Source organism: Candidatus Pelagibacter sp. (genome assembly GCF_052049835.1).
GTDB lineage: Bacteria > Pseudomonadota > Alphaproteobacteria > Pelagibacterales > Pelagibacteraceae > Pelagibacter.
This window is the reverse complement of record NZ_JBNGZF010000006.1, coordinates 7,501-64,361: the sequence shown is the minus strand read 5'-3', so window position 1 is coordinate 64,361 and position 56,861 is coordinate 7,501. Positions and strand designations below refer to the sequence as shown.

Genomic DNA, 56,861 nt, shown 5'->3' with positions numbered 1-56,861 from the left:
AAACAACTTTTCCATTACAAAATTTTTTAGAAGCCTCTAATATTCTTTTGGTAATAGTAAAATAGTCCTCTGTTTTTAAATTAAATTGAGCAAGAGGATCATCCTCATGGGCATCAAAACCAGCGCTAATCAATATAAACTCTGGTTTAAACTCTTCTAATTTTTTCAATACATGATCAAATACGTTTAAATATTCTTCTGAACTTATCCCAGCTGGCAAAGGTATATTAAAGATATTTTTAAATTTACCTCTTTCTTGTTCTGAGCCAGTTCCAGGGTAGTAGGGATATTGGTGAGTTGATATAAAAAGAACATTTTCATTTTCATAAAAAATATCCTGTGTTCCATTACCATGATGTACATCAAAATCTATTATTGCAACTTTCTTATATTTATATTTTTTCAACAAATAATTTGCACCAATACTCACTGAATTTAAAATACAAAAACCAGCTGCTTTATTTTGTGAACTATGATGTCCAGGAGGTCGAACACCACAAAATGCATTTCTAAATTCTTTTTTTTCTACTCCATCAATTGCAGCAATTATTGATCCAACTGCATCGAAAGTTGCATCTTTGCTTCCAGGTGAAATGATTGTATCTCCATCAAGTGAAGAAAAACCTTTTTTTGGAAAAGAACTTTTTACTAAATTTAAATAATTCTTTTCATGTGTAGTTAAGAGAATATCATCTGAAACTTTAGATGGTTTCTTCCATATAAGATTTTTATAATTAAATTTTTTAAAATTTTCTACTATTACTGATACTCTTGCTATTTGTTCTGGATGCCCAGGACCTGTATCATGATTTTGAGATGTGTCTGATGTAATTAAACCAGTTTTCACTTAAAATAGTTATCTAAGATTTTGCTATAAATTAAAGTTAATCTTTTTAAATCAGATAGAGACACACATTCCCCTATCTTATGCATAGTTTTTCCCACTAATCCAAATTCTAAACATGGAGCTATTTTTTTTATAAATCTTGCATCCGATGTACCACCAGTTGTAGATAATTTAGGTTTAATTTTAGTAATCTTTTTAATTGTATTTCGTATCATAAATGTAGTTTTGTTTGGCTTAGTTAAAAAAGCCTCACCAGAAACACTATATTCGATTTTATATTTTGATTTATTTTTTTTACAAATTTTTTTAATTATTTTATTTATTTTATTCTTTAATTTGTAAGATGTGTGTTTGTTATTAAATCTAATATTAAAGGATGCGCTAGCTAATCCTGGAATTACATTATCAGCTGAATTATCGATGTTAATTTTTGTTATTTCTAAATTTGTAGGTTGAAAATCTTTTGTTCCTTTATCAAATTTAATTTCTTTTAACTCTTTTAGTATTTGGACCAAAGCTGTTGATGGATTGTTTGCTCTGTTAGGGTAAGCCACATGACCTTGAATACCAATGACAGTCAATTTTCCAGTCATACTACCTCTACGACCAATTTTAATCATTTCTCCTAATTTATTTGGATTCGTAGGTTCTCCTACTAAGCAAAAATCTATTTTTTCTTTTCTTTTTCTCAAATACTCAACAACTTTTTTTGTTCCATTAATTGCAATTCCTTCTTCGTCCCCAGTAATTAAAAGGCTAATAGACCCATCGAATTTTTTATTTATTTTAGCAAAATTACTTACCGCAGTAACAAATGCAGCTATTGAGCTTTTCATATCATTTGCGCCTCTGCCAATTAAGTATCCTTTCTTAACAGCAGGTTTGAATGGATTAACAGTCCAATCATTTAAATTACCAGGTGGTACAACATCCAAATGACCTGCATAACAAAAATTTGGACTTGTGTTACCAAGTCTTGCGTAAAGGTTTTTTACAGGATAACTATTTTTATCTTTAAACTCGAGAATTTTAGTTTTAAAGCCAATTTTTTTTAATTTTTTTTCTAAAAATTTAATAACACCGGCATCAGTTTTTGTAACAGATGGAAACCTAATTAGCTCTTTAGCTAACTGTAATTCATTTATTGTTGGCATTTTAATCTCTTAAAAGATCGTTAACTGATGTTTTAGATCTCGTTTTTTCATCAACTTGTTTAATAATCACTGCACAGCTTAAAGATGGTGCAGATGGATTGTTTTTATCTGGTAAAGAACCTGGTACAACAACTGAGTATGGAGGAATTTTCCCATAAGTAATCTCTCCTGTTGAACGCGTTATTATTTTAGTACTTTGAGTAATTAGCATACCCATACTTAATACAGAGCCTTCTCCAACTATCACACCTTCAACAACCTCAGACATCGCCCCAACAAAAACATTATCCTCAATAATTGTTGGTAATGCTTGAGCGGGCTCCAAGACGCCCCCAATTCCAGAACCTGCAGAGATATGACAATTTTTTCCAATCTGACAACAACTTCCAGCACGACTAAATGTATCCATCATTGTTCCTTCATCAATATACGCTCCAATATTTACATAACAAGGCATCAAAACCGCATTCTTTCCTACAAATGATCCTTTTCTTACTGGCGAATTAGGCACCATTCTAAAACCAGCTTTTTCATGATCTTCTTTTGTCCATCCAGCTGTTTTTCCTTTAAGTAAATGAGCTTTGTCATACCAGCTACTGTATGGACCATTTAAATTTTCCATTGGATACATTCTAAAGCTCAACATTATAGCTTTTTTTAGATGTTGATGTGTTACCCATTCACCATTTATCTTTTCAGCTACTCTTACTTTTCCACTGTCTAATTCATCAATAATTTGATTCACAGCATCCTTTAAAGATTTATCTGGATTTTGACTTACTTGGTCTTTATTTTCCCAAGCTTCATTTATAATTTTCTCAATACTCATAGTTTTATGGGTTTTTTAATAACCTTATTTCTTTTAAAAATAAAGAAAGATTTTCAATTTTGTAATCAATATACTCTTCATCAGACTCCTTTTTCCCCCAGTATTCATCATTGATTAACCAAACTGTTTTTGCTCCTCTTTCTTTTCCAATAGATAAGTTTTTTGCGATATCTTCAATATAAAGTGTCTCAGTTGGATCAATTTGAAATTTTTTGACCATCAGATCAAATGCTTTTGCCTCAGGTTTTGGACTGTACTCAGCATCAACAATGTCAAATACACCGTCAAATTGATCATCAATTCCTAAGTGAGTAGTAATATTTTTAACATGTTCTTTACTACCATTTGTAAACACAAATTTGTTTAGATTAATATTTTCCAGTTCATTCCTTAAAGCAGTATCTTTTTCTAAAAAATCTAAATTAATATCATGCACGTAGTCTAAAAATTCTCTTGGAGGTATATCGTGATGTATCATTAAACCATTAAGACTAGTATTATATTTATGAAAATAATTTGTTTGTAATTCTTTTGCCTCTTTTAAATCTATATTTAATTTATTCGAAATATATTGAGTCATCTTTTTACTTACTTGACCAAATACTCCTTCAAGATCACTATATAGCACCCCATCACAATCAAATAATATGTTTTTGATATTCTTTAATTCTTTCATTGTCTTATTAGGGTCCCAGAGCCCTTGTCAGAGAATATTTCCCATAAACACGAATGTGGCTTTGTGCCATTGATTATACCAACTGCTGTTACACCATTATTTACAGCGTCTAAACATGCGTTTATTTTAGGTATCATACCTTCTCTAATAGTTTCATCTTTAATCATTTCAAGAACTTCAGATGAAGAAATTTCCTCTATTAACTTCTTATTTTTATCCAAAACACCGTCAACATTAGTCATTAACAATAGTCTTCTAGATTTTAAAGATTTTGCTATAGCCATCGCAGCTGTATCTCCATTAATATTATATGTTTTGTTTTCTTTACCTAATCCTAATGGAGAGATTATAGGAATTTTATTTTGATTAATTATATTTAATATTTGTTCATTATTAATCTCATTTGGTATTCCTACAAATCCTAGCTCTTCTGCTTCTGGTATAGTTTTTATAACATTATTATTTTTTGTGTGAATAGAGATTGCTTCTGTGTTTTTGTCTTTCAAAGAATTAACAATGTCATTATTAAAATCAATTAAAACAGATTCAACAATATCAATTATATTTTTGTCAGTTACTCTTAGTCCTCTTATAAATTTTGATTGAATATTTGATTTTTCTAGCTCTCTTTTAATTCTAGGTCCACCACCATGAATTACCACAGTTGTAAGGCCTAATTTATTTAAAACACTAAGATCAGTTATAAAATTATTAAATACGTTTCTATCAATTAAAACATTTCCACCGTATTTAATTACTATTAAATCATTTTTATATTTTTCAATATATTTAGTTACTTCATTAATTGGTGGCCCATCTTTAGGTAATATCTTTTCAAGGTCCATTTATTATTTTTTAATTAGGTTGCAGTTTTAACTGTTGTACGTTTCATTATTACAACCTGCTGAGCCATTGTTAAAATGTTATTAACTGTCCAATAAATTACTAGCCCACTTGGGAATGGTGCAAGAATTACTGTTAAAAATAAAGGGAAGAACATAAATATTTTTGCTTGCATTGGATCTGTTGGAGCAGGATTCAACTTTTGTTGCACCCACATTGATACCCCCATAGCAACTGGCCATGCTCCAATTACAAGGAAAGAAGGTACATTATAAGGAAACAATCCAAATAAATTAAATATTGAAGTAGGATCCTTAGCACTTAAATCTTGGATCCAACCATAAAAAGGCATATGACGCATTTCTATCGTAACAAATAAAACCTTATAAAGAGCAAAGAATACCGGAATTTGAATCAAAATGGGAAGACACCCACTCATAGGATTTACCTTCTCTTTTTTATAAAGAGCCATCATTGCTTGTTGCAATTTCATTTTGTCATCTTTGTGTACTTCTTTAAGTCTTGCCATCTCAGGCTGAAGAGCTTTCATTTTAGCCATGCTTCTGAATGAAAAATTAGCAAGTGGAAAAAATGCTACACGAATACAAACAGTAACAGCAATAATTGCTAATCCATAATTACCAAATATTTTAAAGAAATATTCTAAAGCAGTGAACAAAGGACGTGTTAAAAAGTATAAGAATCCCCAATCAATCGTAAGATCAAATTTATCAATTTTTAATGATTCTGCGTACCCATCAATTACGTCAACTCTTTTTGCAGCTACTATTACTTGTAAGTTTTCTTCTATAGAGGAGTTTCCAGTTAACTCTAATGGTTCTGTTGTAACAAAGTTTATTCTGTACTTGTTTTTGTAATCCATCGTAGTTTTAAATTCTTTTTCTCTTGGTGGAATTAGAGTTGATATGTAATATTTATCTCCTATACCTAACCATCCTTTTTGAGCAGTTCTTGAAAATTTTTTCTCTTCAATATCGTCATAATCTTCCTCAATTAATTCTTCATCTAATGTAGCGATAGGGCCTTCATGAAGAATGTAAAAATCGGTCAAACCTTCTGGGATTTGATTTCTTATAATTTGTCCATAAGAATAAAAGTCATAGTTTTTATCAGTAGAATTTATTATCCTTTGTTTTATTGTGAATAAAAACTTATCATCTAATGCAATTTCTTTTTCAAAAGTGATGCCTTGATCATTAGTCCAACTTAGTTTTATAGGAGATTGATCAGTTAATTTATTATTTCCATAAACTGACCAAATTGAATCTGCATTCGGAATATCGATATTTTTATCGGTAGTTATAAAACCACTTTCTATTATATAGCCTTCTGTAGAACCTCGTGGTGCGAGAAATTTTACTTTTTCATCGCTTTCTAAACTTATATTATATTCTTTGAAAGTTAGATCATCTATTGCAGCACCTTTTAATGAAATAGATCCAACAATACTTTCGTTCTCAAACTGAATTCTTTCACTTTGTTGTAACGCTTCTTCTCGTGAAATTTCAGATACGTTTTCTTTTTGATCAAGACTAGGTGCATCTGAATTCTGCTCAGTATTAGTTTTTTCAATTAAATTTTCTTTCGTTACAGGAGGTGGCGCGAAAAATAGCGAGTATAATATAATTACAGCAGCTGATAAACTTATGGCAGCAATTATGTTTCTAGTTTCCATTATTTATTATCCTTCATTTCTTTTTTAACTGGATCAAACCCTTCGCCACCCCCTAAAAATTTTATTGGATGGCAGGATAAAATTCTTTTTATACTAATTAATAAACCTTTAAAAAAACCGTATTCTTTTAAAGCATCTATGCTGTATTCAGAACATGTTGGTAAATATCTACAAGAGTGACCCAATAATGGACTAATCAAATATTTATAAGCTTTGATAAATTTAATTAAAATTAATGTAAATATATTCATTATTTTATTTTTGCAAAATCCTGAAAAAGAGTTTCTTTTATAATTTTGTATTCATTATTTAGCATAGAAGACTTGGCTATAACAAGAAATGAATAATCAAAGTTTATCTCTACTTTTTTAACAGCTTCATTCATAATGTTTCTTAATCTTCTTTTAATTTTATTTCTCTTTACTGCATTACCAATTTTTTTCTTAGTCACAAAACTGATATTTAGTCTTTTTTTATCTTTATTAAATAATCTTCCAAAAAAAATACTTACGTATTTATTGGTAATCTTTTTTTGTTTAAGTAAATTTTTAAATTCTTCGTTTTTTGAAAGAGCAAGTATTTTGCTTTTCATTATTCTATAAGGAAACAGTTAGTGTTTTTCTTCCTCTTGCTCTTCTTCTAGCCAAAAGCTTTTTACCACCTTTAGTTTTCATTTTTGAACGAAAGCCGTGTTTTCGAGCTCTTTTTTTATTTGAGGGTTGATAAGTTCTTTTCATAATTAGATTTGATATAGTTTTTTATAATTTTTGCCCCTTTATATTAGTAATAATTAAAATAGCAAATAGAAGATTAAGCACTAAAATAAGAAGAATCATGGAAAATACAAAAAAAATTAAATTATTTATTGGATTGTCTTATTTATTAATTGTTGGCTTATTTTTGTATTTCTTTTTCTCAAAATTTAGTCTCTCGGAAATTACATCCTATGACTTTCTAAGAGATAACCAATCTTATTTTTTTGAACTTAAAAAATCTAACTTATTTTTAATTTCTATTATTTATTTAGCATTAACTATTCTTTGGGTTTTCCCTTTTTTAGGATTTGGATCTCCAGTTGCTTTAATGGGTGGATTTATTTTTGGAAAATGGATAGGGACACTTGTTGTTGTTTTGGGCTTGAGTATTGGTGCTACCTTTTTGTATATTTTTGGAAATTATTTTTTAAAACAGCTCATTAGAGAAAAATTTTTAAATAAATTTCAAAACTTAGAAATAAAATTTAAACAATCTGAATTTATTTACTTATTAATTTACCGTTTTATAGGTGGTATACCTTGGCAGCTGAGCTGTCTCTTACCAACCTTATTTAATGTTAAGGTTATAAATTTTTTCTTTGCTACATTGATTGGAATAATTCCTCAAATTTTTTTAGCAGTTTCTATTGGGAGTGGATTAGAAAAAATTATAGACCAAAATGCCGAGTTACCTGGAATAACTGATATAATATTTTCACCTGATATATATGTTCCTATTACAGCTTTCTTTATTTTAATTCTGATTACGATATTTTTGAGAAAATTTTTTTATAGAAATTAGTGGTGCTCCCACCCTGTACTGACCAGGGAACTAGTCATTACCAATGACTTGTTATACCATTTAACTACAGGAGCTTAGAGACAAATTGTATTTTATTGATAATAAAGCATTTTTTTCAAATTATTGCCTTAATTTTTTGATGAATATGATTTATATCTATTTTAGGAAAATGTTATGGGAATTCATTACGACTATAAATCAACTAAAGGTAATAAGCTTATGGAAAAGCAAGCTAAAAGAGAGAGAAAGCTTGCTGAAAAAAAAGCTAAACGCTTAGCTAAAGAAGGCCCAAAAAAAGAAGAGGAAAAAGCAACTACACTAGATCCCAATAAACCAATTTCTTTAGATTTCCTGACTAACCCAAACAAAGAATGATTTCAAAAGAAAAAAATGAGCGTTTAAGCTTGGCGCTTAGAAAAAATTTGAAGAAAAGAAAAATTTTCCAAAAAAAAAATAAAAAGAAAAATAAATAATGTCAATTCAACCTGATTCTTGGATTAAAAAAATGTGTAAAGAGCATAATATGATAGAGCCATTTTTGGATCATCAAGTATCTGAGGGAAAAATTTCGTATGGATTAAGTAGTATGGGATATGATGTGAGAATCTCAGATGAATATAGAATTTTTACCAATGTTAATAGTTCTTTAGTTGATCCAAAGAATTTTTCTGATGATAACTTTATAGAACGAAAAGGACCACACTGTATTATACCACCAAATTCATTTGTATTAGCTAAAACAGTAGAATATTTTAGAATACCAAAAGACGTTTTATGTATTTGTGTTGGAAAAAGCACTTATGCGAGGACAGGAATTATTTGTAATGTTACTCCAATTGAAAATGAATTTGAGGGCAACATTGTAATTGAGCTAAGTAATACAACACCTAACCCTGCAAAAATTTACTCAAACGAGGGAATAGCACAATTTTTATTTTTCAAATCAGATACTCAGCCAGAAACAACTTATAAATCAAAGAACGGTAAATATCAGGGTCAAACCACAATTCAAGTTGCTAAGATTAAAAAGTAATTTATGGATAAATTTCTGATTAATGGCCCTTGTAAAATGAAGGGTAATGTTTCAATTTCAGGTTCGAAGAATGCATCCCTACCGATATTAGCTGCAACATTATTATTTGATAAACCTGTTATTATCAAAAATTTACCAAGAGTTAGGGACATTAATACAATGTTAAATTTATTAAAGTCTCTTGGTTCTAAAATAATTTTATCAAGAGATAAAAAAACAGCAAAAATTATAAATAAAAAAAATATGAAAACTTTTGCTAGTTATTCTTTAGTCAAAACAATGCGTGGCTCTATTTTAGTTTTAGGTCCACTTATTTCAAAATACAATAAATCTAAAATCTCTTTACCTGGCGGATGTTTAATTGGTGCAAGACCAGTTAATTATCATCTAGCTGCATTAAAAAAACTTGGTATGAAATATGAATTAAAAGATGGATATATTCTTGCAAAATCAAAAGGAAAACTTAGTGGAACAATTATAAATTTTCCAAAGATAAGTGTTGGGGCAACTGAAAATTCTATAATAGCAGCATGTTTAGCAAAAGGAAAAACAGTTTTAAAAAATTGTGCAATAGAACCTGAGATTAAAGATCTTACAAATTTTTTAAATAAAGCTGGAGCGAAAATAAAATGGAAAGGAAGAGTTTGTAAAATCATAGGTGTAAATTCTTTACATGAAACTGAATATTCTGTAATGGCTGATAGAATAGAAGCAGGCACATTTTGTGTAGCCGCAACACTTGCAAAAGGTAATTTAAATATAAATAATTTAAATCCTAAAATTATTAATACAGAAATAAAATTACTAAAAAAAGTTGGTGCTAAAATTAAAACTAGTGAAAATACAATCTTAATTAAGGGACCTGAAAAAATAAAATCTATAAAAAGTATTAAAACTAAAGAGTTTCCTGGCATTCCTACAGACCTTCAAGCACAATTAATGGTTTTAATGTGCAAAGCAGTTGGCAAAAGTTCAATAACTGAAAGTATTTTTGAAAATAGATTTATGCATGTTGCAGAATTGCAAAGATTAGGAGCAAAAATAAATATTAAAAATAATACTGCGACAATAGAAGGAAATACTAAATTCATTGGTGCCGAATTAATGTCTAGTGATTTAAGAGCTTCTGTTGCTTTGGTTCTAGCAGCTGTAGTTTCTACTGGTAAATCATATATTAACAGAATTTATCACTTAGATAGAGGTTATGAAAAAATAGAAAATAAATTAAAAAAAATAGGTGTTAAAATTAAAAGATTAAAATAGTGAATAAATATTTAGCAAAAATAATAGCAAGCGACCAAGAAGGCTTACAAATGATTTCAGCTTGTAGTTCAGGGGCTAAGGTTAAAATTACAGATATAAAATATCTTGCATCCAATAAGGTTTTTTTATTATCAATTGAAAGAACCAAGGTTGAAAGTGATCAGGAAGATAAAAAAATCAATAGCATTTGTAGGTTTGATTTTGTTGATAAAGTAAGATCAAAGAACATTGATCAATCAAATCAAGAAACAGTTTTAGAACTAATAGGTATAGATTATTTGAAAAATCATGATGTTTATGAAATAAATCTTATTTTTAATAATAATGCTCATATTGCTTTAACTACAGAAACTATTGAAGCAAGATTAGAGGATCAAAGTGAAACTAAATAGTTATGAAGATACTAAATAGTAAAAGCAAAAATTTTGATAAATTATTAGAGAATTTGCTTTTACAGAGAAAAAAAAAAATTCAATCAGACTCTGTTTCTGTAACAAATATAATTAAAGATGTTAAAAAAAATGGAGATAAAGCATTATTAAAATATGAGAAAAGATTTAATCAAAACAACATAATTATCCCAAGCACAAAACAAATAAAAAAATCTATAAATTCACTTGATAAAAAAGTAAAGAAAGCAATCGATACGGCTTATAATAGAATTTATAAATTTCATTCACTTCAAAAATTTAAAAATATTTCTTATACAGATAAATTAAAAAACAAACTTGAATATAAATATGTGCCTTTAGAGTCTGTTGCAATTTATGTTCCTGGTTCTACTGCTTCATACCCATCAAGTGTATTGATGAATGCTATTCCAGCAATTGTTGCAGGCGTTAAGAGAATAGTTATGATTAATCCAGGCTATAAAGGAAAACAAAATCCAGCCGTATTATACGCTGCAAAAAAATGCAAAATAAAAGAAATTTATTCTATCGGAGGCCCTTCTGCTATTGCAGCAGTATCCTATGGGACTAAAAAAATTAAAAAAGTACATAAAATAGTTGGTCCAGGAAACGCCTATGTTGCGGCTGCAAAAAAAGAAGTTTTTGGTGTTGTTGGAATTGAAGGTATGACTGCAGGTCCTTCAGAAGTGACTGTCGTTTGTGACAAATTCTCAAATCCTGAGTGGGTTGCAAGTGATTTAATTGGACAAGCTGAACATGATATTCTTGCACAATGTATTTTGATTTCAAAAGATAAAGATTTGCTAGATAAAGTAAAAATTGAAATTACTAAACAATTAAAAGAAATTCCAAGAGCTTCTGTTGCAAGAAAAAGTTTAATTAATAATGGAATTCTTTTGTATATTTCTTCAGACGCTAAAGTAATAAGTGTTGTAAATAAAATTGCACCAGAACATTTAGAATTAAATATTAAAAATTTTAAACAGTTAGTTCCAAAAATAAAAAATTCAGGGTCAATATGTTTAGGAAAATATGCAGTGATGGCAATGACCGATTATAATGTTGGATCAAACCATGTGTTGCCAACTAATGGTTCTGCAAAATACTCAAGCGGTATTAGTGTAAATGAATTTTATAAAAGGATTTCATACGTAAACTTATCAAAAAAGGGTATTGAAAGTCTTGGACCATCAGTTATAACACTTGCAAATTACGAAGGGTTGGTTGGACACGCTCAATCTGTAGTAAAACGAATAAGGAGAAAATAAATTTGTCAAAACAAGACTTACTGGAATTTAAAGGTACAGTGATAGACCTACTTCCTAATGCAATGTTCAGAGTAAAGCTCGAGAACGGGCACACAGTGACTGCTCATACTGCAGGTAAGTTAAGAAAAAACAGAATTAGAGTTCTCCAAGGTGATAATGTGACAGTTGAAATGACACCTTACGATCTTACTAAAGGCAGAATTATCTTTAGGGGATAAATAAGGCTGAGTAGCTCAGGAGTAGAGCAGAGCCCTGAAAAGGCTTGTGTCGGAGGTGCGAATCCTTCCTCAGCCACCACCACAAAGTTTCATCTTGAAATAATCTTAAAAGAAATTACCTTTAAGAGATAATAAATAACAAAAGGACTAAGAAATAAGATGAGTACACTACAAGGAAAAATTAAATGGTATAATGGTAAAAAGGGATATGGCTTCATTGAAAGAGATGATAAAGAAAAAGATGCCTTTGTTCATGCTTCAGCGGTAAAAGCTGCTGGTATGAGATATCTCAATGAAGGTGATAAACTTGAATTCACATTAGAAGATGGTCCCAAAGGTCCTTCTGCAGTTAATTTAAAAAAAATAGACTAATTTAGAAATTATTTAAAAGGGCGTTTTATCTATCAAATAGATAAACGTCCTTTTTCTATTTAGACCTTGAATATTAATTTTTTTTGTCTAAAAGACTGACCATGAATATAAATATTACATACAGAAAGACTTTTAGAAGTACTCACAGAAACTGTTTCCATAGCCAGTAGGCTATTTATTTATATTATAATTTTAAATCCACATAAAATAAGATAAAAACAAAGAGGATAAGCCCGGGTGGTGTAATGGTTAGCACGGAAGTTTGTGGAACTTTAAGTTTGAGTTCGACTCTCAGCCCGGGTACCAAAAAATGAATAAAGAAAAAAAATTAATTCCTGGATTACCTTCAGGATTTGAAGATCGTTGGGATAAAAAACTTCTTCTCAAAAAAAAGCTTTTAAAAGCTATTGAGAATAATTTTATTAAATTTGGAGCAGAGGCTCTGGAAACCCCTTCGTTTGAGATAAGTGAAAATATAGGATCTTTTTTGGCAGAAGATGAAGCTAATCCTATGTCTGATGTATTCTCATTTGAGGATGGAGAAAAGAGCATTACTCTTAGGTATGATCTTTCAAGCCCACTAGCTAGATTTGTTGCTCAAAATAATCAAGAGCTTCCATCAATTTTTAAAAGGTATGCTATTCAAAATGTCTTTAGAAATGAAAAGGCTGGTAACGGAAGATACAGAGAATTTATGCAAGCAGATTTTGATATCGTTGGAAATGTTAATCCTGCGCAAGCAAATGCAGAGCTTTGCAATTTAATATCAAGTACCTTGTTAGATTGTGGTTTAAAAAAAAATCAATTTACAATCAACGTTAGTAACAGAAAAATAGTTCAAGGATTAATTGATGATTTAAAAATATCAGAAGAAAAGCAAATTAAAGTAATTAGAGCAATTGATAAATTAGACAAGCCAGGTTTTGGTTTAAAAGGTGTTGAAGATCTGCTCAAAAAAGAGAGAAAAGATATAAGTGGTGCAATCACTAAGGGTGCAGATTTAAACGATGAACAAGCATCTGAAATACTAAATTTTTTAAAAATTAAAGATTTAAAAGAATTAAAAGAAACATTAAAAAATCCATTGTCTCAAGAAGGTATAAAGGAATTAGAACAAGTATTTGAAGTATTGGGTTACAGTTCAAATTTAAATCAGGTCAAAACAAATTTTACAATTGTTAGGGGATTGGCTTATTATTCAGATTTCATTGTTGAAACAAATCTAAATTTTAAAGTTACAAACAACAAAGGCAAAGAAGTCGATATAGGCAGTATTTGTTCTGGAGGAGCCTATGCAAAATTAATCTCGAGATTTAAAGGTGTGGATATTCCAGGCACTGGAATTAGTTTTGGAGTTGATCGGTTGTTATTTGCTTTGATGCAATTAGATCAAATAAAAGTAGATAGTCAAAAACCAGTTTTAGTTTGTGTAATGGATGAAAAATATCTTAAAAATTACTATGAAATTTTAGATCTATTAAGAAATAATAATATCAATGCTGAAATTTTTTTAGATACAAAGAAAAATTTAGGCAAGCAACTAACCTTAGCAAATAAACGTGAGTTAGATGTTGCAATAATATGCGGTGAAAATGAATTTAATGAAAATACAGTCACTATAAAAAGCCTTAAAGGTGTTAAGGGTGAAAACAATAAAACATTTCCAAAAGAAAATTTAATCGATGAAGTCAAAAAACTTATCTGAAAATATCCTTAGATCAGTGAAAGCTAAGGGTTTTAAATATATTGATTTACCTTCAGTAATTGAGGCTAATCACATTGTTCAAAGATCAGGAGAAAACTTTAGAAAATTTATCTTTTCTTTTACGGATCAGAATGGAAGCGAGTTATGCTTAAGACCAGATTTAACGATTGCATCTTGTTTAAGATATTTAGAAAATAATTTACAGGGGAAGGAAAAAATTTTTTATAGTGGTCAAGCTTATCGAAAATCACAAAATAAAAAAGACTCGATAATCAGAAATCAAATTGGATTTGAAATTTTGGGATCTAAGGATGAGAAAAATGATGATAAAGAAATTATAAATACATCTCTTAAATCTCTTCAAAATATTAAATATTCTTCAGGAACGCTAACCATTGGAAATGTTGAAATATTTAATTTGTTAATTTCAAAATTAGATATTCCAAAGAGATGGAAACTAAGATTAGCTAGACACTTCTGGAGAGAGGAATATTTTAATGATTTATTAAAAAGATTAGAAACTAATTCAGATGTTGATCCGACAATTGTAGAAATAGATAAAAAGCGTTACGTGAAAATGCTTAAAGAAGATTTATCGAACATTGTGGCAGGCAGAACAATTAACGAAATATTAAAAAGATTTGACCAGAAAATAAAAGATCCTAGAAGAGCCAGCAAAGGAAAAAATGTTTCAAAAATAATTAAAGATTTCTTAAAAATTAGATGTCCCATAAATAAAGCAGCAATGGAGTTAAATAAATTTTTTAAAAAATACAAAATAAATCTAGCTGTAGATCAAAAATATTTTCCAATCTCTAATAATAAGGTTTCAAAAATAAATGTAGTATTTTCAGCATCCTTTGGAAGACAATTAGAATATTACACTGGGATGGTTTTTAAAATTGATATTAAATCTAAAAACTCATTAAAAAATATTATTAATGGTGGTCGTTATGATGGTCTAATTTCAGATTTAGGATCAAAAATACAAACTCCAGCAGTAGGCGCTGCTTTAAATTTAAATTACTAATGACAAAAAATATTTTAAATATTGGAGTTCCAAGCAAAGGTAGACTTAGAAAAGATGTTTTAAATATTTTTAAAAAAAATAAATTAAATCTCATTTCTGAAAGAGGAGAAAGAGATCTTTTAGGATCTATAAAACAATTTAAAAATATTAAGATTTTATATCTTCATGCAAGAGAGATCATCGAAAGACTTGGAGACGGATCTTTGGACATAGGTTTTTCTGGCTTTGATTTATTAAAGGAAAGTGAAATTAACACTCAAAAGAAAATTAATGTTTTAAAAAGATATGATTTTGGTAAGGCTACATTAGTAGTCGCAATTCCTGATCCATGGATAGATGTACAAACAGTTGCAGATTTAGAAGAAATTGCATTTGAATTTAAAGATAAGAAAAAGAAAAGATTAAGAGTAGCAACAAAATATCCAAACTTAACAAGGGAATTTTTGTTTTCAAAAGGTGTTACCCAATTCAAATTAATTGACAGTTTGGGTGCAACTGAAGCTTATCCTTTTACAGGCTCATCGGAAATAATTACAGATATCACTTCTACCGGAGAAACGTTAAAAGCAAACAATCTACGTATTTTAAAGGATGGAGAAATATTAAGATCAGAGGCCTGCATGATGATTTCTAAGTCATCCAATAATAAAATCGGTCTTAAAAAAATAGTAAAATTACTTTCTAAAAATTAAGTCTTTCCAATAAATTAGTATAATTTTGATAATATCTAGATTTCTAATAATTGCATAAAGTGCAACAATAACACAAATAATAAAGAATGTTTTTAATACTAAAATTAGTTCCATAAAGTATTTTTAAATATTTACATACATTAATCAAATATTTACGATAAAATAAAAAATTAGAATCATGGATAATATATTGTTAATTTTACTAGTTTTGTTATTAGGCGGCGTTTTAGCTATTCTTTATCTAAATTTAAAAACTAAGCCAAAAGATGAGAATGAAAACAAAGAAGCTGAGGAAATAGCTAATTTAAAATCAGAAATATCAAGTTTAAAAGATACCTTAAACACTACAATCAATAGCTCACTTGGTGCAATGTCGACTTCATTTAATAATCTATCAACTGGGGTTACTAAAGATATGACTGAAACTTTAACTAAGGTAGAGGAAAAGGTTGGTAATTTTAATCAACAAGTTCAACTATTAAATCAAAGCCAAGAGGGGATAACTAAAATTTTAGCTGGAGTTAAGAAATATGGAACTCTTGCAGAATTTAGCTTAGATGCTCTAATTAAAGATTTGCTACCAGCCTCTCAATTCATGACGAATGTTAAAATGAAAGAGGACACCAGTGAAAATGTTGAATTTGCAATAAAGCTTCAAGGAGATGTTTTAGTTCCTGTTGATAGTCATTTTCCAGTAGAAAAATTCAAAGCAATTACCGATGGTCATGACGCGGAAGACAAAAGGGCTGTAGCAGATGCTAGAGCAAAATTAGCCTCAGCGTTTAAAGCAAAAGCTAAAAGTGTTAATGAAAAATATATTGTTCCACCAAAAACTACTGATTTTGCAATCGTATATGCTCCTACAGAAAGTTTATACAAAGAGTTAACTGAATACCAAGATCCAAGTACAAAAGAATTATTAACTCAAGAGTTAATGAAAAAATATAAAGTTGTAATATGTGGACCTAATACTCTTTCTGCTTACTTACAGTCTTTACATATGGGATTTCAATCATTGAAGGTACAAAAAGGTGCAACGGAAATTTATAATCATTTAAAAACAATCAGTACAAGATTTTCTAAACATTTTGACAACATTATAGTTCTTAGAAAAAAATTAGAAGATGCTATGGGAGTTGTTGATAAATTTGGAACGGATGCAAGATCAATTTCAAGAACCTTAGAAAATATTAAAGATCCCGAGCAGGTTGAGAAAGCTGTACAAACTGAAAACGTGGAAAAATTTGTTGAACGAAATAGGCAGCTTAAAAATTAATTTCTTTTTTTCCTTAATAACGTCTATAAGAAATCTCATGCAGTGGAATCAAAAATATGATTATCCAAAATCATCAAGAGCAACAGTTGATGGCATTAGAAGATACTTATTAGGGGAAACAAAATTACCAAGTGTCACTTCAATTTTAGATGCAACTCGATCTGAAGAAGATAAAGCAGCATTAGCAAATTGGAGAGAAAGAACTGGGCAAAAAGAGGCTGAGGCAATTACGAAAGCAGCAAGTAGTAGAGGTTCTCAAATGCACAACTATTTAGAGTCCTATTTACTTGGAAGAGAAAATTTAAGTTTTTTTCAAGATAACGAACAATATAAATTAATGGCTAAAGAAATTATAGAAAAAGGTTTAAAAAATAGATTGGATGAAATTTGGGGTGTTGAATGCACTCTTTATTACCCTGAGAAGTATGCAGGTACTGCTGATTGTGTTGGAGTTTATGAAGGAAAAGAAACAATAATAGATTTTAAACAAAGTAATAAACCTAAAAAGGCTGAATACATAGACTCATGGCTTCTTCAAACAAGTGCATATTCTTTAGCACATAACATTGTGTATAACTCCAATATCACTTCTTGTGTAATTTTGGTTTGCACAGTAGATAAATTATTCCAAGAGTTTAAAATCCAAGGGCATGATTTAATTGTTTATCAAAATTTGTTTTTGGGAAGATTAAAAAAATTTAATGAGCTATCGGATTTAACTTAGGATTTTATGGATAAAATAGTAATTTACGATACAGAAACAACAAATAGTACAATTTGGGGCTCAATAATTGAAGTAGGTGCTGTGGTTGTTGATAAAAACTTAAAAGAAATTGGTAAGCTAAATATTCGTGGCAGAATGCCCGAGGGTGAGGTTCCAAGTGCAAAGGCCTTATTAGTTAATTCAACAAGTATTGATTTACTTACTAAAGGCAATTACTCGCATTACGATTTTTTAGGCGCAGTAGAAAATTTTTTCTCTAAAGCTGGTCCAGCATTGTTTATGGGTTGGAGTAACTTAAATTTTGATAGACGAATGTTTCATTTTAATTTTTTTAAAGGGAATAGATATCCTTACATTACACATTCATCACCCAATAAAGAACATGACGGGTTACATGTTGCAAGAGTAGCACAAACCTTGAATCCTGAAACATTAAAGACTGAATTAACAGAAGCTGGAAATGAAAGTCTAGCTTTAGAAGGTTTAGCTAGACAACAAGGATTTGATACATCTCAACAACACACTGCTTATCATGATGCATTCACAAGCTTAAAAATTCTAAGAATTATAAAAGACAAACATAAAGACAATTGGGAAAATTTTTTAAGTACATCTACAAAAAATAGCGTTGAAACTATCTTAAAAAGTGAGGGGATTTATTCAATTTTCGAAAATGTTAAGGGAAAAAATATGATGTATCTTGTCTCTACATTACATCCAGATCATTGTTTTCATCCATCATATGCATCTTGGGGATATCTATTTGATTTAAGAAGAGATCCTGAACCTTTGTTAAATTTATCAATAAATGATCTTAAAGTTTATTTAAAAAAGTTTAGTCCAAAAGCACTTAGAGTAATCAAAACCAACAAAGCTCCTGTAGTTTTAGATAAAAAATTTGCATTAAAAGAGAAGGCATACGCTGACTTAGATTTAGAAACAATCCAGAAAAGAGCGAAAATGGTTAGAAATAGTGAAAATTTTTGTAAAAATATTCAAATCATTAATAGAGAGGCCGCTGAAGAAAAAGCTCAAACTCAAACCCAGGAAGATCTGTTACCTGAAGAAACTTTATATGAAAAATTCATTCCCAATAAAGACACCCAATTATTTAAAACTTGGCATAGTTCTTCTTGGGAAGATAAATTAAGAATGTTGGATAAGTTTCAAGATAAAAGATGTAGTTGGTTTGGGCAAAAAATTATTTATCAAGAAGCACCGCATATTTTGCCACCAGATTTATATAAAAATATAAAAAGTGAAATTGCTAGACGAATTTTAAGCAAAAATAGAGAAAAGTGGCAAACTATAGGAATGGCTTATCAAGAAATTGATACCTTAAGAGATCAAGCATCAAATCGAGATGATGAAGAAGAACTAAAAAAATTAGATGAAATAAATGAATTTATTATGTCTATAGAAAAAAAATATGAAATTGCCTAGTTGACTTTAAGGCTCTAATTAATAGAAAGGAATTATGCTTACAAATTTTAAAGACGAAGATTTTGATACTAAAATTAAAAATGAAGATGTTTCAGTCATCCAGTTTTCAGCTGAGTGGTGTGGTCCATGTAAGGCACTAAAACCAGTAATGGATAAGCTATCTGATGAATATAAAGATAAGGCTGGTTTCTATTATGCTGATGTTGAAGATGGTGGAATAAATACTGGAAGCGCAGCAGGTATCAGAGGTGTCCCAACAGTTATTATCTATAAAAAAGGCGTTGAAGTAGATAGAAAAGTTGGTGGAGTTCCCGAAAGTCATATGAAGGAATTTTTAGATAAAAATATCTAATTTAAATTTAAAACTTCACCGGCAAGATATAACGATCCAGTAATTAATATTATATCGTTTTCCTTGACTGGAATTGACTTGATAGCTTCCACAATACTTTTTTTATAATTAACATTTGCGAAGTCATTAAGCTTATCTTTTAATTCTTTCCCTTTAATTGAATTAGGTTGATTAGGTATATCTATTGTAGTCAATGTAGAGATATCCTTAAAGAAACTCATATATTCATTATGATCTTTATTAGCCATCATTCCAAGAATGATGTGTTTATTGCAATCTAAACTTTCCAAGTATTCATTCAAAACTTTTGCTCCCAATGGGTTATGAGATCCATCAACATAAAGTTTGTGATCTTTTACAAGCTCTTTAAGTTTTCCAGATTTAATTTCTTGTAATCTTGCGATACTACTTATTTTTAAAATACCTTTTTTAATGTGGTCATCTTTAATTTTTAAGTCTTTCAAAATTCTTAGGGTCGCAATTGCTGTTGAGACATTTTCTAATTGAAATTGACCTTTAACATTTGGCATAGGTAATTTTATTCCGCCAAATTGATCTTCATAATAAAAGAAGTCATTTTCTTGCATTGTAAAACTATAATTTTCATTATGGAAAAACTTATTTGATCTATTATTTGAAATTGTTTTTTTAATATTATCCGCAATTTCTTTATTGCTTTGTTTTGCAACTATAATATTTGAGTTTAATAAGCTTGATGTTTTCTCAAAAATAATTTTTTCAACAGTTTGTTCATTTTCAGGAAGCCAATCTAAATGATCAAGGCCAATAGATGTTACAACGCTAGCAAGGTTATTTTTTAAGGTATTAGTAGCGTCAAATCTAAAGAATAATCCACTTTCAATTAAATTGATATTATCTGGGTATTGAGATGCTTTTAAAAAATAGGCTGCAGTCAATATTTCAAAAAAAGTAATTGGTTCACCATTGTTAGCTTCCTTAACTTCTTCAAGTAAATTTGCCAAATCTTCATCATTCAATTCTTTATTATTAAAAACATACCTTTCATTGATACTTTTTATATGTGGACTTGTATAGACATTACATTTGAAATTTGCTTCCTTTAAAATAGAAAACATTGCTTGGATAGTTGAATATTTTCCATTAGTACCAACAATTGAAATTGCTTTGATTTTATCTTGAGGATTCCCTAATTTTTTGCAGAGACTTTGAATACGATCTAGACTTAAATCTATTTCTTTAGGATGCAACTTTTGTAAGCGACTGACTATCTTCTGAAGTTTCATTTTGTTCAGCACTTATATCAGAGTTTTTCTTTAACAATATTGATAATAAAGTTCCAATTTTTGATGCAAGCTCTTTACGCTCAACAATTAAATCAACAAAACCAGTTTTTTCAACATATTCACTTTTTTGGAAACCTTCAGGTAGCTCTTCTTTAACAGTTCCTTGAATTACTCTTGCACCCGCAAATGCAATTAAAGCTCCTGGTTCTGCAATGTGAATATCACCTAACATAGCGTATGATGCGGTAATACCTCCAGCTGTTGGATCAGTTATGCAAACTAAATAAGGAAGACCGTTTTTCTTTAATTCATTAATTGCAAGTGTTGTTCTTGTCATTTGAGATAAAGAAATTAAACTTTCCATCATTCTCATTCCTCCACCAGCACTAATACATAAAAAAGGTGTTTGATTTTCTATCGCATGCTGTACTCCATATAAAAAAGCTTCACCTTCTGCTGCTGCCATTGAAGCTCCTAAGAAATCAAAATCAGAAGCTACAGCGGTAATTTTAATATTATTTATAGTTCCAGAAGCAACCATCATTCCACATTCTAATCCTGTTTTTTTTCGAGCAGTTTTTAATCTTTCTTTGTAAGGTTTAGAGTCTGTCCAATTTAGTGGATCATCTTTTGGTATTGGGGTTTTAAAAATCTCGTAATTGTCTTTTCCAAACAATATATCAAATCTTTGATGAGGGTTTATTCTATGATGACGTTTACAATCAGGACATACCCATAAGTTTTCCTCTAAATCCTTTTTTAAAATTGGACCCTTACAACATGATGTCCAATCACTTTTTGCAATATCTTCTTTCGTAGCTCTTTCACGTATAGCAGTTTTAATTTTTTCACCTGCTTTAATAATTTTAGTTATCCAGTTCATTGAATTTTATTTTTTAATCTTCTAACGATATTAGTAACATTTGTGACAGCATTTTGTCTCTTTTCAATTGATTTAGAGATTTCCTTGCAAATTGCACTACCAACTACCAAACCATCAGCTTTTTTTAGAGATTTGATTGTTTTTTCTGTAATACCAAAGCCAATAACAACATTTTTTGATTTATTTTGTTTTTTTATTTTATTGTATTTTTTTAATATTATCCTTGGGGACACTTTAAGTTTTCCACCTGTGGTGGATAACATGCTTATATAATAAATCATGTCGTGTGAATCTTTTATTATTTTTTTTAGTCTTATCTGAGAAGTAGTTGGTGAAACCAATTGAATAAAATTAATTCCTTTTTTTTTGCATTTTGATGCAAAATTTTTATTTTCAGGATAAGGTAAATCAACAACAATTAAACCATCAACTTTTGATTTTTTGCATTTTTCTAAAAATTTATTTTCATTATATTGATAGATCATATTGTAGTAACCCATCAATATAATTGGTTTATTTTTTTTTATCTTTTTAAAATTTTTTGCAATTGAAAATACATCATTAATTTTAATACCATTTTTAATCGCCCTATAAGCACTTGTTTGTATTTGCCCTCCATCAGCTATTGGTGTGTTGTGTGGAAAACCTAATTCACAAATATCTGCGTAATTTGAAATTGATTTTAATATTTCTAAAGATTTTTTTTTAGTATTGTCTCCAGCTACCGTATATGTCAGTAAAGCTGGTCTATTCTCTTTTTTCACAGCTGAGAAAGTTTTACTGATTAATGAATTCATTAATTTTTACCCAGTCTTTCTCTTAAGATATCTCTATCTTTTTTAGCATCACCACAAGAGTTAACTATTATTATGGTATCTTTACTTAATTTTGGAGCAATTTTTATTGCTTCTGCAAATGCATGACTGGGCTCTAAACTTGGATTAAGTTTTTCAAATTTAGTTACCATTACGTGTGCTTTTAGTGCATCTTCATCAGTTGCATAAGTGTATCTTGCTCGTTTTGTATCTTTTAAAAAACAATGTATTGGACTTACCCCTGGGTAATCTAATCCAGCACTTATCGACTCAGTGTCATTTATTTGACCTTCATTGTTTTGACAAACATATGAGGCTGCGCCATGTAAAATTCCAATTTTAGCATTTCTACTTAAAGGCGCAGCATGAAGTTTAGATTTTTTTGGACCTCCAGCCTCTACACCAACTAACTCTATTTGCGATTTATTAAAATCTATAAATTCACTCCAAAAACCATATGCTGAACTCCCACCACCCACACAGTTGATTAATTTAATTTTTTTTGGAATTTTTTTAAATTCTTGTTTAATTTGTATTTTTAATTCTCTTGAAATTTGTGCTGTACTCCATCCACAAATTTTTACAAATATATTTGGACCAACTGTACTTCCAACACACATGTGAGTAGTATCACAATTTGATACCCAATATCTCATGCATTCACTTACTGCATCAACTAAAGTTTGGCTTCCAGAATAAACAGGAACTATTTCGGCGCCATTTTTTCTCATTGCATCACAATTTGGCTTTTGTCTTTTAATATCTTTTGCACCCATAAAAATTTTGCATTTGAGACCAAATTTTTTAGCAGCCATACTCAACATTTTACCAGCATAACCTGCGCCCGTGTCGCCAACTATATATTTTTTCCCCATTGCTTTACAAATTAAAGCATGAACAGTTGCATTATATATTTTATGAGCACCGCCATTTGCCTCAGATACAACTTTAGCCCATATTTGAGCACCACCTAAATGATTAGATAAATTTTCTAATTTCACAAATGATGTGGGTGATCCTATATAATTTTTAAAGTAATAATCTCTCTTTTTTAAAAAATTCTTGTTATTCCTTAATTTCGAAAATTCTTTAGTCAAATCCTCTACAGGTTTTTTTAAAGTTTCAGGAATAAAACTTCCTCCAAATTTACCACCCCAAAAACCGTGACGATCATGTTGGTCAATTAGAGGAATTTTTTTTTTAAGTTTCATTTTTCAATCTATTTAAATTTTTTAAAAAAATATCTATTTTGGAAGCATCTTTTAATCCAGAAGTTTCCAAGCCTCCAGATAAATCTATGTAATTAGCAATTTTCTCATAATTTTCTAGGTTATCATCGAATTTTATATTACCAGCTAGCATTGATTCCTTGTTTAATTTGATATTTTTAATCAAGTTATGATCAAAGCTATGACTTTTTTCATAACCTTTGCTATCAAATAAATATATATCTGTTACGTCAACGAATGACTTATATTTAAGAACATCGGATTCATCTTTAATTGTTAAAGCTGTAATAATTTTTTTTTGATATTTTTGTTTTATAATTTTAATTTCATCTGGGCCACAGTCATACAACTGATAATAATCAAAAGGTAAACTTTTTATTTCCTCTAAAATTTTATTGTTAGGTTTTACCAACACAGCAACAAATTCACTTTTGTTTTTTTTTACATTTAACAATTTGTTTAGAGAGTTAAGTTCAACATATCTTGAGCTTTTTGGGTAATTACAAATGAAGCCAATAAATTTTGGAGGGTAGGGGTGATTTATTATGTAATCTAAAGTACCAGAATCTTTTATACCACAAATTTTACAACCTTTGATCATTTGTTAAGATGATCATTAAGTTTTTTGATGTTATTTTTTATGTTACCTTTTGTAAGAGATCTTCCTATAACAATGCCAGAAACATTATTTGCAAAAGCTTGTTTAGGTGTCATAATCCTCATTTGATCATTTGAACTGTCACCTGGTAACCTAATTCCTGGAGTTATGATTAATAAATTTCTGTATCTTTTGCTAACCATTGCGGCTTCTTGAGCAGAGCAAACTAAACCATCACATCCTGATTTTTTTATTAATTCTGCTTGTCTTAAAACCAACTGTTTTACATTTTTTGTATGACCTATCTCTTTAAGAGATTTATTATTAAGACTTGTTAAAATTGTAACTCCTAAAACTTTTAAATTTTTATTTATTTTCTTTGCTTTCTTTTTTATTGATTTAAGCATTTCCATTCCTCCATTTGCATGGACAGTTATATATTTACATTTTTTTAAATCTTTTAAGCTATCAATGGCAGATAATGCAGTTTGAGGGATATCATTTATCTTTAAATCCAACCAAAAATCATTTTTAAATTTTTCTAAAAATTTTCTACCATTTCTTGAATAGAAGAATTGAAGGCCAAATTTAGGTATAATTTTAATTTTATTTGTTTTTGTTTGATTAATTATTTTTTTTATTTTATTTAAATTAGAGGTATCGCATGCTACAAAAATATATTTATTCTTCATTTTCATTTAATTTTTTAAACAAATCTTTTGACATTTTAAAGTGAATTGTTTTTTTCTCTGGAGTATTTACTTTTTCTCCAGTTTTTGGATTTCTCGATATTCTTGCTTTTTGTAACTTTGTAAAAAAAACACCAAAGCCTCTAAGCTCTACTCTATCACCTCTTTTTAGAGATCTTTTTATTTCATTTAATATTATATCTGTAAACTTATTAAGATCTTTTTTTAAAAAATTTGGATAATTCTCTGAGAGTTTTTTTAAAAGCTTCGATTTTACAATAGCCAATTTAAGTCTTTTTAAATAATTATTTTTCTTCTTCTTTCTTTTTCAGATCCTCTGATAATGACGAAAAAGGTAAGTTTTTTCCAGAACCTTCTGACCCATATTTTTCTAAAGCTTCTTTTTTTTCGATTTCCTCCAGAAGTTTTATGCTTAAAGTTACTTTTCTTTTCTCTAGATCAAGATCAGCTATGGCGCAATCAAGTTTTTCACCACCAGTCCATCTACCTGGTCTTGCATCAGCGCTATTAATTGCAATAGCTGATTTTTTAATTTGAAAATCTAATTCACATCCTTCTGGTTTAACAATTAAACCTTTGTTATCAGTAGAAACAACTTTTACAGTTATTATTTGATTTTTAGATTTATCTTTAAACCAATCAAATGGGTCAGGTTGAGTTTGTTTTAAGCCTACTCTAATTTTTTGTTCAGCTACATTAATCTCTAATACTTTTACTTTTATTTTATCACCTTTCTTATATTTATTTAATTCCTCTTCCCCATTTGTTCCATAAGTAAGATCATTGCAGTGTAAAAATGCATCCACATCTAAATCTTTAATATTTACAAATAAAGAGTATTCATTTTTATTTACAACTTCAGTTTCAACGATCGTTCCTACTGGGTATTTCTTTTCAAATATTTCAAAAGGATTTTCTTTAGTAAGTCTGTGTGATATGGCAACTCTTCGTTTATTTTTATCTATTTCTGTAATTACACAATCTATCTCGTCCCCAATTTTGAGCATTTTTTTTGCTAAAATATTCTTTTTCGTCCAACTTAGCTCACTTGAATGAAGCAAAGTAATTAGTCCTGGCTCTAATTCGCAAAAAGCACCAAAGTCCATTAATTTAACTACTTTCACTTTGTAAATTTTATTTAATTCGTAGTTCTCAATATGCTCGAAGGGGTCTGGAGAAAGTTGTTTTACAGAACAACCAACCTGTAATTTTTCTTTATCAACACTTATAACTTTTAGATCATGTTTTTCACCAATATTAAATACCTCATCTGGATGATTTACCCTAGAGTATGAAATTTCCTGTAAATGAACTAACACATCTAATTCTCCATTTACATTAAAAAAACATCCAAATGTACTATATCCTTTCACTTCCGCACCTTTAATAATATCTCCAACTTTATATTTCTCAATTATTTTAGCCTTATCCTCTTTTTTAAATGAGGATATTATTTCTCTTCTGGAAACACATGCATTACCTCTTACTTTATCAAGTTTAATTAAAGCAAATTTTTGTGGTTCATTCATTAGATGGCTTATGTCTTTTAATGGCTTATCACTTATTTGAGATCCTGGTAAAAACATTAAAGAACCTGTATCAATATGTTCAACAATACATCCACCTTTACATTTTGATGTAATTTTCCCCATTATGGGCTCATTTTTTTCATAAGCTTCAACTAGTTTATCCCAACCCTTTATTTTTTGTGCTTTACTTGCTGAAACTAATACCTCTCCATTTTTATCCTCTATTTTTTCTAATAAAACTGGTATTGTTTCACCTATTCTAATCTTTTCGCCCAATCCCATACTTTTCAATTCGTTTATATCTAGGATAGGCTCTGATTTTAATCCCTCCACTAATAAGAACACAAATTTTTCTGTAATTTTATTTATTTTACCCTCTATTATTTTTCCTTCTTCAATGTTTATTTTTGAGAGTTGACTGTTTAACAGTTTTTCAAATTCAGATGTGGCAGGGTTAGTTAAATCTTTATAAATTTCCATTAATTTTAAGCATAGTTTTTATTTTAAAAAACTTGGAACTTTTAATTAAATTTATTAGATTTATCAACATAGAAATTAAAAAAATAGCTCAATTTTGTCAGCTCTTTAGGCCTATTTCTCTTAGTTTGCTCAGAAAAGATGGAAAAGATGTATTAATTGAGTCTTTATCTGAAATTTTCCATTCACCTCCAAGAGAAAGTGCAGCAATTACACTTGTCATAAAAACCCTGTGATCTTTTAAGAAATCTTTAATTACAATTTTTTTATCAATCTTTAAATCTGGATTACCAAATATTTTTATATTATTTTTAGTCAATGTATTTTTGACACCCATTAAATTTAGTAATTTTGATCCCCATTTTAGCCTTGGGCTTTCCTTCTCATTAAGCTCTGATAAATTTTTAAAATAAGATATACCATTTGCTCTTGCTGCTAACAAAAAAATTAAAAGAAACTCATCTATAGATGCTGAGTTAAGACTTTCAGGGCAATTTATAGATTTAATTTTATTTTGACTTTTTACAAATATATCAGAAACTTTTTCACCATTATATGTTCTCAAGTTGCTAAATTTTAAATTAATACCCATTAGTTTTAATATTTTGATAATACCTATTCTAGAAGAATTCATATTTACATTTTTAATTTTTAATTCAGAATTTTTTGACAATACAGTCAATACGATAAAAAATGCACTAGAACTTATATCTGATGGAATTCTGTAATCAAGTTTTATAATTTTACTTCCACCATTTATTTTAATTATATCAAATTTTTTCATTTTTTTTATTTTAAAGGGTATTTTTAAATATTTAAAAAAAAGCTCAGTATGATTTCTAGATTTTTTAGCTCGAATAGTTGTTGTATTTTTGGTATTGAGAGCGGCAAGCATTATGCTACTTTTAATTTGTGCTGACCCTTTTTTTTCATAAAAATTAATTGGTTTTGGATTATTTGTACCCATAATTGTAATTGGAAGTTTTCCCGAATTAGAATTAAATTTTGCTCCAAATTTTTCAAGAGGTTCTATAACTCTATTAAAATCTCTTTTAGAAAGACTTTTATCACCGATAATTTTTATTTTTTTTTTTGTATGAATTAATAGGCCTAGAATTAGTCTAGCAAGAGTACCTGAATTTCCAGCATTTAGGACACAATTTTTTTTAAAATTAAATCCATTAAGACCCACACCTTGAATCTTGCAAATTTTTTTTGATAGATAAACTTTCACCCCAAGTCTTCTTAAACATTCTATAGTACTCATTACATCTTCAGATCTTAACAAATTCAGAGCAGTTGATTTCCCTTCTGATTGTGAAGCAATAAGAGCCCATCTTATTGAAATACTTTTATCACCTTCTATAGAAATAGTTTTTTTGAATGGTTTAATTGTGTTCTTTATTGTTAAAATTTTATTCACTTTTTTTAATTTATTCTAAATGAATCACCGAAATAGGTATTTCTGGCTACAGTATCGTTGATTAAATTCGAAGGGGTATCTTGTGCCACAACTCTGCCATTATGGATTATTGCAGCAGAATCTACACATCTTAATAAATCTCTAGCTTGATGATCGCAAAGAATAACCGATATATTATTAAAACTTTGCAAACTTACTATTATATCTTGCAATATTTTTATTGTCATAACATCTAAAGCAGCGAAAGGCTCGTCAAGCAAAAGAATCTTAGGATCAGATATTAAAGCAATTGCTATAACCAACTTTTTTTTTTGACCTCCAGATAATAAAGTTGCGTTAATATCTCTCACCGGGTCTAATTCAAATTTAGAGATAAGCGAATTTACTTTTTGGTTTCTTGAACTAGCATCTCTAATTGTAATTTCAGCTATCGCATTTAGATTTTCTATAACTGTCAAATCATGAAAGTAACCACCATATTGAGGAACAAAACCAATTTTAAATTTTAAAGTTCTTTCGTAAATTGGAAAATTATTTACTTTTTCTGAATTAATAAATATTGAACCATAATCAGGTGAAACTAGTCCTGTTATAAGATTAAAAATTGTGGATTTCCCAACTCCATTTGGTCCAAGCAAACCTAATATTTGTCCATTATTTAAATTTAAATTTAGACTATCCAAGATAGTTTTATTTCCATATTTTAATGATATTTTCTCGAGTTTTAATATTGAATTATTTTTTTTAAATGATTTTATTCTAAATTTCTTAATATTAGTGCTCATAAATTATCTAGTTATAATTTTAATATTCTCATTAGAATTATCCATATAAAAATCAATATTTTTTGTAATCAAATTTATTTTAATATTATCCGTATGGATTTTATTTTTTGGGCCACTGTATACGACATTTTCGTAAACCAAAATATCGTTTTCTATGAAATTAAAGTCTATTTTGCCCGATGAAATATTATGGTTTTGGTAATTGATTTTAATATTTTCTTTAAAATAAGTGTTGTAATTGGATGAATTAAATGTGGCAAAATCAGAAGTAATAAAAATTTTTCTATTTTTTTTATCTGTAAAGATAGCTACTACGTCTTTCATAAAAACTAATTCAAAACCATTTTCATAAATTAATTCGCTTGATTTAGATTTAATTTCATATTTTCCACTATCCTTTAGTTCAACATTATATTGTAAATTGGTAATTATATTTTTTTTATTTTGAGTGATTTTTCTGTCTATATTGTTTTCGTCAAAAGTTTCAGTAACAATATTTTTTTCAACAAAATAGCTATTATAAAAAAAAATGCCTATGACAATTAAAATAAATAAAAGAAATAGTTGTAAAAAACTTTTCATTCAAATTATCTTAAATTATTAATTAAATCGTGAATATGTAGAATACCTATTGTTTTATGTTTATTATTTTTTTTAAAAACACAAACATTTGTAATTTTTCGTTTATTCATTTGATTTAAAATATCTGAAGCTAAGGTATTTTCGTCGACACTAAATGGTTTTTTTGACATGAAGTGTTTAATTCTTAAACTTTCAATTTTATTTTTTTTTCTCATTAATCTCTTAAGATCACCATCAGTGAAAACACCTGTCGTATATCCTAGAGAGTTTATAACAACCAAAAATCCTAGTTTCTTAATATTGATAATTTTTATTGCTTCTTTCATTGTCTGATTTTCATTAATAAATGGTATTCTTTTTTTTGTTAGCATCAGATCACTAGCAGTTTTTAATTTATTACCCAAACTTCCTAGAGGGTGGAATTTTTTAAAATCAAGTTTACTAAATTTTTTTTTATTCATTAGAGCAATAGCTAAAGCATCTCCAATAGAAAGTTGCGCTGCTGTACTTGATGTTGGAACAATTCCATGTCCCGACTCTTCTACTTCAGGTATGTGTAATTTTATATTTGAATTCTTATATAATATTGAATTTTTGTTAGACATTATTCCAATCAAAAAAATATTATATGATCTTGCATATTTTATAATATTTTTTAGTTCACTTGTATTTCCTGAGTTACTTATTAATATTAAAATATCTCCTCTTGATATTCTACCTAAATCACCGTGTGAACAATCATTAGCAGAAACTGTGAATGAAGGTGTACCCACAGAAGATAATGTTGCAGAAATTTTAGACGCAATTATTCCACTTTTTCCAACTCCACATATCACTATTTTAGATTTACATTTAATTATTTTATCTACAGCTTTATTAAAATCAGTATTTATAGAATTTTTTAATTTTTTAAGAGCTCTTATTTGTAAATCAATTACACTTTTTCCAATTTTAATAATTTCATTTTTCATAACTAATGAGACCAAATATCATCTTTGAATAAAGCTAAATCGAGATCAACTCTTATTTTTAAAAATTTTAAGCAATCTGTATAAAGTTTGTTTCTTCCTTCTCTTTGTAATATTTTCTCTAACTCTTCATGAATTTTATGTAAATAAATTACGTCGTTTGCACAATATTTAATTTGAGCCGGAGTTAGCTTACCCCCAAAATCTGAATTTTGAAATTGTTTGCTTATGTCTATATTTATAAATTCTTTAATTAGTATTTTTAAAGAATGATTGTCTGAATAAGACCTTGCTAATTTAGAAGCAATTTTAGTATCAAGTATGTTATTTGTTTCTGTCTTTAGATAATACTTAATGTGCGCCATATCGGCACGAGCATAATGAAAGATTTTAGTGATTTTTTGATCTTTTAATAACTTTACTAAGTTGGGAGCATTATAATTATCTCTGTCAAATTGAATTATATGAGCATCAGAATTCCCCGTGGATATTTGTATCAGGCAAAGTGGATCTCTTCTTACATTTAGACCCATAAATTCTCCATCGATTGCTATAATGTTGCCTAAATTCAAATCATCTGGTAGATCGTTTTTGTGTAATTCAATTTTATTACTCATTGGAAATATATATATATGAAAGCAAAAAATTGTCTAATTTTTGGTGGTAGTGGTCAAATTGGCAGAAACTTAATAAGAAAGTTGACTAAAAATAATTACAAAGTCACTGTTGTGACGAGAAATATTCATCAAAAAAGTTATATTATTAAGACCCAAGCTAATGCTGGCTATATAGATATAGTTGAGTCCAATATTTATGATGAAGACAAAATAAGAGGTTTTTTTAAAAATGCTGATATTTGTATTAATTTAATAGGGATTTTATACGAAAAAAAAAGCGGAAACACTTTTAGGAATATACACACTGTATTTCCAACTTTATTAGCTAAATTATGTAAGCAAAACAATCTTAAACGTTTTATTCATTTATCTGCACTTGGTATTAATGATGCTGTCGACTCAGATTATGCTAAGAGTAAATTAGACGGTGAAGAAAAAATTTTAAAATTTTTTCCTTTAGCTACAATTTTGAGGCCTTCAGTCGTATATTCGGTTGATGACAATTTTACCACAACTTTTATGACTATATTAAATAGACTCCCACTGTTTCCTCTTTATTATAGTGGGAATACTAAATTTGCTCCAATTCATTGTTCTGATCTAACAGATACAATTTATCATATTATCTCAAAAAATATTCACACAAGCATTATTGAATGTGTAGGACCTGAAGTAATTACTTTTAAAGAAATACTCAGAAAATTATTAAAATTAATTGATAAAAACAGATTGTTAATACCCTTTCCTTTACCTTTTGCTCAATTGTCTGCTAGAATATTTGAGATAATGCCCCAACCTTTGATTACTAGAGATCAGTTGAGACTTTTAAAATATAATAATATTTCATCAGGAAAGTATAAAACAAATAAAGATATAGGTATTCCAAGTTTAAGATATTTTGATGAAGAGGTTAAAAAATATAGTTATATGTGGAGAGAAGGAGGACAATTCTCTACTGAAAAATACAAATCTGAGGATAATTCAGAAAACAAATTAATTTAATTAAGCTGACTGTATTTTTTTTTCAATAAATTCTGGAACTTCTTCCTTCTCGCTAACGTCCTCTTTTTTGCCTTTTGGTTGGTAAGCATATAACAAATGAAGTTTGCAATAAGAAAAATCTTTTAAGGAAGATCTTCCACAGAAGTAAAATGACTTCTCATCTGGATGGCCAATCGGCCATTTACAAGAATTCTCGTCTAGCTCTTCCAATTGTTTAGGGTTTTCTGGCTCAAAATCTTTCTCAATTATCAATGACTTAAATTTACTTCTACGACTTCTTTTTATTTTGACATTTTTTTCATCAACAGAGTTTTCAAAATTTTCATTCGATGTAGCAGTTCGAGTTTTGATTTTAGCAGATAAGTTAAGTCTGTGGGCTTTACCTATAACTGCATTTCGACTTATGCCTCCAATTATTTCAGCTATTTGACTTGCTGTATTACCTTTGCCCCAAAGCTCTTTTAATTTTGCTACTTTTTCTTCAGTCCAACTCATAATCTATATGTTGTATTTAATTTATATAAGACAACAATATACTGATATAAAATTATATTAAACAATCAAAAAATGAGAGTTATCAACAATAATAAGCAAATTAAGTGTATGTATATTTTCAATCCCAACTTGTATTAATATTTAAACTTTATAAAACAATTTAAAATTATGAGTTATTTAGCAAAAAACTATAACAGAAAGAAAATTGCTTTTAAGTATGGAAAAGGAAGTTATCTTTTTTCAACTGATGGTAAAAAATATTTAGATTTTGTTCAAGGAATAGCTGTTAACTCGTTAGGTCATGCTCATCCTAAATTAGTAAAAACAATAAGAGATCAATCAAAAAAACTTTGGCATGTTTCTAATGCTTTTCAAATTCCAGAGGGAGAAAAATTAGCGAAAAAGTTGTGCCAAAAAACATTTGCTGATTATGTTATGTTTCAAAATTCAGGAGCAGAAGCTACTGAGGCAGCAATAAAGGTTGCTAGAAGGTATTTTTATACTATTGGAAAACCAAATAAAACTCGAATTTTATGTATTAAAAATTCTTTTCACGGAAGAACTTTAGCAACTATTTTTGCAAGTGGGTCAAAGAAAATGACCGAAGGCTTTGGACATGTAGGTGGTTTTGATCATTTTGTCTTTGGAGATCATAAATCTTTAAAAAAAAAGATTACTAAAAACACAGCTGCAATTATGGTTGAAACTATAATGGGTGAAGGTGGTATTAAGGTAATACCAGATTGGTGTCTCAAAGAATTGAGAAAGTTATGCAATAAAAAGAAAATATTACTTATTTTAGATGAAGTTCAATGTGGGATTTCTCGATCTGGAGATTTTTTTGCTTTTGAAAAATCAAGAGTGGTAGCTGATATAGTGCCTATAGCTAAGGGAATAGGTTCTGGATTTCCTATTGGTGCTGTTCTAATGAATAAAAAAGTTGCCATAGGTATGACTCCAGGTACGCACGGATCAACTTTTGGCGGAAACCCTTTGGCTATGGCTGTAGGGAACACAGTTATGGATATTGTTTCAAGTAAAAAATTTCAGAACAATGTTAAAAAATCCTCAAAATATTTTTTTTTGAAATTAAATAAATTAAAAAAAAAATATCCAAGTATTATTAAGGAGATAAGAGGAAGAGGTTTATTAATTGGAATTCAACTTCAAACAGATCAAACAAAGTTTATTAAAAAATTGATGGACAATAAATTACTAACAATCCGTGCTGCTGAAAATGTTGTTCGTATTTTACCTCCTCTAAATGTTAAAATTAAAGAAATAGATATAGCATTAAAGATAATTAAAAAAGTTTGCTCAGAAATTAAATAATCATGAAACATTTCATAAATCTAAAAGATATACCTGCAAAAGATTTGAGAAAGATTATTACCGACGCCAAGAAAAGAAAAAGTTTAAGAAAAAAACTAAGCACACTTGAAGTTGATAAGGGTGCACCCTTAAAAGGAAAATTATTAATCCAAATGTTTGAAAAATCTAGTTTACGTACAAGATTAAGCTTTTATTTAGCTATAAAACAACTAGGTGGCGGTACTTTAACTCTAAGATCAAATGAACTTCATTTAGGTCAAGGGGGAGAAAGCATTGCTGATACTGCTAAAATTCTTTCGACTTATGGTGATGGATTTATGCTTAGAACTGATAGTGATAAAAAGGTTGAAAATTTTGCAAAATATTTATCAATACCGGTAATTAATGGTTTAAGTCCCTCATCTCATCCAACACAGGTTTTATCTGACGTATTTACAGTTGAAGAAATAAAGAAGAAACCAATTTCAAAATTAAACATTTGTTGGATAGGTGACTCCAATAATGTTTTGGATAGTTTAATTGCTGCCTCAGTAAAATTTTCTTTCAAACTAAGTATTGGTTGTCCTAAAAAATTTGAACCAGGAAAAGACGTTAGGGCATGGGTCAAAAGAAATAATAAAAAAATTAATATTTATAATGATGCTAAAAAAGCAGTGGTTGGTGCAGATGTAATTTTTTCTGATAAAGTTATTTCTTTAAATGATAAAGTTAATAAGAAGAAAAAAATACAAGCATTTAAATATTTTAAAATTGATGAAAAATTAATGAGTTTTTCAAAAAAACAGGGAACAATATTTCTCCATTGTTTACCCCGTGGAGATGAAGTCAGTGATAATGTTTTCTTAGGTAAAAAATCACATGTATGGCGACAAGCACTCAATAGAGTTCATGTTCAAAAAAGTATTTTGTTATATTGTTTTGGAAAATTAAGGTAGCGGCAAAGGGCTGTCTGAATTCTCATTTAGATATTTTATTACAGAGGCTCTATCTTTTTCTTTTCTAAGACCTGCATACGCCATCTTTGTTCCCTTTATCCATTTAGCAGGTTTAATTAAAAATCCATTCAGTTCTTCAAAAGTCCAATTTTTATCATATGCTGCCAGTGCTTTGGAATATTTATAGTCTTCAATCGCTCCAACTTTTCTTCCTACAACATTATATAGAGCTGGACCAATAGCATTCTTTCCTCCTTTAACAATTGAATGACAAGCTGCACATTTTTTAAAAACTTTTTCACCATGTGCAATATCTCCCATCGCCATTAATGCTGATATATCAATTTTGTCTGACGTCATGCTTGAACTGGTTGTGGATACAGTAGTGGCAGCTTCTACTTCAACTGAATAACCAGGTGTTTCAGGTTTCTCCACATGGAATATAACATCAGATAATTTTCCAATTCCGATAACAAGCAATGCAACCATTAAAACTGCAGCAACTATTTTGTTTATTTCAAAAGAATCCATTTTTTCTAAATTTTGTAGTGAACGTATAACACGATAAATAAAAAAAAAGCTAAAATTTAATGTATAAATTTGCCTCTATATTTGTTTAATGAGTATAATAATTTCAAAATATAATGAAAACTTTAGTAATTATACCTTCTAGAATGTCCGCCACCAGGCTGCCAGGTAAACCTTTACTAAAAATAAATGGTTTATCAATCATTTCACACGTCTCTAAAAAAGCAGAAGAAGCAAATATTGGAGATGTGATTGTAGCTACAGAGGATCAGGAAATTATTGAGGATGTTAAAAGCAATGGTTTTAATGCTATTTTAACTAGCAATAAACACAAGACAGGTACAGATAGAATTTACGAAGCACTTAAAAAATCAAAAATTAGAGATGTTGATTTCATTATGAATTTACAAGGTGATGAACCAGCAATCGAGATTGATGATATAAAAAGTTTGAATGACAAAATGGTAAAAAATAATTCTAAATTAGGTACTCTTGCCGCAAAAATAAAAGATATTAAAAACCTCAAGAATGAAAATATTGTAAAGGTCATCACTGAAAACAGCCTAGAAGGGGATCATTTTCCAAAGGCAGTCTACTTTTCAAGAAAATCTGAGCAGGTAGATAATATTTATCACCATATTGGAATTTATTGTTATTCAAGAGATTGTCTTGAAAAATTTGTTCACTTGGATCAATCCAAAAATGAAATAGAAAATCGACTAGAGCAGTTAAGAGCATTAGATAATAATATTGATATCAATGTTTCACTTGCAAAGTCTTCTCCAATAGGAGTAGATACTGAGGAAGATTATCTAGCCTTGAAAAAAATAATGGAATATAAGAATTTATGAGTAAAATTTATTTTCAAGGAACCTTTGGTGCATATTCTCATTTAGCAGCGCTCTCTATTGATCCTAAAACAGAAATATTGCCCTGTAAAACTTTTGATGAGTGTTTTAACAAAGCATCTGAAGAACCAGATAGTAGAATTATAATTCCAGAGTCAAATAGAATTACAGGTAACATTGGAATTGAATATTTAATATTTAAACATAGACTAAATATTTATAAAGAGCATTTTCAAAAAATTGAACACAACTTATTAGGACAACCTGGCGCTAAATTAAAAGACATCAAAGAAGTATATTCACACGCACAAGGATTGTCTCAGTGTTCAAAATTTATAAAAGAAAATAATTTAGCAGAACATATTAGAGCAGATACCGCTGGGTCTGCTGAAATGATTTCTAAAACAAAAGATGTTAAGCAATCAGCTATAGCATCTTCATTGAGTGCTGAAATTTATGGATTAGAAGTTATTAAAAAAAATATAGAAAATGAGACTGGTAATTTAACAAGGTTCTTAGTTATGGGAAAAAATATTTCTCAACCAGAATTTAAAGATAAAACCTATATAACTTCTTTTTTGTTTAAATTGAAAAGTAAGCCAGCTGCATTATATCAAGCACTAAGTGGTCCATCTTTGAATGGAGTGAACTTAACTAAATTGCAAAGTTATCCAGTAAAAAATAGTTTCGATTCTTATTTTTTCTTATGTGATTTAGATGGACATATCGAAGATCCAAAAGTTCAGAAATCTCTTGAAGAGCTAGGTCTACATTGTGAGGATTTTCACGTTCTAGGTGTTTTCGAAGCAGATAAGTTGAGACAAAAAAAATAAAAATCTTTTCTTGTAGATTAGAAATTTTAACTGCTATAATAGATATGGAGGCTAGAGGTGGATGCTGCTTGAACCCGACCAGATCTTAACGGAAGCAGTCGTAGAGACAGTTATTCAGGTTCTAGTCTCCTTATAGATGTATGAATAATAACTCAAAAGTATTAGCGCTTAAATATAGACCACAAACTTTTGATGATCTTATTGGTCAAGAGGTTGTTGCTGAAACTATTACCAATTCTATAAAAGCTGACAAAATACCTAATGCATATTTGTTCACTGGAATAAGAGGAATAGGAAAAACCACAACAGCACGAATTGTTGCTAAAGCACTTAATTGTTCAAATGGTATCGATAATTTATGCAAAGAAAACTTTTGTGAAAGCTGTAAATCTATAAGTGAGTCTAGTCATATAGATGTGCTTGAAATGGATGCAGCAAGCAAAACAGGTGTGGATGACGTAAGAGATTTAATCGAATTTTCAAGATATGGACCGACCTCGGCTAAATATAAAATTTTCATTATTGATGAAGTTCATATGTTAAGCAAACAAGCATTTAATGCTTTATTAAAAACTTTAGAGGAACCACCAGAATATCTAAAATTTATTTTTGCAACTACAGAAATTAAAAAAATTCCAATTACAGTTGTATCTAGATGTCAAAGATTTGATTTATCTAGAATTAAATCCTCAGAATTATTGGAGTTTATTAAAAAAATTAAGCATAAGGAAAATGGAAAAATAAGCGACGATGCTTTAAAGCTTATAGTAAAAATTTCTGAGGGCTCTGTTAGAGATTCTTTATCGTTGCTCGATAGAGCACTATTAAGTTTGGATGAAGGAAGAGAACTAGACTTAAATTCAGCTCAGAAAATTTTTGGGTATTTTGATAAATCTCAATTAATCGATTTGTTTGAGTTAATTTTAAAAGGTGAAGAAACAAAAGTAATAAGTATTTATAGAAAAATTTATGACCAAGGTGTTGAACCAAAGGTTTTTATTAATGATTTCTTAGAGTTACTTTACTACTTTAAAAATATTAATTCTTTAACTTTAGAAAGTACAAACTTTTCATTAAATGATGAAGAATTTTCTAAAATTAAAAATTTATCAAATCAAATAGACTCAGAGGTATTAATATTATTTTGGCAATTTGCCATCTCTTCTCTCGAAGAGATAGACGTAGTTTCAAATCAACACCTTTCAATTGAGATGTTCTTAATAAGACTAATGCATTTAAGTTCTGTAAAATCTGAAAATAAAATTGAAAATGTTGAGGCTCGCTTGAAAAGTGAAAATTTTGTAAAAAATACAGAAACTGAATTAACTTCTAAAACAATAAATCAAATTAAGAATGTTGCACAGGAAGAAAAAATCAAACCAGAAGTTCAGACAGAAATTAAAGCAGAAAATAAAATTAATATAAATGTATTTGAGGATTTAATTGAAATTTGTTCAAAAAAAAAAGAGATCAAACTTAAATACGAGTTAGAAAAAAATGTTAACCTTGTAAAATTTGAAAAAAATAGAATTGAAATATCTTTTAATGAAAGTTTAGATAAAGATTTTGTAAAAGATTTATCATCAAAGCTTTTTGAATGGACTGGTGAAAGATGGATTATTACTTTTAGTAAATTAAAAGGGCAAATGTCAGTAAAAGATAAAGAAAAAAATGTAAAAAAACAGTTAATGGATGAAATGAAAAATTCAGAAATATTTAAAAGTGTGATTGATAAATTTCCTGATGCCGAATTAATAGATGTAAATTCAAACAAAGATGGATTTGATAATGACTGATTTTAGTAAAATTTTAGATAAAGCAAAAGAACTTGAGGCAAAAATGAAAGAAAGCCAACAAAAAATTAAGGAAATTAGAGTTGAAGGAGTTTCGGGTTCAAATTCTGTAAAGATAACTTTGGATGGAGAGGGAGAGATGCAAACAATAAAGTTATCTGATGAAATTATGAAAGAGGACAAAACCATAATTGAAGATTTAATTGTTGCAGCACATAATAGTGCCAAATCTCAACTTAAATCAAAAACAACTGAGGAAATTTCAAAAGCAACTGGAGGTTTTGGAATTCCTGGTTTTAAATGGCCTTTATAATAGATGCAAAACATAAGTGAGATAGAAGAATTAATTAAATTAATTTCAAAACTACCAGGTCTAGGTCCAAAATCAGCAAAAAGAATTGTTTTAAAATTAATAAATAATCGTGACGAACTTGTAAAACCTATGGCAAATACATTGGCGCAAGTTTATAAAAATGTAGTTAGATGCAATTCATGTGGTGCATTAAAGTCAAATTCAAATGGATGCCTAAATTGTGAGAATACAAAAGAAAAATATAATAAAATTTGTGTAGTAGAGGATATTGCAGACCAATGGTCGATTGAAAATTCAAATATATTTCAGGGCTATTTTCATATTTTAGGAGGGACAATTTCTTCAGTTGGCCAAAGAAAAGAAGATTTGTTAATTAACTCATTAGTTGAAAGAGTTAATAGAGATAAAATTGAAGAGGTAATTCTTGCAACTAGTGCAACTGTAGAAGGTCAAACAACTGCATATTATATTCAAGATAGTCTTAAAAATTTAGATGTTAAAATTACTAAATTAGCGCAAGGTTTACCAGTAGGAGGAGAGATTGAAAGTCTAGATGATGGGACTTTATTTTCTGCTTTTAAAAATCGATCTAATTTGGTTTCGAACTCAGATTAGATTTTTTTTTTAACCTATTTAAGTGAAGTAATGGTTCAGTATAACCTGAAGGTTGCTCTTTACCTTTAAAAACTAAATCACACGCCGTTTGAAACGCTATTGAGTTTTCATAATCACCACTCATTTTAACATATAAGGGATCATCTTTGTTTTGGTCATCTACTATTTTAGCCATCTCTTTCATTATTTCAGTTACTTGTATTTTTGTTGTAATTCCATGATGAATCCAGTTTGCTATATGTTGGGATGAAATTCTAAGAGTGGCTCTGTCTTCCATCAGGCCAATATTATTAATATCAGGAACTTTTGAACAACCCACACCTTGATCGACCCATCTTACAACATAACCCAATAAGGTTTGCGCTGAATTAGAAATTTCTTTGTTTATATCTTCCACAGACCAATTTGGTCTGTCTGCTATTGGGATTGTTAAAAGATCATCAAGTTTAGCTGGCTCTCTATCAATTAATTTTTTTTGTTCATTGAAAATATTTATTTCATGGTAATGTAAAGCATGTAATGCAGCTGCTGTTGGAGAAGGAACCCATGCGCAGTTTGCTCCTGCTTTTAAGTGTCCTGTTTTTTGTTCCATCATATCTTTCATTTTATCTGGCATTGCCCACATTCCTTTTCCAATTTGAGCTTTACCAGAAAACCCACAACTTAAACCAATATCAACATTGTTATTTTCGTAAGCAGTAATCCATTTAGACGATTTCATGTCACCTTTTTTAATCATAGGACCAGCTTCCATTGATGTATGCATTTCATCACCAGTTCTATCTAGAAAGCCAGTATTGATAAAAAAAACTCTATTTTTAAGACTTCTTATACACTCTTTTAAATTTGCTGATGTTCGTCTTTCTTCATCCATAATTCCAATCTTGCAAGTATACTTGGGTAAATTTAGAACTTCTTCAACTTTAGAAAAAATTAAATCTGTAAATGCTGTCTCGTCTGGACCATGCATTTTAGGCTTTACAATATAAACCGATCCAGTTCTTGAATTATTTTTGTTTTTAATATCGTGTAGCGCAGCTGCCGTTGTTATAAATGCATCCATAATACCCTCAGGTATTTCACTTCCATCACTTAATAAAATTGAAGGGTTAGTCATTAAATGACCAACGTTTCTTACAAGCAATAAACTTCTACCATGTAACTTTAGACCTTTGCCATCTTTTGAGATATAGCTTCTGTGTGGATTTAATTTTCTCTCAAATAATTTTCCTTCTTTTTCAAATTTTGACTTAAGGTCTCCCTTCATTAGACCAAGCCAATTTCGATAACAAATAATTTTATCCTCTGAGTCAACTGCTGCTACACTATCTTCATTATCACAAATTGTTGACACTGCTGACTCTAGTATTATGTCACTAATACCTGCATGATCTTGTTGAGCAGCAAAAGCTCTCGAGTCTTTTAAAATTTCAATATGTAAATTATTATTTTTTAGAATAATTGCGGATGGATTATCACTTTCACCTCTATGTCCAACAAATTTATTTTCGTCCTCCAAATCAAAAATATCCGCACCTTTTAAAACTTTTAATTTCCCATATTTTACAGCAAAACTTGTAATTTTATTCCAACTCAATCCAGCTAACGGAAAGTACTTATCTAAAAAATCTCTCCCATATTTTATAACCATTTCACCTCTTAGAGGGTCATATCTTTCAGACACACTATCTTCAGATTGTTCAATTACATCCGTACCATAAAGACTATCATATAAACTCATCCATCTTGCATTCGCAGCATTTAATGCATATCTCGCATTCATCACAGGCACAACCAACTGAGGTCCTGCTATACTTGCAATTTCTTCATCAACATTTTCAGTTTCTATTTTAAAATCAGCCCCCTCATTTTTTAAATAACCAATTTCTAATAAAAATTTTTTATACTCATCTGAATTAAATTCTTTCCCTTTATTTTTGATATGCCAATCATCAATTTTATTTTGTAAATTTTCTCTAAATTTAATTAATTCTTTATTTTTTGGTGCGAGCTCATCTAGAGTTTTTTCCATACCTGACCAAAAATTTTCTGAAGACACATTTGTATTCTTTAATAATTCATCATTTACAAAGTTTGATAGCTTTTCAGATACTTTTAAGTTATTAATTTTAATGTATTTTTCTTGCATAGCACTTAAATTCGTACCCCATCTGTATTTTTGCCTGAGAGTTTTACTCCTTCGGCGGAAATCAATCTCTTTCCAGAGTGTTATGCTTTAATCGGTCCTTTTGCCTGAGAGTTTCCGGGGTGGTTGCTCCTTCGGCGCTATAAATAGTCTCTCCCGATGATTAATTTGTATCTGTTAAAAGAATTAAGTCAATTAATAAGAATTACACTCTATTTACAATCATTTTATTGCCTTTTTTGTATTTTAACGATCCGATATAAATAAATTATGAAAAATTACCTAAATTTTGAAACAGAAATTAAAGATCTAGAAAATGAACTAGAAAAATTAAAAGATCCTTACAATCAAGAGGGATTGTCTGAGGTGGATACACAAAAAATTTCAAGTACTCAAAATGAAATAGATGAAAAATTAAAAAATATTTATTCTAATCTGGATCCTTGGCAAACTACTATGGTTGCTCGGCACGAAGATAGACCAAAAGCAAAATTTTTTATAGATAATTTATTTGATGACTTTATCTCGCTATCTGGAGATAGATATTACGGTGAGGATAAATCAGTTTTAACTGGATTTGCAAAATTTAATGGAAAATCTGTATTAGTGATAGGTCAAGAAAAAGGAGAAGATTTAGATAGCAGAATTGAGAGAAATTTTGGAATGATGAGGCCTGAAGGTTATAGAAAAACCATCAGGTTAATGAATTTAGCAAATAAATTTAATATTCCGATAATTTCTTTTATTGATACACCAGGAGCATATCCGGGAGTTGGTGCTGAAGAAAGAGGTCAAGCAGAAGCAATTGCGAAATCAATTGAGTGCTGTATGGAACTTAAGGTTCCAACAATTGCAATAATTATAGGGGAGGGTGGTTCTGGTGGAGCAATAGCATTAGCCTCTTCAAACAAAGTTCTAATGTTAGAAAATGCAATTTATTCAGTGATATCTCCAGAGGGATGTGCAACTATTCTTTGGAGAGATCCGAAAAAAATGCTTGATGCTGCAAAAGCTATGAAGCTTTCAGCTAAAGATTTATTAAAATTAAAAGTTATAGATGAAATAATTGACGAACCTTTAGGTGGTGCGCACAGAGATAGAGATATAATATTAAATAATGTCAGACAAACTTTAACAAAAAATTTAAATTATTTTGATGAATTATCTTCAGAAGAAATAATGAGCGAGAGAAAAAATAAATTTCTTAAAATTGGAAGAAACGATGGTTTTATAACTAGCACTGATGATCTAAGTACATTAACCATTAAGAAAAATAATTTGGATCAAATTTTTAAATCAAAAAAAATATTACTAGCTATTATTGGTGGTTTAATTTTAGTTTCTTCAATCCTTTTACTAATTTGAATTCTATAAGGCTCCACAACAGTTTTTAAATTTTTTTCCTGTAGCCTCACATCTATCATTTCTAGAAATTTTTTGATTTTTTTTAATTAACAATAAACATTTTGGATTGTCAGATATATCGATTTTCTTTGAATCCTGTTTTTCGTTGCTTGATTCCATTACCACTTTTAAGTTCATAAGAATTGTTACAAAATCTAGTTTTAATTTTTCTAGAAGATTTGAAAATAATTCAAATGCTTCTTTTTTATATTCAACTAACGGATCTCTCTGACCATAAGATCTTAACCCTATAACTTGTCTTAATTGCTCCAAATATTGAATATGTGATTTCCAATTTAAATCGATTGATTGAAGAAAAATTCTTTTTTCTATTTCTTTAGCATGATTATCCCCTAGAAGTTTAATACGCTCGTTTCTTGTTTCTTGGAATTTGTCAGAGATTTTTTTTTTAAAATCGTTATCTTTAGCTTCAATTAAATTCTTAAATTCAGTTTCTTCAAAACTTTTTCCAATTATTTGCTTTGTTTTGTTGTGAAATTCGTTACTTTTTGGATTGGATAAATTTGAAATTTTTAACTTTATTAAATCATCAGATATTTCTTTTAAAAATTCATCTGAATAATCAAAGATATTTTCACTATTCATCGCATTTTTTCTTTGTGAAAACACAACATGCCTTTGATCATTTAGAACATTATCAAATTTAATAAGTGTTTTTCTTATATCAAAATTTCTAGCTTCAACTTTCTGCTGAGCTCTCTCTAATGCTTTATTAATCCATGGATGATCAATGCTTTCTCCGTCTTTGAGTCCTAGTTTTTCTAGCATACTATTCATAGACTCTGATCCAAAAATTCTCATTAAATCATCTTCTAGACTAACATAAAATACTGAACTGCCTTCATCTCCTTGTCTTCCAGATCTTCCTCTTGCCTGGTTATCAACTCTTCTAGACTCCATTCTTTCTGTGCCAATTACAAATAAACCACCTAAAGATTTAATTTTATCTTTATCTATTTTAAGTTGGTCTTCTGGAATAGAACCTTTCCTGCCACCAAGTTGAATGTCAACTCCTCTTCCCGAAATACTTGTTGTAATTATTAATGAATTTTCTTTTCCTGCATTTGCAATAATCTCAGCCTCATTTTCATGATTTTTTGCATTTAACACTTCATGTTTAATATTTTTTTGATTTAATAAATTTGAATAAACTTCAGATTTATTAATGCTTGAGGTAAATACTAAAATAGGTTGACCTAGTTTATTTCTTTCAATTATTTTTTCTATAATAGCATCATTCTTTTCTTTTTCTGTTCTAAAAATTAAATCATTAAAATCCTTTCGGATCATTTCTTTGTTTGTAGGAATGACAACAACAGGCAGATTATAAATTTCAAAAAACTCTTCAGACTCAGTAGCAGCTGTACCAGTACAACCAGATATTTTTTTATAAAGTTTAAAATAATTTTGATAAGTTATTGAAGCTAATGTTTGGTTTTCAGCCTGAACTTGTATTTTTTCTTTAGCTTCAAGAGCTTGATGTAAGCCATCTCCAAAACGCCTACCCTCTAAAATTCTCCCAGTAAGTTCGTCAATAATTTTAAGACTTCCATCCGCTACAATATAATCTCTTCCTTTTTCAAATAAATGATTTGCACGTAATGCTTGATTAACGTGATGAACCAAATGTAAATTTTCTGGATCATAAAAATTATTATTTTTTAAAATTCCAGCATTAGAAAAAAGTTTTTCTACATTATTTATTCCATCATTTGTTAATAGAACACTTTTTTCTTTTTCATCTATCTCATAATCCTTATCGTTTAAATTTCTAATGAGTTTATCAATTGCTAAATATTGAGCTGTTTTATCCTCAGCAGCTCCAGATATAACCAGAGGTGTTCTTGCTTCATCAATCAAACAAGAATCTATCTCATCTACAATTGAAAAATTATGTTCTCTCTGAACCATTTGTTCTTCAGAGAATTTCATGTTGTCTCTCAGGTAATCAAAACCTAATTCACTGTTAGTTGCATATGTGATGTCACATTTGTAATTTTTTTTACGCTCAGTATCATCTTGATAATTGTTAATAAATCCAGAAGTTAGACCTAGAAAATTATATATGTCTCCCATTTCTATCGAGTCTCTTTTTGCAAGATAATCATTAACAGTAACTATATGAACACCTTTTTCGCTTAAGGCATTTAAGTAAGCAGCTAATGTGATTGTTAAAGTTTTTCCTTCTCCAGTTCTCATTTCAGCAATTTTACCTTCATGCAAAGCAACACCTCCAATTAATTGAACATTAAAGTGTCTCTCGTTACGTGTTCTTTTGGCAGCTTCTCTAACTAAAGCAAAAGCTTCAGGAAGTAACTCGTCTAAAGTTTTTCCATCTTTTAACTGATTTCTAAATTCATTTGTTTTTTTTGGAAAGTCATCGTCATTTAAATTTTTAAAATCTTCCTCGTGTGAGTTTATTTTTTCAACAATTTTACCAATTCTATCTAGCTCTTTTTGATTACTAGATTTGATAAATTTTGTTATTAAATTTAATGGGTTGAACATTACTATTTGATTTATTCTTTAGTTATATTGTTTAATATATGTATTAAATAAATAATTTAAACAATATGGGAATTAATTTAACAAATTTTTTATCATCTCAATCAAAAAATACTAAAATGATTGATTTTCAAGACCTTGATCATCTAGATGGTCTTTCAATTTCGGTTGTTTCAGCAAATTTATATAAAGATATCAGAGATGATTTAACTATGTTTTATTTTAGAGAAGGTGCAAATTATGCTTCTGTTTATACTCAGTCAAAAATAGTATCTGAAAATATAAAATGGAATATCAATCAAAGACCAAAAAAAATATATTCTCTTATTGTAAATACAAGAAATGCAAATGCTTTCACTGGAAAGCAAGGGTATGAAAGTTTAAAAAAAATAGCAGATTTAACTGCTAAACAATTAAATAAAAAACAAGAAGAAGACGAAGAGAGTCCAAAGAAAATTTCTTCAAAGAATATAATATTTGGTTGTACTGGTACTATTGGAGAAATTTTTCCATATGAAAAAATTTCTAACAATATTCCAAATTTAATAAAAAAAATTACTTACACTCAAAATAAATTTATTTGGATGAAGGCAGCACTTGCAATCATGACAACAGATACAAAGCCAAAATTAGCTATGGAGGAATGTTATATTGGAAGTGAAAAAGTAAAAATATATGGAATTGCCAAAGGTTCAGGAATGATACATCCTAATATGGCTACAACACTTGCGTATATATTTACTGATGCAACTTTATCTAATGACGTTTTAGGAAAGCTATTAAAAAAAAATATAACGAATACATTTAATGCTATTTCTTGTGATGGAGATACCAGCACCAATGATATGGTAACTATCTTTGCAACTAATGAAGTTAAAAATTCTCAAGTAAAAAGTGTGAATGAAAATAAAATTAAAAATTTTGATAAAGCATTAAATAATGTTCTTTTGAATTTGGCCAAAAGAATTGTTTCAGATGGTGAAGGGGCATCAAAATTCATAACAATAAATGTTGGCAAATGTAAAAATGAGATAGATGCAAAAAAAATTGCTTTATCTATTGCAAATTCTCCACTAGTTAAAACTGCAATTTCTGGAGAAGATCCAAATTGGGGCCGAGTTATAATGGCAATCGGTAAAGCTGGGCCTAAAATTAATTTAAAAAAATTATGTGTTAAGTTTGGAAATATAACAATTGTAGAAGGTGGAAAATTAAATCAAAGTTATGATGAAAAACAAACAGCAAATTATATGAAATCTGAAAATATAGAAATAAACATTGAAACTTTTACAGGAAATAAAAACTTCACGGCTTATACTATGGATTTAACAAAAAAATATATTGAAATTAATGCAGATTATAGAAGTTAACTTATTGAAAACCTAAATTTTATAATTAACTAATAAATATGATTAAATATAAACTTTTTTGTAAAGAATGTAATTTAAAATTTGATAGTTGGTTTGCATCTTCAAACGAGTATGAAAGACTAAAAAAGAAAAAGCTTTTGAATTGCCATAATTGTAATTCAGAAAAAGTTGAAAAAACAATTATGGCACCTCAGCTAATAAGTCATAAATCAAAAACTAATCAAAAATTAAACTTAGAAAAGTATAATAAAGTAAAAAAAACTATAAAAGATTATCAAAAATTTATTAAAGATAACTTTAATTATGTTGGTGATAATTTTGCATATGAGGCTAGATCAATTCATTATAATGGTAAAAAAAAATCAAAGGGTATTTACGGTAGTGCATCAAAGGAAGATTTAAAAGAATTAAAAGAAGAGGGTATAGATGCTCAGATGATTCCTTGGATAGATGAAAAAGAAAATTAGTATTTAATAAACTTTGCTATGTAATTTACAGATAAATCTTTAGAGATACTCCATTCATCCTTAAAAATATTAAAGTTCATACCCTCTAATTTATTGAGAGATAAATCATACTTCATCAAAATTTTCTTAAGATCTTCAGGCTTAACAAATTTTTCCCATTCGTGTGTTCCAATTGGTAGCCACCTTAAAACATACTCTGCTCCAACAATCGCAAAAACATAAGATTTTAAAGTTTTATTTATTGTTGCAACAAACATTAGTCCATTTTTTTTCAAAAGCTTTGAGCATGACTTTAGAAAAAAATCTATATCTTCCACGTGTTCAACAATTTCCATATTTAAAATGACATCAAATTTTTTTTCAATTTTAAGTTTTTCTGGTGATGAACATAAATAATTAATTTTTAGCTTATTTTTTTTTGAATGAAGTTTTGCAATTTTTATATTTTTATCAGATGCATCAATACCTGTTACATTAGCGCCCATTCTTGACATTGGTTCAGATAACAATCCTCCACCACATCCAATATCTAAAATTTTTATTCCTGATAAAGGTTTGGATTTATTTTTTAATTTGAAATTATTAATAATATTTTCTTTTATATATTTTATTCTTGTTGGATTAAATTTATGAAGTGGTTTGAATTTACCCTCTGGATCCCACCATTCATTGGCCATTTTAGAAAATTTATCTATTTCTTTTTTATTTACACTGGTCATTGTGATAAATAGTTGACATAATAATTTAGATGTATTTTATCCATTATTTATTAAATATTAATAATTAAAGCTAGCATGAAAACTATCGTATTAAAATTTGGTGGAACATCTGTAGGAACTATAGATAGAATTAAAAAGGTATGCAAAATTATTGCTTTTTACAAAAAGAAAAAAAATAAGGTAGTAGTTGTTTCATCGGCAATGAGTGGTGTGACAAATGAGTTAGTTAACAAATCTAAACTTATAAGTAGCAATTTTGATACATCAGAATATGATGCATTAGTTTCGACTGGAGAGCAAGCATCATGTGCACTTATTGCTGGTAGACTAAAACATAATGGGTTTAAATCGAGATCTTGGACATCATGGCAATTACCTATTTTAACAGATGGTCCTCATTCAAGTGCAAGGATTAGTTCAATAGGTATCAAAGAACTAAATAGATATATAAATTCAGGTGGAATACCTATAATCACAGGATTTCAGGGTGTAAGTAAAGATTTAAGAATAACAACAATCGGAAGAAGCGGGTCTGATGCAACTGCAATTATGCTCGCAAAATTTATTAAAGCTGATGAGTGTATAATATATACTGACGTAGATGGAGTTTATACTACTGATCCAAGGCAGTATAAAAAAGCAAAAAAAATTAAAAAAATTTTTTATGACGAAATGTTAGAAATGGCATCTCTCGGTTCAAAAGTAATGCAGCCTACATCGGTTCAGGATGCAAAGCTGAATAAGATTGATGTTAAAGTAAAATCTTCATTTGTATCAAAATCTGGTACCTTAATAACAGATTCTAAAAAAGCATTTAGTGACCAAATTATTACTGGAATTTCATCAACAAAAAATGATGCTAAAATTACAATTGTAGGAGTAAAAGATAGACCTGGTGTTGCTGCTTCTATTTTTAAACCACTATCGAAAAATCTTATCAATGTAGATATGGTGGTTCAAAATATATCTTTAGATGGAAAAGAGACAGATCTTACATTTACTATAAAAGCTGATGATTTAAAAAAAACAGAAAAATTAATTAAACAAAATAAAAAAATATCTTTTAAAAAGTTATCTTTTGATAAAGGTGTTTCTAAAGTTTCAATCATCGGTGTCGGTATGATAACGACTCCAGGTATAACATATAGAATGTTCCAGGCACTAGCCTCAAAAAAAATTAATATTTTGGTTATTTCTACCTCAGAGATAAAAATTTCTGTTCTAGTTTCTTTTAAGCATGTTAAAAGAGCAATAGCTGCTTTACATAAAGAATTTAAATTAGATTAATTACAATGAGTTTAAGACCATTTAGAGATATTAAAAGAAGAAAAACAAAAGTAATAAATGTTGGAAATGTAAAGATTGGGGGCGACAATCCAATCTCTGTTCAATCAATGACGAATACTTTAACTACAGATGTTAAAGCAACCATAAAACAAATTAATGATATAGCTGAGGAAGGTGCTGATATTGTAAGAGTGTCTTGTCCAGATGAGGATTCTTCAAAAGCATTAAAAAAAATAATAAAACATGTATCGATACCAGTAGTTGCAGATATACATTTTCACTATAAAAGGGCTATTGAGGCAGCAGAAAATGGAGCTAGCTGTTTAAGAATTAATCCAGGAAATATTGGAGATGAAAAAAAGATACACGAGGTGTTGAAAGCAGCAAAGAATAATAATTGTTCAATAAGAATTGGAGTAAATGCAGGTTCTCTGGAAAAAGATATTTTAGAGGAATTTAAAGAGCCTTGTCCAGAGGCATTAGTTAAAAGTGCTTTAAGAAATATAAAAATTTTAGAAGATAAAGATTTTTTAAATTTCAAGATAAGTGTCAAATCATCAGATGTATTCCTTTCGATAGCAGCATATCGACAACTATCTAAAGTTATAGATTATCCTTTACACCTTGGAATTACAGAGGCAGGAAGTTTTGTATCTGGTAGCATAAAATCATCCATAGGGCTTGGTAGTTTATTAATGGATGGAATTGGAGATACTATTAGAATTTCTTTATCTGACAACCCAACTCAAGAGGTGAAAATTGGTAATGAGATATTAAAATCACTAAATCTGAGAAATAGAGGAGTAAAGATCATTTCTTGCCCTTCTTGTGCAAGACAAGCATTTCAGGTAATCGATACTGTCAAAATATTGGAAGAGAAACTAGCTCATATAAAAACTCCAATAACACTGTCAATTATTGGTTGTGTTGTTAATGGACCAGGAGAAGCTGCAATGACAGATATTGGAATTACCGGAGGGGGGAAAGGAAATAATATGCTTTATTTATCCGGTGTTCAGAATGAAAAAGTTTTGACTGATGACATAATTAATACAGTTGTAAGCGAAGTTGAGAAAAAAGCATCTGAACTAGAGAACTAATAATGATACCCTTAAAAACAGTTGAGGAATTAATTATAAGACATTCATCTATAGAAAAAGATTTGTCCACTGGTGGATTAGATAACAAGTTATTTGCCGAAAAATCAAAAGAATACTCAGATTTAAATGAGATAGTTGGAAGTGCCAAAGATTACATTTCTTTTCAAACTGAAAAAGAAGAATTGGAGAAAATATTAAATGATAGTTCTGCTGATGGAGAGTTAAAAAAAATGGCAGATATAGAATTGATAGATTTACAAAATCGATATGAAGCTAATGAAAAAAAATTAAAATTATTTTTGTTGCCAAAAGATGAAGCAGATAAAAAAAATGCGATTATTGAAATAAGAGCAGGGACAGGCGGATTAGAAGCAAGTTTATTTGCATCAGATTTATTTAAAATGTATGAAAAAGTTAGTAACAAAAAAAAATGGTCTTTAGAATTAATCTCAATATCTAGAAGTGATGCAGGAGGTTTAAAAGAAGTTATAGCCTCAATTAAAGGTACTAATATTTATTCAACACTAAAGTATGAGAGTGGAGTTCATAGAGTACAGAGAGTTCCAGATACCGAAACTCAAGGAAGAGTTCATACATCAGCAGCAACAGTAGCTGTTTTACCTGAGGCCGAGGAAGTTGACTTAAAGATTAACGATTCTGATTTAAGAATTGATGTTTTTAGAGCAGGAGGTCCAGGTGGACAATCGGTTAACACAACAGATAGTGCAGTTAGAATTACCCATATACCAACAGGTTTGTCAGTATCTCAACAAGATGAAAAATCACAACATAAAAATAAAGCTAAAGGAATGAAAATTTTGAGAGCACGTTTATATGAATTGGAAAGATCAAGGATAGACCAAGAAAGATCTCAAGACCGTAAGACAAAAATTGGCACAGGAGATAGATCAGAAAGAATAAGAACATATAACTTTCCTCAAGGAAGAGTTACAGATCATAGAATTAATTTAACTCTTCACAAATTAGATGAATTTTTAGAAGGAGAAGCATTTGATGAAATGATTGAGTCTTTAACTCTACAAGCACAAGAGGAAAGTCTTAGCAACTTAAAATAATATATGAATATCAATTTGGCTATAAATGAGGGTTCAAAAATTTTAAAGAGTAAATTTATACCTAACCCATTATTAGATTCTGAAATTTTGATGGCAAAAACAATTAATAAAGATAGAAATTATATTTTACTTAATTCCAGTAATCCTATTAATAAGAATGATTTAAATAACTTTTATAAGTTAATTAAACAGAGATCTTTAGGAAAACCCGTAGCATATTTAACTCAAAAAAAGTCTTTTTGGAATTCAGAGTTTTTCATTACAAAAGATATATTAATACCAAGGCCTGATACAGAATTGGTTGTTGAGAATATATTAAGGTTAACAAAACAAAAAAGTAAAATTAATATTTTAGAAATAGGTGTTGGTTCAGGCTGTATTATTTTATCAGTTTTAAAAGAGAGAGAAAATTTTCGTGGAACTGGTATAGATTTGAGTAAAAAATGTTTAATTATAAGTAAAAAAAACGCAATAGCTCATAAAGTTAGTTCTAGATTGAAATTATATAAATCAGATGTTGACAAATTCAATTTAGGTAAATATGATTTAATTGTTTCTAATCCTCCTTATATTAAAACATATAAATTAAAGTATTTGGAAAGAGATGTTGCTGAGTTTGAGCCAAAATTAGCGTTAGATGGTGGATTGGATGGTTTATCAGAAATCAGGAAAGTAATAAAAAAATCTTCTGAACTGGTAAAAAAAAGAGGCAAACTTATTTTAGAGATTGGTTTCGATCAAAAAAATGAAGTTATTAATTTATTAAAAAAAAATGGTTTTTATATAAACAGTATTCAAAAAGATATTGCAAATAATGACAGGTGCATAGTTAGTACAAAAATTTAACTTAAAAAATATGGTAACATTCAGAAATAATAATAACAATAGAAGAGGTAGCTTTAGAAGAAATACTAGGAGTTTTAAATCTAATGGCGATACTCCTAAATTTAACTCCAACTTTTCAAATAATGACAATTTCAAGAGAAAAGCTCCTGGAAGAAATAATCATAACGCACCAAAATTAATTGAAAAGTACAATGATTTGGCAAGAGAGGCTTTATCAAATGGAGATAAAATTTTATCTGAGAATTACTTGCAGCACGCAGACCACTTTACGAGAATACTTAATGAAAGAGAGAGCTTTAGAAAAGACAAATTTTTAGAAAACAATTCTGAAGTTTCTGATGAGAATACAGAAAATTTAAAAAAAACTAGTGGTGACGATTTAGTCAACAATTCAGGTGATGAAGATAAAACCCAAAAAGAAGTTAAATCCCAAGTGGAAATAATTTAGTTTATTCCAAGTATTTTTTCCGATTTAAGAACTTCTAACTTAATTTTTTTAGTTTCAAATAGTTTTCTTTCTTTACCTTTTAAGATCTTGCCTGAAGGAAGTTTTAATTTTTGTGAATTAACTTTTTTTCCATTTACAATTACTTCATAATGCAAATGTGGACCAGTTGATTTACCTGTAGAGCCAACATAACCAATAGTTTGACCTTGTTTAACTCTTACTCCAGGTTTAATACCTCTAGCAAATTTTGACATATGAGCATAAACAGTTTGATATGTTGAATTGTGTTTGATTTTAACACAATTACCTCCTCCTCCACACCATCCAGCTTTTTTAACAACTCCATCACCTGATGCCATTATGGGTGTTCCCATAGGGGCAGCAAAATCTGTACCACGATGCATTTTGTTGTAACCATCTATTGGATGTTTTCGCATTCCAAATGGTGAGGAGAGCCTTGCTCCATTAATTGGTGTTTTCATTAAAGCTTTTTTTACACTTTTACCATTTTTGTCATAGTGACCTTGACTGTCATTATAGTCAAAATAATATAAATTATTATCCTGTCCGCTTAATTTGAGGTTTGCAAAAAGAATTTCTCCAGTTTCCGCTATCTCATTTTTTTCGTCTAAGAAAATTTCATACATAATTTGAAATTTATCTTTTTTTCTAATATCTCTCTGGAAATCAATTTGAAATCCGTAAATTCCAGCGAATTCAACAATTATATTTGCTGGTATTTTTTTATCAGTAGCTGCTTTATATAAACTTTGCACAATTAAGTTCTCTTTATAAATTATTTCTTTTTCTAATTTGATTGATACAACTTCTTTACTAAAATTATCTTGTTGAATATTTCTTTTGAGATAAATTTTTTGAGTATTTGAAACTTGATATATAAATTCCTCAATTTTGTTGTTTGTTTTATCTAGACTAAATTGAATTATTTGATTTGTATTTAACTTATTAAGATTTACTTTTTTTTTAAGTGAGTTTTTAATTTTATTTATTTCAGATTTTTCAATAGAATAGCTCTCTAATATTTTATCGAAAGTCTCTCCAGATCTAATTTTGTGTTTAACTTTTTGATATTTTGGTTCTAAATTATTAATTAAGTGACTTAAAGTTTTTTTAAAATAAATGTTATCAATAAAATTGTTGTAAGTTTTATTATTTAAATTTTTTTTGTAGTTAAAGTAACTCGTAAAAGAAACTGTAAAAAGGATTAGGATTATTAACCCTGAAATTTCAAAATTTTTTTTGATTTTATTTTGTAAATTTTTAAGCATTTATTTTTACTAGACATTCAATTAATAGTTTAGCGGTTACCAAAAATCAAAAAAAACCCTTTAAAATAGTGTATTTTTGTTAGTTTTTTTGTTCTTAAATGCTTGATTTCCATTAATTTTAGCCTATAAGCACTGAACTTTCTCAATAAAATTATTGTTTAAACAATAAATAAGTGAGGATTATTGAGCCTTTTTTGCTCAATTAGCTATTTAAAACGTAAAAATTTAAGAAGAGAAGTGTGGACGGTTAAGGTTACCAAAATTTGTCGTACACACTTCAACATCATATAAATTTTATTCTTAGAATTTATATGGAAGCTAGTGTGCGCCGTTTTTAAACTTGAGAGTTTGATCATGGCTCAGAACGTACGCTGGCGGCACGCCTAACACATGCAAGTCGAACGAAGTAGCAATACTTAGTGGCAGACGGGTGAGTAACATGTAGGTATCTGCCCTTTGGCCTGGAATAACACGAGGAAACTTGTGCTAATACCGGATAAGTCTTTACGGAGAAAGCTTTATGCACCATTGGATGAGCCTGCACTTGATTAGTTTGTTGGTGGGGTAATGGCCTACCAAGACTGTGATCAATAGCTGATTTGAGAGGATGATCAGCCACATTGGGACTGAGACACGGCCCAAACTCCTACGGGAGGCAGCAGTGGGGAATCTTGCACAATGGAGGAAACTCTGATGCAGCGATGCCGCGTGAGTGAAGAAGGCCCTTGGGTTGTAAAGCTCTTTCGTCGGGGAAGAAAATGACTGTACCCGAATAAGAAGGTCCGGCTAACTTCGTGCCAGCAGCCGCGGTAATACGAAGGGACCTAGCGTAGTTCGGAATTACTGGGCTTAAAGAGTTCGTAGGTGGTTGAAAAAGTTGGTGGTGAAATCCCAGAGCTTAACTCTGGAACTGCCATCAAAACTTTTCAGCTAGAGTATGATAGAGGAAAGCAGAATTTCTAGTGTAGAGGTGAAATTCGTAGATATTAGAAAGAATACCAATTGCGAAGGCAGCTTTCTGGATCATTACTGACACTGAGGAACGAAAGCATGGGTAGCGAAGAGGATTAGATACCCTCGTAGTCCATGCCGTAAACGATGTGTGTTAGACGTTGGAAATTTATTTTCAGTGTCGCAGCGAAAGCGATAAACACACCGCCTGGGGAGTACGACCGCAAGGTTAAAACTCAAATGAATTGACGGGGACCCGCACAAGTAGTGGAGCATGTGGTTTAATTCGAAGATACGCGCAGAACCTTACCAACACTTGACATGTTCGTCGCGACTTTGAGAGATCAAAGTTTTCGGTTCGGCCGGACGAAACACAGGTGCTGCATGGCTGTCGTCAGCTCGTGTCGTGAGATGTTGGGTTAAGTCCCGCAACGAGCGCAACCCTCACTTTTAGTTGCCATCATTAAGTTGGGCACTCTGAAAGAACTGCCAGTGATAAGCTGGAGGAAGGTGGGGATGACGTCAAGTCCTCATGGCCCTTACGTGTTGGGCTACACACGTGCTACAATGGTATCTACAACAGGAAGCAAGACTGCGAAGTTAAGCAAATCCTTAAAAGATACCTCAGTTCGGATTGCACTCTGCAACTCGAGTGCATGAAGCTGGAATTACTAGTAATCGTGGATCAGCGTGCCACGGTGAATGCGTTCCCGGGTCTTGTACACACCGCCCGTCACACCATGGGAGTTGGTTCTACCTTAAGGCAAGGTTTTAAACCCTTGACCACGGTATAGTCAGCGACTGGGGTGAAGTCGTAACAAGGTAGCCGTAGGGGAACCTGCGGCTGGATTACCTCCTTTCTAAGGATGAATGAAAGTAATATTTCATTCTAAATAATATACAGGATAATGTTGACCGTCCTCATTTCTCTTCTTAAAGTAGTGTTTCTCTTGCATGGGGGCCGGTAGCTCAGTTGGTTAGAGCACACCCTTGATAAGGGTGGGGTCGAAAGTTCGAGTCTTTCTCGGCCCACCAATTTAAGATCTTGGGGGATTAGCTCAGCTGGGAGAGCGCCTGATTTGCATTCAGGAGGTCAGCGGTTCGATCCCGCTATCCTCCACCAAAACACTTAGTTATAAAAAATTGTGAATAATAATAATTAATATCAATATCTATATCCGAACATTAGTAATGTTATTAGCTAATGTTCAAAATAAAAATTTGATTCAACACAGAATTTTTTTCTGTGCATAAATCAAGCGTTTAAGG

59 protein-coding genes, 4 tRNA genes, 2 rRNA genes and 1 riboswitch (2 of these 66 only partly in view) are annotated in these 56,861 nt (G+C 29.4%); of the genes, 37 read left to right on the top strand and 28 right to left on the bottom strand.

The window, feature by feature from the left end:
• The 9 genes in view from ACTT9R_RS05055 to rpmH are tightly spaced (at most 14 nt apart) and all read right to left on the bottom strand, a layout consistent with a single transcriptional unit that may run on beyond the window.
• Window positions 1-847: the 5' portion of a histone deacetylase family protein gene (locus ACTT9R_RS05055; protein WP_440926927.1), read on the bottom strand. The gene continues 83 nt to the left of window position 1, outside the view; only the first 847 of its 930 coding nucleotides appear in the window; the start codon lies at window positions 845-847; its stop codon lies off the left edge, out of view.
• The gene (dapE, locus tag ACTT9R_RS05050) at window positions 844-2,001 is read right to left on the bottom strand and encodes a succinyl-diaminopimelate desuccinylase (RefSeq protein ID WP_440926926.1); all 1,158 of its coding nucleotides are present in this window, start codon (window positions 1,999-2,001) and stop codon (window positions 844-846) included. The genes ACTT9R_RS05055 and dapE overlap by 4 nt, the downstream gene beginning before the upstream one ends.
• Window position 2,002: 1 nt before the next feature.
• Window positions 2,003-2,830: a 2,3,4,5-tetrahydropyridine-2,6-dicarboxylate N-succinyltransferase gene (gene dapD, locus ACTT9R_RS05045; RefSeq protein WP_440926925.1), complete on the bottom strand. Its 828-nt coding sequence runs from the start codon at window positions 2,828-2,830 to the stop codon at window positions 2,003-2,005.
• A 4-nt stretch (window positions 2,831-2,834) separates the two neighbouring features.
• Window positions 2,835-3,506 carry a pyrimidine 5'-nucleotidase gene (locus ACTT9R_RS05040; protein WP_440926924.1) on the bottom strand — a complete coding sequence of 224 codons (672 nt, stop codon included), beginning with the start codon at window positions 3,504-3,506 and terminating at the stop codon, window positions 2,835-2,837.
• Window positions 3,503-4,351 carry an acetylglutamate kinase gene (argB, locus tag ACTT9R_RS05035; RefSeq protein ID WP_440926923.1) on the bottom strand — a complete coding sequence of 283 codons (849 nt, stop codon included), beginning with the start codon at window positions 4,349-4,351 and terminating at the stop codon, window positions 3,503-3,505. Before argB ends, ACTT9R_RS05040 begins: the two co-directional genes overlap by 4 nt.
• Before the next feature lie 14 nt (window positions 4,352-4,365).
• The gene (gene yidC / locus ACTT9R_RS05030) at window positions 4,366-6,045 is read right to left on the bottom strand and encodes a membrane protein insertase YidC (RefSeq protein ID WP_440926922.1); all 1,680 of its coding nucleotides are present in this window, start codon (window positions 6,043-6,045) and stop codon (window positions 4,366-4,368) included.
• Window positions 6,045-6,296: a membrane protein insertion efficiency factor YidD gene (gene yidD / locus ACTT9R_RS05025; RefSeq protein ID WP_023854406.1), complete on the bottom strand. Its 252-nt coding sequence runs from the start codon at window positions 6,294-6,296 to the stop codon at window positions 6,045-6,047. Before yidD ends, yidC begins: the two co-directional genes overlap by 1 nt.
• Complete coding sequence (gene rnpA / locus ACTT9R_RS05020) at window positions 6,296-6,637, bottom strand: ribonuclease P protein component (protein WP_440926921.1); 342 nt, start codon at window positions 6,635-6,637, stop codon at window positions 6,296-6,298. Before rnpA ends, yidD begins: the two co-directional genes overlap by 1 nt.
• A 4-nt stretch (window positions 6,638-6,641) precedes the next feature.
• Window positions 6,642-6,782: a 50S ribosomal protein L34 gene (gene rpmH, locus ACTT9R_RS05015; RefSeq protein ID WP_440926920.1), complete on the bottom strand. Its 141-nt coding sequence runs from the start codon at window positions 6,780-6,782 to the stop codon at window positions 6,642-6,644.
• Window positions 6,783-6,879: 97 nt separating this feature from the next.
• On the opposite strand from rpmH, the gene ACTT9R_RS05010 reads away from it, so the two are divergent.
• From ACTT9R_RS05010 to ACTT9R_RS04930, 17 genes are all read left to right on the top strand, one after another.
• A complete protein-coding gene (locus ACTT9R_RS05010; RefSeq protein WP_440926919.1) occupies window positions 6,880-7,602 on the top strand; it encodes a TVP38/TMEM64 family protein in 723 nt (240 codons plus the stop codon).
• A 174-nt stretch (window positions 7,603-7,776) separates the two neighbouring features.
• Window positions 7,777-7,977, top strand: coding sequence for a hypothetical protein (locus tag ACTT9R_RS05005; RefSeq protein ID WP_440926918.1), 201 nt, complete (start codon window positions 7,777-7,779; stop codon window positions 7,975-7,977).
• Between the two features lie 97 nt (window positions 7,978-8,074).
• The gene (dcd, locus tag ACTT9R_RS05000) at window positions 8,075-8,635 is read left to right on the top strand and encodes a dCTP deaminase (protein ID WP_023854401.1); all 561 of its coding nucleotides are present in this window, start codon (window positions 8,075-8,077) and stop codon (window positions 8,633-8,635) included.
• Window positions 8,636-8,638: 3 nt separating this feature from the next.
• A complete protein-coding gene (gene murA, locus ACTT9R_RS04995; RefSeq protein ID WP_440926917.1) occupies window positions 8,639-9,898 on the top strand; it encodes a UDP-N-acetylglucosamine 1-carboxyvinyltransferase in 1,260 nt (419 codons plus the stop codon).
• Window positions 9,898-10,290 carry a DUF2948 family protein gene (locus ACTT9R_RS04990; protein WP_440926916.1) on the top strand — a complete coding sequence of 131 codons (393 nt, stop codon included), beginning with the start codon at window positions 9,898-9,900 and terminating at the stop codon, window positions 10,288-10,290. Before murA ends, ACTT9R_RS04990 begins: the two co-directional genes overlap by 1 nt.
• A gap of 2 nt (window positions 10,291-10,292) precedes the next feature.
• A complete protein-coding gene (gene hisD / locus ACTT9R_RS04985) occupies window positions 10,293-11,576 on the top strand; it encodes a histidinol dehydrogenase (RefSeq protein ID WP_440926915.1) in 1,284 nt (427 codons plus the stop codon).
• A 2-nt stretch (window positions 11,577-11,578) separates the two neighbouring features.
• Window positions 11,579-11,794 (top strand): translation initiation factor IF-1, encoded by a 216-nt coding sequence (gene infA / locus ACTT9R_RS04980; RefSeq protein ID WP_023854397.1) that lies wholly within the window; start codon window positions 11,579-11,581, stop codon window positions 11,792-11,794.
• Window positions 11,795-11,798: 4 nt separating this feature from the next.
• Window positions 11,799-11,873, top strand: a tRNA-Phe gene (locus ACTT9R_RS04975).
• A gap of 80 nt (window positions 11,874-11,953) precedes the next feature.
• Window positions 11,954-12,166 carry a cold-shock protein gene (locus ACTT9R_RS04970; RefSeq protein WP_023854396.1) on the top strand — a complete coding sequence of 71 codons (213 nt, stop codon included), beginning with the start codon at window positions 11,954-11,956 and terminating at the stop codon, window positions 12,164-12,166.
• 231 nt (window positions 12,167-12,397) lie between these two features.
• Window positions 12,398-12,472, top strand: a tRNA-His gene (locus tag ACTT9R_RS04965).
• Window positions 12,473-12,476: 4 nt separating this feature from the next.
• Window positions 12,477-13,871 (top strand): histidine--tRNA ligase, encoded by a 1,395-nt coding sequence (hisS, locus tag ACTT9R_RS04960; RefSeq protein ID WP_440926914.1) that lies wholly within the window; start codon window positions 12,477-12,479, stop codon window positions 13,869-13,871.
• The gene (locus ACTT9R_RS04955; protein ID WP_440926913.1) at window positions 13,849-14,901 is read left to right on the top strand and encodes an ATP phosphoribosyltransferase regulatory subunit; all 1,053 of its coding nucleotides are present in this window, start codon (window positions 13,849-13,851) and stop codon (window positions 14,899-14,901) included. Before hisS ends, ACTT9R_RS04955 begins: the two co-directional genes overlap by 23 nt.
• Entirely contained in the window at window positions 14,901-15,593 is a 693-nt protein-coding gene (hisG, locus tag ACTT9R_RS04950; RefSeq protein WP_440926912.1) for an ATP phosphoribosyltransferase, read from the top strand. The genes ACTT9R_RS04955 and hisG overlap by 1 nt, the downstream gene beginning before the upstream one ends.
• Before the next feature lie 178 nt (window positions 15,594-15,771).
• Window positions 15,772-16,869: a DNA recombination protein RmuC gene (locus tag ACTT9R_RS04945; protein ID WP_440926911.1), complete on the top strand. Its 1,098-nt coding sequence runs from the start codon at window positions 15,772-15,774 to the stop codon at window positions 16,867-16,869.
• A gap of 37 nt (window positions 16,870-16,906) precedes the next feature.
• Window positions 16,907-17,593, top strand: coding sequence for a hypothetical protein (locus tag ACTT9R_RS04940; RefSeq protein ID WP_440926910.1), 687 nt, complete (start codon window positions 16,907-16,909; stop codon window positions 17,591-17,593).
• 6 nt (window positions 17,594-17,599) lie between these two features.
• The gene (locus ACTT9R_RS04935) at window positions 17,600-19,036 is read left to right on the top strand and encodes an exonuclease domain-containing protein (protein ID WP_440926909.1); all 1,437 of its coding nucleotides are present in this window, start codon (window positions 17,600-17,602) and stop codon (window positions 19,034-19,036) included.
• Window positions 19,037-19,070: 34 nt separating this feature from the next.
• The gene (locus ACTT9R_RS04930; protein WP_075504453.1) at window positions 19,071-19,388 is read left to right on the top strand and encodes a thioredoxin family protein; all 318 of its coding nucleotides are present in this window, start codon (window positions 19,071-19,073) and stop codon (window positions 19,386-19,388) included.
• Here the strand turns inward: ACTT9R_RS04930 and ACTT9R_RS04925 are convergent.
• From ACTT9R_RS04925 to ACTT9R_RS04865, 13 genes are all read right to left on the bottom strand, one after another.
• Window positions 19,385-20,653, bottom strand: a complete 1,269-nt coding sequence (locus ACTT9R_RS04925) for a bifunctional folylpolyglutamate synthase/dihydrofolate synthase (protein WP_440926908.1) — start codon at window positions 20,651-20,653, stop codon at window positions 19,385-19,387. The genes ACTT9R_RS04930 and ACTT9R_RS04925 overlap by 4 nt on opposite strands.
• Window positions 20,607-21,536: an acetyl-CoA carboxylase carboxyltransferase subunit beta gene (locus ACTT9R_RS04920; protein WP_440926907.1), complete on the bottom strand. Its 930-nt coding sequence runs from the start codon at window positions 21,534-21,536 to the stop codon at window positions 20,607-20,609. The genes ACTT9R_RS04925 and ACTT9R_RS04920 overlap by 47 nt, the downstream gene beginning before the upstream one ends.
• Entirely contained in the window at window positions 21,533-22,333 is an 801-nt protein-coding gene (gene trpA, locus ACTT9R_RS04915) for a tryptophan synthase subunit alpha (RefSeq protein WP_440926906.1), read from the bottom strand. Before trpA ends, ACTT9R_RS04920 begins: the two co-directional genes overlap by 4 nt.
• The gene (locus ACTT9R_RS04910; RefSeq protein ID WP_440926905.1) at window positions 22,333-23,562 is read right to left on the bottom strand and encodes a tryptophan synthase subunit beta; all 1,230 of its coding nucleotides are present in this window, start codon (window positions 23,560-23,562) and stop codon (window positions 22,333-22,335) included. Before ACTT9R_RS04910 ends, trpA begins: the two co-directional genes overlap by 1 nt.
• The gene (locus tag ACTT9R_RS04905) at window positions 23,552-24,181 is read right to left on the bottom strand and encodes a phosphoribosylanthranilate isomerase (protein WP_440926904.1); all 630 of its coding nucleotides are present in this window, start codon (window positions 24,179-24,181) and stop codon (window positions 23,552-23,554) included. Before ACTT9R_RS04905 ends, ACTT9R_RS04910 begins: the two co-directional genes overlap by 11 nt.
• Window positions 24,178-24,870, bottom strand: coding sequence for an orotidine-5'-phosphate decarboxylase (pyrF, locus tag ACTT9R_RS04900; RefSeq protein ID WP_440926903.1), 693 nt, complete (start codon window positions 24,868-24,870; stop codon window positions 24,178-24,180). The genes ACTT9R_RS04905 and pyrF overlap by 4 nt, the downstream gene beginning before the upstream one ends.
• On the bottom strand, window positions 24,860-25,153 hold the full coding sequence (locus ACTT9R_RS04895) for an HU family DNA-binding protein (RefSeq protein ID WP_440926902.1): 294 nt from the start codon (window positions 25,151-25,153) through the stop codon (window positions 24,860-24,862). Before ACTT9R_RS04895 ends, pyrF begins: the two co-directional genes overlap by 11 nt.
• Before the next feature lie 19 nt (window positions 25,154-25,172).
• A complete protein-coding gene (locus tag ACTT9R_RS04890; protein ID WP_440926901.1) occupies window positions 25,173-26,897 on the bottom strand; it encodes a S1 RNA-binding domain-containing protein in 1,725 nt (574 codons plus the stop codon).
• 97 nt (window positions 26,898-26,994) lie between these two features.
• Complete coding sequence (aroA, locus tag ACTT9R_RS04885; RefSeq protein ID WP_440926900.1) at window positions 26,995-28,317, bottom strand: 3-phosphoshikimate 1-carboxyvinyltransferase; 1,323 nt, start codon at window positions 28,315-28,317, stop codon at window positions 26,995-26,997.
• 5 nt (window positions 28,318-28,322) lie between these two features.
• Window positions 28,323-29,102 carry an ATP-binding cassette domain-containing protein gene (locus ACTT9R_RS04880; RefSeq protein WP_440926899.1) on the bottom strand — a complete coding sequence of 260 codons (780 nt, stop codon included), beginning with the start codon at window positions 29,100-29,102 and terminating at the stop codon, window positions 28,323-28,325.
• A 3-nt stretch (window positions 29,103-29,105) separates the two neighbouring features.
• Window positions 29,106-29,684 (bottom strand): LPS export ABC transporter periplasmic protein LptC, encoded by a 579-nt coding sequence (lptC, locus tag ACTT9R_RS04875; protein WP_440926898.1) that lies wholly within the window; start codon window positions 29,682-29,684, stop codon window positions 29,106-29,108.
• A 5-nt stretch (window positions 29,685-29,689) separates the two neighbouring features.
• Window positions 29,690-30,655 (bottom strand): KpsF/GutQ family sugar-phosphate isomerase, encoded by a 966-nt coding sequence (locus tag ACTT9R_RS04870; RefSeq protein WP_440926897.1) that lies wholly within the window; start codon window positions 30,653-30,655, stop codon window positions 29,690-29,692.
• A gap of 2 nt (window positions 30,656-30,657) precedes the next feature.
• Window positions 30,658-31,269 carry a ribonuclease D gene (locus tag ACTT9R_RS04865; protein ID WP_440926896.1) on the bottom strand — a complete coding sequence of 204 codons (612 nt, stop codon included), beginning with the start codon at window positions 31,267-31,269 and terminating at the stop codon, window positions 30,658-30,660.
• Window positions 31,270-31,284: 15 nt separating this feature from the next.
• Between ACTT9R_RS04865 and ACTT9R_RS04860 the strand changes: the two genes are divergently transcribed.
• Window positions 31,285-32,271, top strand: coding sequence for a complex I NDUFA9 subunit family protein (locus ACTT9R_RS04860; RefSeq protein ID WP_440926895.1), 987 nt, complete (start codon window positions 31,285-31,287; stop codon window positions 32,269-32,271).
• On the opposite strand, the gene ACTT9R_RS04855 is transcribed toward ACTT9R_RS04860, so the two are convergent.
• Entirely contained in the window at window positions 32,272-32,766 is a 495-nt protein-coding gene (locus ACTT9R_RS04855) for a GcrA family cell cycle regulator (RefSeq protein ID WP_440926894.1), read from the bottom strand. It lies immediately after the preceding gene.
• A gap of 168 nt (window positions 32,767-32,934) precedes the next feature.
• On the opposite strand from ACTT9R_RS04855, the gene ACTT9R_RS04850 reads away from it, so the two are divergent.
• On the top strand, window positions 32,935-34,098 hold the full coding sequence (locus ACTT9R_RS04850) for an aspartate aminotransferase family protein (protein ID WP_440926893.1): 1,164 nt from the start codon (window positions 32,935-32,937) through the stop codon (window positions 34,096-34,098).
• A 2-nt stretch (window positions 34,099-34,100) separates the two neighbouring features.
• The gene (gene argF, locus ACTT9R_RS04845; RefSeq protein WP_440926892.1) at window positions 34,101-35,033 is read left to right on the top strand and encodes an ornithine carbamoyltransferase; all 933 of its coding nucleotides are present in this window, start codon (window positions 34,101-34,103) and stop codon (window positions 35,031-35,033) included.
• Here the strand turns inward: argF and ACTT9R_RS04840 are convergent.
• Entirely contained in the window at window positions 35,025-35,564 is a 540-nt protein-coding gene (locus ACTT9R_RS04840; protein WP_440926891.1) for a c-type cytochrome, read from the bottom strand. The genes argF and ACTT9R_RS04840 overlap by 9 nt on opposite strands.
• A gap of 113 nt (window positions 35,565-35,677) precedes the next feature.
• On the opposite strand from ACTT9R_RS04840, the gene kdsB reads away from it, so the two are divergent.
• The 5 genes from kdsB (at window position 35,678) to recR (ending at window position 39,963) form a co-directional block, all read left to right on the top strand.
• Entirely contained in the window at window positions 35,678-36,412 is a 735-nt protein-coding gene (kdsB, locus tag ACTT9R_RS04835; RefSeq protein ID WP_440926890.1) for a 3-deoxy-manno-octulosonate cytidylyltransferase, read from the top strand.
• Window positions 36,409-37,242: a prephenate dehydratase domain-containing protein gene (locus ACTT9R_RS04830; protein ID WP_440926889.1), complete on the top strand. Its 834-nt coding sequence runs from the start codon at window positions 36,409-36,411 to the stop codon at window positions 37,240-37,242. Before kdsB ends, ACTT9R_RS04830 begins: the two co-directional genes overlap by 4 nt.
• A 140-nt stretch (window positions 37,243-37,382) precedes the next feature.
• Window positions 37,383-39,038, top strand: coding sequence for a DNA polymerase III subunit gamma/tau (gene dnaX / locus ACTT9R_RS04825; RefSeq protein ID WP_440926888.1), 1,656 nt, complete (start codon window positions 37,383-37,385; stop codon window positions 39,036-39,038).
• Window positions 39,031-39,348 (top strand): YbaB/EbfC family nucleoid-associated protein, encoded by a 318-nt coding sequence (locus ACTT9R_RS04820; protein WP_075485012.1) that lies wholly within the window; start codon window positions 39,031-39,033, stop codon window positions 39,346-39,348. Before dnaX ends, ACTT9R_RS04820 begins: the two co-directional genes overlap by 8 nt.
• A 3-nt stretch (window positions 39,349-39,351) precedes the next feature.
• Complete coding sequence (recR, locus tag ACTT9R_RS04815; protein ID WP_023854366.1) at window positions 39,352-39,963, top strand: recombination mediator RecR; 612 nt, start codon at window positions 39,352-39,354, stop codon at window positions 39,961-39,963.
• Here recR and ACTT9R_RS04810 read toward each other — a convergent pair.
• Complete coding sequence (locus tag ACTT9R_RS04810) at window positions 39,938-42,112, bottom strand: malate synthase G (protein ID WP_440926887.1); 2,175 nt, start codon at window positions 42,110-42,112, stop codon at window positions 39,938-39,940. The genes recR and ACTT9R_RS04810 overlap by 26 nt on opposite strands.
• Before the next feature lie 82 nt (window positions 42,113-42,194).
• Window positions 42,195-42,278, bottom strand: a riboswitch (glycine riboswitch).
• Window positions 42,279-42,379: 101 nt separating this feature from the next.
• Here ACTT9R_RS04810 and ACTT9R_RS04805 point away from each other — a divergent pair.
• Window positions 42,380-43,474, top strand: coding sequence for an acetyl-CoA carboxylase carboxyltransferase subunit alpha (locus ACTT9R_RS04805; RefSeq protein ID WP_440926886.1), 1,095 nt, complete (start codon window positions 42,380-42,382; stop codon window positions 43,472-43,474).
• A 3-nt stretch (window positions 43,475-43,477) separates the two neighbouring features.
• Here the strand turns inward: ACTT9R_RS04805 and secA are convergent, their stop codons facing one another.
• Window positions 43,478-46,042, bottom strand: a complete 2,565-nt coding sequence (secA, locus tag ACTT9R_RS04800) for a preprotein translocase subunit SecA (RefSeq protein ID WP_440926885.1) — start codon at window positions 46,040-46,042, stop codon at window positions 43,478-43,480.
• Between the two features lie 65 nt (window positions 46,043-46,107).
• Between secA and argJ the strand changes: the two genes are divergently transcribed.
• A complete protein-coding gene (gene argJ, locus ACTT9R_RS04795; RefSeq protein WP_440926884.1) occupies window positions 46,108-47,409 on the top strand; it encodes a bifunctional glutamate N-acetyltransferase/amino-acid acetyltransferase ArgJ in 1,302 nt (433 codons plus the stop codon).
• 38 nt (window positions 47,410-47,447) lie between these two features.
• Window positions 47,448-47,876: a DUF1178 family protein gene (locus ACTT9R_RS04790; RefSeq protein WP_440926883.1), complete on the top strand. Its 429-nt coding sequence runs from the start codon at window positions 47,448-47,450 to the stop codon at window positions 47,874-47,876.
• Here ACTT9R_RS04790 and ubiG read toward each other — a convergent pair.
• Complete coding sequence (gene ubiG, locus ACTT9R_RS04785; protein WP_440926882.1) at window positions 47,873-48,595, bottom strand: bifunctional 2-polyprenyl-6-hydroxyphenol methylase/3-demethylubiquinol 3-O-methyltransferase UbiG; 723 nt, start codon at window positions 48,593-48,595, stop codon at window positions 47,873-47,875. The two genes, ACTT9R_RS04790 and ubiG, sit on opposite strands and share 4 nt — an antisense overlap.
• Window positions 48,596-48,670: 75 nt before the next feature.
• On the opposite strand from ubiG, the gene ACTT9R_RS04780 reads away from it, so the two are divergent.
• Genes ACTT9R_RS04780 through ACTT9R_RS04760 form a run of 5 tightly spaced genes read left to right on the top strand, consistent with a single transcriptional unit; the run spans window position 48,671 to window position 53,352 of the window.
• Window positions 48,671-49,882 (top strand): aspartate kinase, encoded by a 1,212-nt coding sequence (locus ACTT9R_RS04780; protein WP_440926881.1) that lies wholly within the window; start codon window positions 48,671-48,673, stop codon window positions 49,880-49,882.
• A 5-nt stretch (window positions 49,883-49,887) separates the two neighbouring features.
• Window positions 49,888-50,982, top strand: a complete 1,095-nt coding sequence (ispG, locus tag ACTT9R_RS04775; RefSeq protein WP_440926880.1) for a flavodoxin-dependent (E)-4-hydroxy-3-methylbut-2-enyl-diphosphate synthase — start codon at window positions 49,888-49,890, stop codon at window positions 50,980-50,982.
• 2 nt (window positions 50,983-50,984) lie between these two features.
• Window positions 50,985-52,058 (top strand): peptide chain release factor 1, encoded by a 1,074-nt coding sequence (gene prfA, locus ACTT9R_RS04770; protein WP_440926879.1) that lies wholly within the window; start codon window positions 50,985-50,987, stop codon window positions 52,056-52,058.
• Window positions 52,059-52,061: 3 nt separating this feature from the next.
• Window positions 52,062-52,904 carry a peptide chain release factor N(5)-glutamine methyltransferase gene (prmC, locus tag ACTT9R_RS04765; RefSeq protein ID WP_440926878.1) on the top strand — a complete coding sequence of 281 codons (843 nt, stop codon included), beginning with the start codon at window positions 52,062-52,064 and terminating at the stop codon, window positions 52,902-52,904.
• 10 nt (window positions 52,905-52,914) lie between these two features.
• A complete protein-coding gene (locus ACTT9R_RS04760) occupies window positions 52,915-53,352 on the top strand; it encodes a DUF4167 domain-containing protein (RefSeq protein ID WP_440926877.1) in 438 nt (145 codons plus the stop codon).
• Here the strand turns inward: ACTT9R_RS04760 and ACTT9R_RS04755 are convergent.
• Window positions 53,349-54,641: a peptidoglycan DD-metalloendopeptidase family protein gene (locus tag ACTT9R_RS04755; RefSeq protein WP_440926876.1), complete on the bottom strand. Its 1,293-nt coding sequence runs from the start codon at window positions 54,639-54,641 to the stop codon at window positions 53,349-53,351. The genes ACTT9R_RS04760 and ACTT9R_RS04755 overlap by 4 nt on opposite strands.
• 336 nt (window positions 54,642-54,977) lie before the next feature.
• Between ACTT9R_RS04755 and ACTT9R_RS04750 the strand changes: the two genes are divergently transcribed.
• From ACTT9R_RS04750 to ACTT9R_RS04735, 4 genes are all read left to right on the top strand, one after another.
• A 16S ribosomal RNA gene (locus tag ACTT9R_RS04750) occupies window positions 54,978-56,452 on the top strand.
• Between the two features lie 98 nt (window positions 56,453-56,550).
• Window positions 56,551-56,627: transfer RNA gene (locus tag ACTT9R_RS04745), tRNA-Ile, on the top strand.
• Between the two features lie 12 nt (window positions 56,628-56,639).
• Window positions 56,640-56,715 (top strand) — tRNA-Ala (locus ACTT9R_RS04740).
• 130 nt (window positions 56,716-56,845) lie between these two features.
• Window positions 56,846-56,861, top strand: a 23S ribosomal RNA gene (locus ACTT9R_RS04735) (it continues 2,737 nt past the right edge of the window).
• The 16S and 23S rRNA genes sit together here with 2 tRNA genes alongside, the layout of an rRNA operon.

Excerpts from the sequence above, each read along its gene's own strand:
- ACTT9R_RS04850 (WP_440926893.1), top strand. The coding sequence starts at position 32,935 with ATGAGTTATTTAGCAAAAAACTATAACAGAAAGAAAATTGCTTTTAAG.
- yidC (WP_440926922.1), bottom strand. The coding sequence starts at position 6,045 with ATGGAAACTAGAAACATAATTGCTGCCATAAGTTTATCAGCTGCTGTA.
- kdsB (WP_440926890.1), top strand. The coding sequence starts at position 35,678 with ATGAAAACTTTAGTAATTATACCTTCTAGAATGTCCGCCACCAGGCTG.
- ACTT9R_RS04880 (WP_440926899.1), bottom strand. The coding sequence starts at position 29,102 with ATGAGCACTAATATTAAGAAATTTAGAATAAAATCATTTAAAAAAAAT.
- ACTT9R_RS05005 (WP_440926918.1), top strand. The coding sequence starts at position 7,777 with ATGGGAATTCATTACGACTATAAATCAACTAAAGGTAATAAGCTTATG.
- ACTT9R_RS04840 (WP_440926891.1), bottom strand. The coding sequence starts at position 35,564 with ATGGATTCTTTTGAAATAAACAAAATAGTTGCTGCAGTTTTAATGGTT.
- ACTT9R_RS04855 (WP_440926894.1), bottom strand. The coding sequence starts at position 32,766 with ATGAGTTGGACTGAAGAAAAAGTAGCAAAATTAAAAGAGCTTTGGGGC.
- ACTT9R_RS04865 (WP_440926896.1), bottom strand. The coding sequence starts at position 31,269 with ATGAGTAATAAAATTGAATTACACAAAAACGATCTACCAGATGATTTG.
- argJ (WP_440926884.1), top strand. The coding sequence starts at position 46,108 with ATGGGAATTAATTTAACAAATTTTTTATCATCTCAATCAAAAAATACT.
- ACTT9R_RS04805 (WP_440926886.1), top strand. The coding sequence starts at position 42,380 with ATGAAAAATTACCTAAATTTTGAAACAGAAATTAAAGATCTAGAAAAT.
- pyrF (WP_440926903.1), bottom strand. The coding sequence starts at position 24,870 with ATGAAGAATAAATATATTTTTGTAGCATGCGATACCTCTAATTTAAAT.
- murA (WP_440926917.1), top strand. The coding sequence starts at position 8,639 with ATGGATAAATTTCTGATTAATGGCCCTTGTAAAATGAAGGGTAATGTT.
- ACTT9R_RS04870 (WP_440926897.1), bottom strand. The coding sequence starts at position 30,655 with ATGAAAAATGAAATTATTAAAATTGGAAAAAGTGTAATTGATTTACAA.
- argF (WP_440926892.1), top strand. The coding sequence starts at position 34,101 with ATGAAACATTTCATAAATCTAAAAGATATACCTGCAAAAGATTTGAGA.
- ACTT9R_RS04970 (WP_023854396.1), top strand. The coding sequence starts at position 11,954 with ATGAGTACACTACAAGGAAAAATTAAATGGTATAATGGTAAAAAGGGA.
- hisG (WP_440926912.1), top strand. The coding sequence starts at position 14,901 with ATGACAAAAAATATTTTAAATATTGGAGTTCCAAGCAAAGGTAGACTT.
- ACTT9R_RS04810 (WP_440926887.1), bottom strand. The coding sequence starts at position 42,112 with ATGCAAGAAAAATACATTAAAATTAATAACTTAAAAGTATCTGAAAAG.
- ACTT9R_RS04925 (WP_440926908.1), bottom strand. The coding sequence starts at position 20,653 with ATGAAACTTCAGAAGATAGTCAGTCGCTTACAAAAGTTGCATCCTAAA.
- ispG (WP_440926880.1), top strand. The coding sequence starts at position 49,888 with ATGAGTTTAAGACCATTTAGAGATATTAAAAGAAGAAAAACAAAAGTA.
- ACTT9R_RS04790 (WP_440926883.1), top strand. The coding sequence starts at position 47,448 with ATGATTAAATATAAACTTTTTTGTAAAGAATGTAATTTAAAATTTGAT.
- ACTT9R_RS05040 (WP_440926924.1), bottom strand. The coding sequence starts at position 3,506 with ATGAAAGAATTAAAGAATATCAAAAACATATTATTTGATTGTGATGGG.
- secA (WP_440926885.1), bottom strand. The coding sequence starts at position 46,042 with ATGTTCAACCCATTAAATTTAATAACAAAATTTATCAAATCTAGTAAT.
- prfA (WP_440926879.1), top strand. The coding sequence starts at position 50,985 with ATGATACCCTTAAAAACAGTTGAGGAATTAATTATAAGACATTCATCT.
- dapE (WP_440926926.1), bottom strand. The coding sequence starts at position 2,001 with ATGCCAACAATAAATGAATTACAGTTAGCTAAAGAGCTAATTAGGTTT.
- ACTT9R_RS04890 (WP_440926901.1), bottom strand. The coding sequence starts at position 26,897 with ATGGAAATTTATAAAGATTTAACTAACCCTGCCACATCTGAATTTGAA.
- ACTT9R_RS04780 (WP_440926881.1), top strand. The coding sequence starts at position 48,671 with ATGAAAACTATCGTATTAAAATTTGGTGGAACATCTGTAGGAACTATA.
- recR (WP_023854366.1), top strand. The coding sequence starts at position 39,352 with ATGCAAAACATAAGTGAGATAGAAGAATTAATTAAATTAATTTCAAAA.
- ACTT9R_RS04940 (WP_440926910.1), top strand. The coding sequence starts at position 16,907 with ATGCAGTGGAATCAAAAATATGATTATCCAAAATCATCAAGAGCAACA.
- hisS (WP_440926914.1), top strand. The coding sequence starts at position 12,477 with ATGAATAAAGAAAAAAAATTAATTCCTGGATTACCTTCAGGATTTGAA.
- rnpA (WP_440926921.1), bottom strand. The coding sequence starts at position 6,637 with ATGAAAAGCAAAATACTTGCTCTTTCAAAAAACGAAGAATTTAAAAAT.
- ACTT9R_RS04820 (WP_075485012.1), top strand. The coding sequence starts at position 39,031 with ATGACTGATTTTAGTAAAATTTTAGATAAAGCAAAAGAACTTGAGGCA.
- ACTT9R_RS04760 (WP_440926877.1), top strand. The coding sequence starts at position 52,915 with ATGGTAACATTCAGAAATAATAATAACAATAGAAGAGGTAGCTTTAGA.
- argB (WP_440926923.1), bottom strand. The coding sequence starts at position 4,351 with ATGGACCTTGAAAAGATATTACCTAAAGATGGGCCACCAATTAATGAA.
- ACTT9R_RS04905 (WP_440926904.1), bottom strand. The coding sequence starts at position 24,181 with ATGATCAAAGGTTGTAAAATTTGTGGTATAAAAGATTCTGGTACTTTA.
- dcd (WP_023854401.1), top strand. The coding sequence starts at position 8,075 with ATGTCAATTCAACCTGATTCTTGGATTAAAAAAATGTGTAAAGAGCAT.
- ACTT9R_RS04910 (WP_440926905.1), bottom strand. The coding sequence starts at position 23,562 with ATGAAACTTAAAAAAAAAATTCCTCTAATTGACCAACATGATCGTCAC.
- prmC (WP_440926878.1), top strand. The coding sequence starts at position 52,062 with ATGAATATCAATTTGGCTATAAATGAGGGTTCAAAAATTTTAAAGAGT.
- hisD (WP_440926915.1), top strand. The coding sequence starts at position 10,293 with ATGAAGATACTAAATAGTAAAAGCAAAAATTTTGATAAATTATTAGAG.
- lptC (WP_440926898.1), bottom strand. The coding sequence starts at position 29,684 with ATGAAAAGTTTTTTACAACTATTTCTTTTATTTATTTTAATTGTCATA.
- ACTT9R_RS05010 (WP_440926919.1), top strand. The coding sequence starts at position 6,880 with ATGGAAAATACAAAAAAAATTAAATTATTTATTGGATTGTCTTATTTA.
- ACTT9R_RS04935 (WP_440926909.1), top strand. The coding sequence starts at position 17,600 with ATGGATAAAATAGTAATTTACGATACAGAAACAACAAATAGTACAATT.
- rpmH (WP_440926920.1), bottom strand. The coding sequence starts at position 6,782 with ATGAAAAGAACTTATCAACCCTCAAATAAAAAAAGAGCTCGAAAACAC.
- dapD (WP_440926925.1), bottom strand. The coding sequence starts at position 2,830 with ATGAGTATTGAGAAAATTATAAATGAAGCTTGGGAAAATAAAGACCAA.
- yidD (WP_023854406.1), bottom strand. The coding sequence starts at position 6,296 with ATGAATATATTTACATTAATTTTAATTAAATTTATCAAAGCTTATAAA.
- ACTT9R_RS04945 (WP_440926911.1), top strand. The coding sequence starts at position 15,772 with ATGGATAATATATTGTTAATTTTACTAGTTTTGTTATTAGGCGGCGTT.
- ACTT9R_RS04755 (WP_440926876.1), bottom strand. The coding sequence starts at position 54,641 with ATGCTTAAAAATTTACAAAATAAAATCAAAAAAAATTTTGAAATTTCA.
- trpA (WP_440926906.1), bottom strand. The coding sequence starts at position 22,333 with ATGAATTCATTAATCAGTAAAACTTTCTCAGCTGTGAAAAAAGAGAAT.
- ACTT9R_RS04920 (WP_440926907.1), bottom strand. The coding sequence starts at position 21,536 with ATGAACTGGATAACTAAAATTATTAAAGCAGGTGAAAAAATTAAAACT.
- ACTT9R_RS04930 (WP_075504453.1), top strand. The coding sequence starts at position 19,071 with ATGCTTACAAATTTTAAAGACGAAGATTTTGATACTAAAATTAAAAAT.
- dnaX (WP_440926888.1), top strand. The coding sequence starts at position 37,383 with ATGAATAATAACTCAAAAGTATTAGCGCTTAAATATAGACCACAAACT.
- ACTT9R_RS04830 (WP_440926889.1), top strand. The coding sequence starts at position 36,409 with ATGAGTAAAATTTATTTTCAAGGAACCTTTGGTGCATATTCTCATTTA.
- ACTT9R_RS04860 (WP_440926895.1), top strand. The coding sequence starts at position 31,285 with ATGAAAGCAAAAAATTGTCTAATTTTTGGTGGTAGTGGTCAAATTGGC.
- ACTT9R_RS04955 (WP_440926913.1), top strand. The coding sequence starts at position 13,849 with ATGAAGTCAAAAAACTTATCTGAAAATATCCTTAGATCAGTGAAAGCT.
- ubiG (WP_440926882.1), bottom strand. The coding sequence starts at position 48,595 with ATGACCAGTGTAAATAAAAAAGAAATAGATAAATTTTCTAAAATGGCC.